This window comes from Streptomyces sp. L-9-10, from assembly GCF_004151105.1.
GTDB lineage: Bacteria > Actinomycetota > Actinomycetes > Streptomycetales > Streptomycetaceae > Streptomyces.
This window is the reverse complement of record NZ_PHRF01000118.1, coordinates 1-49,823: the sequence shown is the minus strand read 5'-3', so window position 1 is coordinate 49,823 and position 49,823 is coordinate 1. Positions and strand designations below refer to the sequence as shown.

The window sequence follows — 49,823 nt, the reverse complement described above, 5'->3', positions numbered from 1 at the left end:
TCACCACCTTCGGCGGCAAGGGCGCCTTCCCCTGGGAGCATCCGCTCTCGCTCCAGTCCTGGCTGGAGGACCGGCACACCACGGACTTCCTCGAAGACGCGGACGTCCTGCTGGTGGTCGGCTCCGGGCTCGGCGAACTCTCCTCGAACTACCACACGTTCCGCCCGCGCGGCCGGGTGATCCAGATCGAGGCGGACCTCGGCAAGCTGGAGTCCAACCATCCCGCCCTCGGCATCCACGCCGACGCCCGCAACGCGCTCTCCGCGCTGCTGGACGCGGTGAGCGAGCGCCGGGACCCGGCGGGCGCCGAGTCCGTCCGTACGGTCCTGGCGAAGGTACGGGCGAGGATCGCCGCCCAGGACCTCACCCTGGAGCAGCGGGTGCTGGCCTCCGTACGCGACGCGCTGCCCGCCGCGTCCCCCAGCTTCTGGGACATGACGATCCTCGCCTACTGGGCCTGGTCCGCCTGGCCGGGCCCGATGCACTCCGGCCAGGGCGCGGGCGGTCTCGGTTACGCGTTCCCCGCCGCGCTGGGCGCGGCGGCGGCCGACCGTACGAAACCGGTCCTCGCCGTCTCGGGCGACGGCGGCGCGATGTACTCGCTCGCGGAGCTGGCCACCGCCCGCCAGTACGACCTGCCGGTCACATGGCTGATCGTGGACGACGGCGGCTACGGGATCCTGCGCGAGTACATGACGGACGCCTTCGGCGAAGCGACCGGTACGGAGCTGTCGCGTCCGGACTTCGTGGCGCTGTCCGAGTCCTTCGGCGTTCCGGCGGTCCGTACCACCCCGGAGTCCCTGCGCGAGGACCTCGCCGGGGCGCTCGCGGCACCGGGCCCGTCGGTGGTCGTTCTCCCCGCTCTGCTCAGGATGTTCGCCCCGACCCATCTCTGACCGGAGCCCGGCGCGGGCGGGGAGCGGGGAACCGGCGGTGGCCGGCGGGACGGTTGCGGCAAGACCGACAGTTGTGACAATCACGACACCATCTGGCCGTACAACCATTCACTCGTCCGTGTGCATCATGGTCGGCGAGCGCGCCGCGCGGAGCGCGCTCGCAGACGCTCCAGGGGCGGGAATCCTTCATGACGCACCAGCGAATATCCCGGCGTGCCCGGGGCCCGCTCGCCGCCGCCCTGGCGGTGGGTGTACTCGTACCGGTGACCGCGGGAACGGGGCCCGCCGCCGCGGCGGCTCCGGCCGTCGCCTGCACCTCGGACAAGGCCGGGCTCGGGGCCGAGCTCACCAGGGACATCACCGCGTCGCTCAAGGGCCGGAAGTCCACCACGGCCCTCGCGGTCCACGACCGCACGACCGGCACGCGCTGCACCCTGCACGCCACGCAGCAGTACGACTCCGCCAGTGTGGTCAAGGTCACTGTCCTCGCGACGCTGCTCTGGGACGCGCGGAAGACGGACCGCAAGCTGACCGGGCGTGAGACCGATCTCGCCACAGCCATGATCACCAGGTCGGACAACGCGTCGACCAGTGCGCTGTGGAAGCAGCTCGGTCCGGCGAAGGTCAAGGGCTTCCTCAAGGCCGCGGGGATGACCGGGACCGTCCCGGGCGCGAAGGGCTCCTGGGGCCTCACCCAGATCACCGCGCAGGACGAGAGGCGGCTGCTGTCCCTGATCACCGCGGAGAACACCGTGCTCAGCGCCGCCTCGCGCGCCTTCATCCTGGACCGGATGGGCAAGGTCGTGACGTCCCAGCGCTGGGGCGTACCGGCGGGCGCCCCGGCCACCGCGACCGTCCAGCTCAAGAACGGCTGGCTCCAGCGGTCCACCCACGGCTGGCGCGTGCACAGCATCGGCGCGTTCACGGGCAAGGGCCACGACTACACGATCACCGTCCTCACCTACGACGACAGGACGATGAACGACGGCATCAACACCATCCAGGCCGTCGCCAGGACCGTCCACAAGGACCTCGCCAGGGCCGGCGCCTGAACGCCCCTCCAGGGCCCGGAGGCGGAGGTTCCGGTGGCGAGGTCCTAGGACCATCCGCTGGTGCGTCTGCGACCACGGACCGGTATGTGTTGCGGAGGGATGAAATCCGCGACGGCCCGCGTTGGTGCCTTCCGGCAGATCAGGTCGATCGGGAGGCACTCAGTGGCGGCGGCGGAACAAGGGTGGGCACGGCGGCTCACGGGATACGCGTGGCGGTACCGGCGCAACGTGGTGCTCGCCCTCGGGTCCTCGCTCGCCGGGATGGCGGTGATGGCTCTCGTCCCGCTGATCACCAAGGTCGTCATCGACGATGTCATCGGGGGCGGTGACCGCTCCCTCCTCGTCTGGACCGGTCTGCTGATCGTCGCGGCCCTCGCCGTCTACGCCGCCACCTTCGTCCGCCGCTACTACGGCGGACGGCTCGCCCTCGACGTCCAGCACGATCTGCGTACGGAGATGTACGACACGATCGCCCGGCTCGACGGGCGGCGTCAGGACACGCTCTCCACCGGCCAGGTCATCGGCCGCGCCACCAGCGACCTCCAGCTCATCCAGGGCCTGCTCTTCATGCTGCCGATGACCATCGGCAACGTGCTGCTGTTCCTCATATCCCTGGTGATCATGGCGTGGCTGTCGCCGCCGCTGACACTGATCGCGCTGGCCGTCGCCCCCGCCGTCTGGTTCATCGCCCGCCGCAGCCGCACCCGGCTGCACCCCGCCACCTGGTACGCCCAGTCGCAGGCCGCCGCGGTCGCCGGGGTCGTGGACGGGGCCGTCTCCGGCGTACGCGTGGTCAAGGGGTTCGGCCAGGAGGACCAGGAGACCGGAAAGCTCCGTGACGCCGGCCGCAAGCTGTTCGCCGGGCGGCTGCGCACCATCAGGCTCAACGCCCGCTACACCCCCGCCCTCCAGGCCGTCCCCGCGCTCGGGCAGGTCGCGATGCTGGCGCTCGGCGGCTGGCTGGCCACCCGGGGACAGATCACCCTCGGCACGTTCGTCGCCTTCTCCACCTATCTCGCCCAGCTCGTCGGCCCCGTCCGGATGCTCGCCATGGTGCTGACCATCGGTCAGCAGGCACGGGCCGGGGTGGAACGGGTGCTGGAGCTGATCGACACGGAACCGACCCTTCAGGACGGTACGAAGGAGCTGCCGGCGGACGCCGAGGCATCGGTCGAGTTCGACGATGTCTCGTTCGCGTACGAGGACGGGCGGACCGTTCTCGAAGGCTTCTCGCTGGAGATGCGGCCGGGCGAGACCGTCGCCGTCGTCGGCTCGTCCGGCAGCGGCAAATCCACCGTCTCGCTGCTGCTGCCCCGCTTCTACGACGTGACGCACGGCGCGGTCCTCGTCGGCGGCCATGACGTGCGCGAGCTGACCCTCCACTCGCTGCGGGCCGCCATCGGGCTCGTACCGGAAGACAGCTTCCTCTTCTCCGACACCGTCCGCGCCAACATCGCCTACGGAAAGCCGGACGCCACCGAGGAGGAGATCCTCCGGGCCACCCGCGCCGCCCAGGCCCACGGCTTCATCTCGGAACTGCCCGGCGGCTACGACACCAAGGTGGGCGAGCAGGGCCTCACGCTCTCCGGCGGACAGCGCCAGCGCGTCGCGCTCGCGCGGGCCATCCTCACCGACCCTCGGCTGCTCGTCCTCGACGACGCCACCTCCGCCGTGGACGCCCGGGTGGAGCACGAGATCCATGACGCGCTGCGCGCGGTGATGGCCGGCCGTACGACGCTGCTGATCGCCCACCGCCGCTCCACCCTCGGACTGGCGGACCGTATCGCCGTACTGGACGGCGGCCGGCTCGCCGACATCGGGACGCACGAGGAGCTCCAGCGGCGCTCCGCCCTCTACCGGCGGCTGCTGACCGAGCCGGACGCACTGGGCGGGGTCTCGCCCGGTCACACGGCGGTCGCCGTCGAGGCTCTGTCCGGGGCCGGGGCCAGGGGCGAGACGGAGGTGATCGAGCCCGAGGCGTCCGCCGAGTCCCCCGCGTCCGCCGAGTCCCGTGAGTCGCCGAAGTCGTTGGAGTCCCTGGAGTCTCCGGGGGCCGTGGCGGACGCCCGCGCCCTCCAGGCCGAGATCGACGCGGAGTTCGACGCCGAGCGCGGTGTCACCCCCGCCCTGTGGGAACGGGACGAGGCGCCCGGCGGGGGTTCGCCCGACTCCGCGGCCCCCGGCGCCACACCCGAACTGCTCGCCCAGGTCGAGGCGCTGCCCCCGGCCACCGACCTGCCCGCGATCGACGAGGCGCGCGCCGTGGCCGCCGAGGAGGCGTACGGGCTGCGCCGGCTGCTGCGCGGGTTCGGACTGCCGCTGCTGGTCAGCCTGGCGCTCGTCGCGGTCGACGCGGGCATGGGCCTGCTGCTCCCGGTCCTCATCCGGCACGGCATCGACCAGGGCGTCGAGCGACTGGCCCTCGGCGCCGTCTGGACGGCCGCCTCGCTCGGTCTGCTGACCGTGCTCGTCCAGTGGGCGGCGCAGACAGGCGAGATCCGCAAGACGGGCCGCACCGGCGAACGTGTCCTCTACGCGCTGCGGCTCAAGATCTTCGCGCAGCTCCAACGGCTCGGGCTCGACTACTACGAGCGTGAGCTGACGGGCCGCATCATGACCCGCATGACGACCGACGTCGACGCGCTGTCGACGTTCCTGCAGACCGGGCTCGTCACCGCGTTCGTCTCCGTCGTCACCTTCTTCGGCATCCTGGTGGCGCTGCTGGTGATCGATGTGGAACTGGCGCTGGTGGTCTTCGCGACCCTGCCCGTGCTGATAGTCGGTACGTACTTCTTCCGCCGCAAGAGCGTGCAGGCGTACGAACTGGCCCGCGAGCGCATCAGCGTCGTCAACGCGGACCTCCAGGAGTCCGTGTCCGGGCTGCGGATCGTCCAGGCGTTCCGGCGCGAGAAGGACGGCGGCGCGCGCTTCGCGGCCCGCAGTGACCACTACCGTTCGGCGCGGGTACGGGGTCAGTGGCTGATATCGGTCTACTTCCCCTTCGTCCAGCTGCTCTCCTCGGTGGCCGCGGCGGCCGTGCTGATCGTGGGCGCGGGGCGGGTGGAGGCGGGCACGCTGACGACCGGCGCGCTGGTCGCGTATCTCCTCTACATCGATCTGTTCTTCGCGCCGGTGCAGCAGCTCTCGCAGGTCTTCGACGGCTACCAGCAGGCGACCGTCTCGCTGGGCCGGATCCAGGAGCTGCTGCGGGAGCGGACGTCGACGGCCGCCCCGAAGGCGCCGCTGGACGTGCTGTCGCTGCGCGGTGAGATCGCCTTCGAGGGCGTCGAGTTCTCGTACGGAGGCGGCATCGACGGAGACAGCGCCGAGAAGAGCGGCGTCGAAGGGACCGGCTTGGAGGAGAGCGGCCTGGAAGGAAGCGGCCTGGAGGGGCGCGGCTTCGAGGGGAGCGGCATCGCCGGGGGCGCCGAGGCCGCGCTGACGGGCGTGGATCTGCGCATACCGGCCGGCCAGACCGTCGCCTTCGTCGGCGAGACCGGCGCGGGCAAGTCCACGCTGGTCAAGCTGGTCGCGCGGTTCTACGACCCGACCGCGGGCCGGGTGACGGCGGACGGTACGGATCTGCGCGAGCTGGATCTGACGGCGTACCGGCACCGGCTCGGCGTCGTACCGCAGGAGGCGTATCTCTTCGCCGGTACGGTCCGGGACGCCATCGCGTACGGGCGCCCCGAGGCGACCGACGCGGAGGTGGAGGCCGCGGCCCGCGCGGTCGGCGCCCACGAGATGATCGCCACCCTGGACGGCGGCTATCTGCACGCGGTCGCCGAGCGCGGCCGCAATCTCTCCGCCGGACAGCGCCAGTTGATCGCCCTGGCCCGCGCCGAACTGGTCGACCCGGACATCCTGCTGCTCGACGAGGCGACCGCCGCGCTGGACCTGGCGAGCGAGGCGCTGGTCAACCAGGCCACCGACCGGCTCACCGGCCGCCGTACCACCCTGGTGGTCGCCCACCGGCTGATCACCGCGGCCCGCGCGGACCGGGTGATAGTGATGGACCACGGCCGGGTGGTGGAGGACGGCACGCACGAGCAACTGCTCGCGCTGAACGGCCGGTACACCCGGCTGTGGAGCAGCTTCATCGGCGAGGAGGAGCCCGCGGCGGTGCGGTGACGCGGTGTCCAATTGTGTTCGATTGTGACTGGTTGTGCCCGGTTGCGTGGGGGTGCACGGGGGCGCGCGGGGCGCGGTTCCGCAACCGTCCTGGCTCCCCGCGCGTCGTACGCATGTACACCCGAGTAGTCATGGGGGGCATTCGTGTTCGGTTCGGCTGGGGCGGCCGGGAGTGGTATCAGGATCAGAAGAGCGCTGCTGCACTGTCTGGTGGTCCTGACCGCCACGGGGGCCACGGTGCTGGCCGGTCCCGGTGCGTCAGGAGCCGAGGCCGCGTCGGTCTGTTCCGGCCGGCCGCAGAAGACGGTCGGCTTCGCCACCGGTGAGCTGCGGGTGTACAAGAACCGCGGTTACGCCTGCGCGGTCACCGTCGCGAAGAAGCCGGGGGCCAGGCGCGCGATGTCGGTCAGCCTCCAGTCGCGCGGCGGCAATCCGGTCGTGGACAGCGGCGACTACACACACCGGGCAGGCCCGGTCACGGTGCACGCGCTGAACCGCTGTGTACGGGCCACGGGCGTCGTCTCGGGGAAGAAAGGCTCGACGGGCTGGATCCTCTGCTGAGGATTGCGCGGGAGCCCGGCGGGATAAAACGGTCAAGAGGACTGGCGGTTCGGACGGTGACCGGGCTAGGTTCACGGCGTCTGTCATGAACACAGGGAGTGTGAATGCGCAAGGCGCTGAGATGGGTGTTGTCGTTCGTGCTGGTCATAGGCACGGTGGCGACAGCCGGCGCGGCCACCGCCGCCGATCGGAGTGCGGATCAAAAGACCGCCACCGACACCACCGACATCAAGGACCGAATCCTCGCGATCCCGGGGATGAGCCTGATCCAGGAGAAGCCGTACGAGGGATACCGCTACTTCGTTCTCAACTACACGCAGCCGGTGGACCACCGGCGGCCGTCCAAGGGCACGTTCCAGCAGCGCATCACGCTGCTGCACAAGGACACCAGCCGGCCCACGGTCTTCTTCACCGGCGGCTACAACGTCTCCACCACCCCGAGCCGCAGTGAGCCGACCCGGATCATCGACGGCAACCAGGTGTCGATGGAGTACCGCTTCTTCACCCCGTCGCGCCCGCAGCCGGCCGACTGGTCGAAGCTGGACATCTGGCAGGCGGCCAGTGACCAGCACCGTATCTTCACCGCGCTGAAGAAGATCTACCCCAAGAACTGGCTCTCCACGGGCGGTTCCAAGGGCGGTATGACCGCCACGTACTTCGAGCGCTACTACCCGCGTGACATGGACGGCGTCGTCGCGTACGTCGCGCCGAATGACGTGTGGAACAAAGAGGACTCCGCGTACGACCGGTTCTTCGAGCGCGTCGGCACCAAGGAGTGCCGCGACAAGCTCAACGCCGTGCAGCGCGAGGCGCTGATCCGGCGCGAGCCGCTGGAGGAGAAGTTCCAGGAGTGGGCGGACGCCAACGGCGCCACGTTCCACACGATCGGCACGCTCGACAAGGCCTACGAGGCCACCGTGCTCGACTTCGTCTGGGGCTTCTGGCAGTACAGCCTGCTCTCCGACTGCGACACCATCCCGGCGGCCACCGTCTCCGACCAGGAGATCTACGACACCGTCGACACGATCTCCGGCTTCTCCGCCTACACGGACCAGGGCCTGACGACGTACACGCCGTACTACTACCAGGCCGGTACGCAGCTGGGCTCGCCCGACATCAAGCAGCCGCACCTGGGCAGTCTGAGCCGGTACGGATACCAGCCGCCGCGGAACTTCGTACCCCGCGACATCCCCATGAAGTTCAACCCGCTGACGATGCCGGATGTCGACTACTGGGTCCGCCACCACGCGAACCAGATGCTGTTCGTGTACGGCCAGAACGACCCGTGGGGCGCGGAGCAGTTCCGCCTCGGCAGCGGCGCGCGTGACAGCTATGTGTATGTCGCGCCGGGCGCCAACCACGGCGCCAATGTCGCGGGTCTGGTCCCGGACCAGCAGGCGAAGGCCACGGCCCGGATCCTGGCCTGGGCGGGCGTCGCTCCGGCCGCCGTGCAGAAGGACGAGTCGAAGGCGAAGCCGCTGGCTCCGTTCGACTCCAAGCTCGACCGCCAGAAGGTCGAGCGGCAGCAGACCTTGAGGCCGTAGCGCGTCGGCTCTCCGAGCCGCCCGCCGTTGCCGCGGTGCCCGCGCGGTGCCCGCCGTGCCCGCCGTTCATGGGACTCGATGCCCCGTGAACGGCGGGCACTGCGCGTCTCCCGTGCCGGGCCGGCAGCGGTCAGTAGCCCAGTCCGTGGCCGACGGGATACAGCACCCGCGTCGGATCGTCCGCGCGCTGCACCGGCACCGGCAGCCGGCCCCTGGGACGCGCCCGGCCCGCGATCACCCGTGCCGCGGCCCGCAGTTCGACATCCGTCCATGAGTACGCGGCGAGGGACGCGGTGACACCGGTCAGCCACGCGATGTCGTAAGGATTGCGGATGGCGACCGCGACGACGGGAACGCCGCTCGCGGCCAGCGCGCTCACCAGCGTGCGCTGCGTGCTGGTGGCCGAGACGTTGTACGTGGCCACGACCACCGCGTCCTTGCCCCGCGCGGCCTCCACCGCCGCCGCGACGAGCGCCGCGGTGGGTGCCGTACCGGTGGACAGGGCCGTGGCGGTGAAGCCCAGTTCGGTCAGGGCGGTGGCCAGCACGGTGGTCGGCGGACCCGTCGTCCCGGAGGGCGAGGCCGGATCGGCACCCACGACGAGCAGATTCCTCTCCCGGCGACGGCTCAGGGGCAGCAGTCCGCGCTCGTTGACGAGCAGGGTGGTGGTGTTCTCGGCGATCCGGTCGGCCGCGGCGAGATGCGCCCGAGTGCCGACCTCGCGGTCCACGTCCCGGGACGAGACATAGGGATCACCGCGGAACAGCCCCAGCCGGTCCTTCAGTTCGAGGATGCGCAGGACCGACTCCTCGACGCGCCGCTCGCTGAGCTCGCCCCCCTTGACCGCGGCCACGACGGCGTTCCACGCCACGCGGAGATCCGGCGGATTGAGCAACTGGTCGACGCCCGCCTTCAGCGCGAGGACGGGCACCCGGTCGTCGCCGTACTTCTGCCGTACGCCCGCCATCCCGAGTGCGTCGGTGACCACCAGGCCGTCGTAGCCGAGCTGTTCGCGGAGCACGCCGGTGACGATGGGGTGCGAGAGGGTCGCCGGGTCCTCGCTCGGGTCGAGGGCGGGGACGACGATGTGCGCGGTCATGATCGAGGTGACACCGGCGGCGATCGCGGCCCGGAACGGCGGCGCGTCCAGCTCCGCCCACTGTTCGCGGGTGTGGTGGATGGTGGGCAGCGCGTAGTGGCTGTCGTCCTTGGTGTCGCCATGACCGGGGAAGTGCTTGGCGGCGGTGGCGATGCCGGCGCTCTGGTACCCCTTGACCTGGGCGGTCACCATCCCGGCCACCGCCTGCGGATCGGCGCCGAAGGACCGGACGCCGATGACGGGATTGGCCGGGTTGACGTTGACGTCCGCGTCGGGAGCGTAGTTCTGGTTGATGCCCATGGCGGCCAGTTCCGTGCCCGCGATCCGGGCGGCCTCGCGGGCGTCGGAGTGCGAACGGGACGCGCCGAGCGCCATGGCGCCCGGCAGCAGCGTGGCGGGCTCGCCGATCCGGGCGACGATGCCGTGCTCCTGATCGGTCGCGATGATCAGGGGCACGGGGACGCGCTGGGCCAGGCCGGCCTTCTGGATGCCATTGGAGAGGCCGGCGATCTGGTGCGGATCACGGGTGTTGTGTGCCCAGGCGAAGTAGATGATGCCGCCGACGTGGTACGTGGAGATCAGCTCGGCGGCCGTGCGGATCCCGATCTCGGCGAGGTTGGAGTTGATGTCGGCCTGGTCGGGCGCGGTGGCGGAGTGGCCGTACACCCGCATGACGAAGAGCTGGCCGACCTTCTCCTCCAGGCTCATACGGCTGATGAGGCGGCGCAGGCGAGCGCGGCGGTCCAGAGGGTCGCGGCGGTCGCGGGGGAACTGGTCGGGGGCTCGCTCGTGGGGCGGGGGGACGGCGGCGGCCGCGGGGACGGCGGCGGTGGTAACAGCCGCCGCCGCTACGGCGGTTGCGGTGAGGAGGGCGCGTCTGGAGATGGTCCGGTCGTGCACTGGTGCTCCTTCCGGCCGTGCGCTGCGAGGAAAGTGAAGGAAACTTCCAAGATTTACGGATATCCGGAAAGTAACTGCCAGTCAAGAGACGCGCCACGGACAGCACCTGCGAGCCGTGAGGGCCGGACCCGGCCCGCCGGTAAGGCGCGGGGCCCGGCGGTGAGGGGCGGGGGCCCGGCGGTGAGGGGCGCGGCCTTCGGCAAGGGGCGAGGCTCAGACGGCGGCGACCGCCGGCCAGTGCCGCCGCAATGTCTCCACGGTCGCCGTGACCGCCGGACGTCTGGCCGCGCCCGTCCGCCAGAGCGCGTACAGCCTGCGTATCGGTACGGGGTCGAGCGTGATCGCGCGTACCCCCTCGGGAAGCGGCCCGCGCCCCAGGCGCGGAATCATGGCGATACCGAGCCCCGCCGCCACCAGCGCGAGCTGTGTGTGGCTCTCCTCGGCCTGGTGCGCGAGATCGGGCTCGCAGCCGGCCGCGCGCAGCGTACGCGTCAGCCAGTCGTGGCAGACCGTCCCGGGCGGCTGGCAGATCCAGCGCTGTCGCGACAGGTCCTCGCGCCGTACGGACCGCCGCCCCGCCAGCGGATGCGCCGCCGGTACGAGCACATCGCACAGGTCGTCCCCGATGACCGCCTGCTCCACGCCCTCGGGGGCGGGCAGCGGCGCGATGTCCCAGTCGTGCGCGACCGCCAGATCGATCGCCCCGCGGGCCACCAGATCGATGGAGAGATGCGGATCGATCTCCCGCAGCCGGACATCGAGGGTGGGGTGCCGTTCGGCCAGCTCCGCCAGGACGCCGGGGAGCAGGCCGCGGGCCGAGGAAGCGAACGCCCCGACGACGAGTTGCCCCGTCGGCTTCCCTCTGCGCTCCTCCAGCGTGGTCTCGGCGCGCTCCATTATCCCGAGCAACTCCTCGGCGGTGGAGGCGAGATGGCGCGCCTCGTCGGTGAGCGCCACACCTCGCCCGCGCCGCTCCAGCAGAGTCGTACGGGTCTCCCGCTCCAGCTTGGTGATCTGCTGGGACACGGCCGAGGGCGTATAGCCGAGAGCCGCGGCCGCCGCGGCCACGGAACCGTGGACGGAGACGGCGTGCAGCGCGCGCAGCCTGGCCAGATCAAGCATCCTTGCCCCCTTTCCTGGAGCTTTCCTGGAGAATCATAAGCAACGCTGAATTCCACCATGAAGAAATCCGCGCTGGTGCTACATAGTCCGGTCCGATGATCCTCAGTGCATGCGCACCACTCATATCGCTCTCGCCGTTCTCGTCACCGCCGTCTGGGGAGTGAACTTCGTCGTCATCGAGGTCGGGCTCGGTCACTTCCCGCCGCTGCTCTTCTCCGCACTGCGCTTTCTGGCGGCGGCGCTGCCCGCGGTCTTCTTCGTGGGCCGGCCGAAGGTCGCCTGGAAGTGGGTGATCGGGGTCGGACTGGTGTTGGGTGTGGCCAAGTTCGGACTGCTCTTCGTCGGCATGGACCAGGGCATGCCGGCCGGTCTCTCGTCGCTCGTCCTCCAGATCCAGGCCGTCTTCACGGCCTTGTTCGCGGCGGTCGCCCTCGGTGAACGGCCCGGCGGTGTACGGCTGCTGGGCATGGCCGTCGCGCTGGCCGGGATCGCTGTGGCGGCGGTCGACGAGGGCACCTCGGGCCCGCTGCTCGCCTTCGCGCTGGTCATCGCCGCCGCGGCCTGCTGGGGCGTCTCCAATGTGCTCACCCGCAAGGCGTCCCCGCCGGACGCCCTGAACTTCATGGTGTGGGTGTCGGCCGTACCCGTACTGCCGCTGCTCGGTCTCTCGCTGCTGTTCGAGGGCCCGGACGCCGACCTGGCCGCGCTGCGCGCCCTGGACGGCACCGGCATCGGTGTCATCCTCTACGTCGCCTGGGTCACGACCGTCTTCGGCTTCGGCGCCTGGGGCTTCCTGCTGCGCCGCTACCCCGCCTCGTCCGTCGCGCCTTTCTCCCTGCTCGTCCCGGTCTTCGGGATGTCGTCGGCGGCGCTGCTGCTGAGCGAGTCCGTCAGCCCCCTGCGCTGGTGCGCGGCGGCGCTGCTGGTGGGGGGAGTGGCCCTCACCTCACTGTCCCGTACCGGGGGCCCGGCCACACCGCTCCCCGCCGAGCCGGCGTCCGCCGAGCCGACGCCCGCCGCGTCCGCGTCCGCGTCCGCCTTCGCCTCCGCCGAGTCGGCTTCTGCCGAGCCTGCTCCGGCCGTCGCCACTGTCACCGCCACCTCCACTCCTGCCGTGAACGGGCCCGACGAGCCCCTGGCGCCGGGGTGCGCGCCGACTCGGGCCTGATGCCGACGCTCCCGACGCCTCCTCCTCCTCCTCACCTTTGCCTCTCACCGCTGCCCGCCCTCGCCTCGGCTTTCCCGCGCGGGCGCGGTCAGCTGTGGCGGTTCTCCGCGATCAGCCCCTCCAGATGCTCCCGCCCCGCCGCCAGCAGCCCCGGCAACTCCGCCGCCTGCGGATACCAGCGCTTCTCGTACTCCCAGCACACCCAGCTGTCGTCGTCGAGCAGCGCCAGGCACTCGCCCAGGGGAAGCACGCCCGCTCCGAGCGCCAGCGGCGTCGTGTCCTCCGCCGAAGCGATGTCCTTCACCTGGACATAGCCGAGGTACGGGGAGAGAGCCGCGTACGTGGTGGCGGGCGCCTCGCCGCCCAGCCAGGTGTGCATCACATCCCACAGCGCCCCCGCGTGTTTGTGCCCCACCGGCCCCAGCACCCGGGCCGCGTCCACACCCGTGCGGTGCGAGTCATGTGTCTCCAGCAGGATCCGTACGCCGAAGTCCGCCGCCAGCTCGGCCGCCGCGGCCAGCCGTCGCGCGGCCGTCGCGTCGGCCTCGGCCGCGGGCTGGTCGCCGCCGCCCGGGAAGACACGGACGAAGGGGGCGCCCAGATCCCGTGCCAGCCACAGCAGTTCGTCCAGCTCTTGGCGCAGCCGCTCCTCGTCGGCGTCGGCTTTCGCCACCCGCACGTACCCCGCGACCGTCAGGATCTCGATTCCGGCGCGCTGGAACTCGTCGACCACCGTGGCCCGTTCGCCCGGCCCGATGCCGGGGTGGACCGGCTCCTCGGGATGGGCGCGCAACTCCACCCCCTGGTAGCCGGTCCCGGCGGCGAGCGCGAGGACATCGGGGATGGGCAGGCCCGGTACTCCAAGGGTGGAGAAGGCGAATTTCACGGTCGTATCCCTTCCTGGCTTGAGGTGGCTCCTGTCCCGAGAGGGAGCCGCCAGTCCTGGCCGACCAGATCCGCTCCGTACGAGTGGTGCGGTGTCTCGGAGACCAGCGTGAATCCGGCGTGCTGGTAAAGAGTGCGGGCGGCGGCGAGGACGTCGTTCGTCCACAGCGTCAGTTCCTGATACCCCGCCCCGCGTGCGAAATCCACCACCGTCCCGATCAGCCGCTTCCCGAGTCCGTGTCCCCGGGCGCCGGGCTCGACCAGCAGCAGGCGCAGCCGCGCGGTGACGGGGGCCTCGTCCCGTACCTCCGGGGCGTCGTCGCGCACGCACATCACGGACCCCACCGGGATGCCGTCCAGCTCGGCGATCCAGACCCGCTCCAGCCGGGAATCGTGGTCCTCCGCGAAGTCCGCGACGATCCGGGCGACGAGCCCCTCGAATTCGGTGTTCCAGCCGTACTCCGCGGCGTACGCGGCGCCGTGCCGCTGCACGATCCAGCCCAGCTCGCCGGGCATCGGATCACGCAGGACCGGCTCCGCGCGGTGGGGCGCCGCCCGGCGGTCGGCGCCGAGGATGTCCCGCACGGTCCGCATCGCGTCCGCGAGCCGGGGCCGCTGCGCCGGCTCGACCTGGGCGAGCAGCGAGCCCACCGCTTCCCGTGACCTCTCGTCGAGCAGCGCCGCGGCCTCGCGCCCCTGCTGGGTGAGCGTTATCCGCTGCCGCCGGGAGTCCCGCTCGGACGGCGCGCGTCCGACCAGCCCGTCCTTCTCGAACTTCGTCAGCAGCCTGCTCAGATAGCCGGCGTCGAGCGACAGCTCGACCCGCAGATCGGCGGCGTCGGTGCGCGGCGCGTGGGCAAGCTCGTACAGCACCCGTGACTCGGTGAGCGTGTACGGGGTGTAGAGGTGCTTGCTGTAGTCGAGCGCCCCGATGAGATTCGTGTAGAAGCGGTTGAACGCGCGGATTTCCTGGACGGCCATGATCCACCCCCGGACTTTTTCTTTGACTGAGTCAACGCTACGTCGGTCCGTCGAGGCGCGGCAAGGCCCGATCCGCACATTGGCGTCAGCTCGCCACCCGCCCCGGTCCCCGCCCCCACTACCCGCCTCGGGCACCCGTCCCCGCCGCTCGCCCCGGGCACCCGCCCCGCCACCCGCCCCGGCCGGTCAGCGGTTCAGCGGTTCAGCGGTTCGGCCGGTCAGTCGGCCGGCCCCCGGCCCCCGGCCGCCCGCGGCGGCGCCGTCGACGCCCGTGCCATCAACTCGGCCGTGATCGTGGCGATCCCGCCCGGCGGCGGAGTCTCCGTGCCCATCGCCAGTCGGCCCGCGCGTGCCCCCGCCTCGTACAGCGGCAGCCGCACCGTCGTCAGCGCCGGCGTCGCGTCGACCGAGAACGGCAGATCGTCGAAGCCCGCCACCGAGACGTCCTCCGGAATGCGCAGCCCCTGGTCGCGTACCGCCGCGCACGCCCCCAGCGCCACCGTGTCATTCGCGGCGACCACAGCGGTCAGATCCGGTGCGCGGCGCAGCAGCTCCAGCGTCGCCTCGTACCCCGCCCGGCGGCTGTAGGGCCCGTGCACGATCAGCCCTTCCTGGCCCTCGTGCCCCTCATGCCCTTCCCGTCCCTCGTGCCCCGGCCGCCCCTCTCCGGGGCTCTCGCCGTAGCCCTCGCCCCGTTCCGTGCCCGGTGACGCAGGATCCGGCGACGCCGGATCCCTCAGCCCCGCGGCCGCCAGCGCCGCCAGATGCCCCTCCAGCCGGTGCCGGGTCGTCGTCCGCTCCAGCGGGCCCGCGACGTAGCCGATCCTCCGGTGCCCCAACGTGAGCAGATGCTCCGTCAGCCGCTGCCCGCCCCCGCGGTTGTCGAAGGCCAGCGAAGCCACGATCGCGTCGCTGCCCGGCAGCGGCGGTCGTCCGCACAGCACCACCCGCGTCCCCGCGTCCGCGAGTTTCGCCAGCTTCGTGGTCATCGCCGCGATGTGGTCCGGGTCTTCGAGCGCTCCGCCGGTGAGGATGACGGCCGCGGCCCGCTGGCGCTGGAGCAGGGTCAGATAGGTCAGTTCACGCTCGGGCGAGCCGCCGGTGTTGCAGACGACGGCGAGTTTCTCGCCGCCCGCCCTGCCGGTGCCCTCCTGGCCGCCGATCTCGGTCTGCGCCGCGCCCGCCATGATCCCGAAGAACGGGTCCGCGATGTCGTTGACGAGGATGCCGACCAGGTCGGAGGTGGCGGCGGCCAGTGAGCTCGCGGGCCCGTTGAGCACGTAGTCGAGATCGTCCACCGCGCGCAGCACGCGCTCCCGGGTGGCTGCGGCGACCGGATAGTTGCCGTTCAGTACGCGGGAGACGGTGGCGGGTGACACCCGGGCGCGGGCCGCCACATCCGCCAGGGTGACTGTCATCGCTTTCCTCCGAGGGGGACGAGGGGGATCGGGGTGGTTCGGAGTGAGATCGGTGCGGGATGAGCGTCGGGCTCTTGTCCGGTTCGCTGTCGCAGGCTAGCTTCTTACCTGATAGAAAGCGCTTGCTACGGCCATATGGAGGGAACTTCGTGACACGCAGGACAGTGCGGATCGCCATGAACGGCGTCACGGGGCGGATGGGGTACCGGCAGCATCTGCTCCGCTCCGTCCTCGCGATCCGCGAGCAGGGCGGGCTGGACCTCGGGGGCGGCGAGGTGCTGTGGCCCGAGCCCGTACTCGTGGGCCGCCGCGAACACGCCCTCAGGGAGATCGCCGAACGGCACGGCCTCACCGAATGGTCCACGGATCTCGACGCCGTCCTCGCGGACGACACGATCGACATCTACTTCGACGCCCAGGTCACCTCTGCCCGGGTCGAGGCCATCAAGAAGGCGATCGCCGCCGGCAAGCACATCTACACCGAGAAGCCGACCGCGGCCGATCTCGACGGCGCCCTCGACCTCGCCCGGCTGGCCCGTGACGCCGGGATCAGGCACGGCGTGGTCCAGGACAAGATCTTCCTGCCGGGTCTGCTCAAGCTGAAGCGCCTCATCGACGGCGGCTTCTTCGGCGAGATCCTCTCCGTGCGGGGAGAGTTCGGTTACTGGGTCTTCGAGGGCGACTGGCAGGACCCCCAGCGCCCCTCCTGGAACTACCGCGCCGAGGACGGCGGCGGCATCGCCGTGGACATGTTCCCGCACTGGGAGTACGTCCTGCACGAGCTGTTCGGCCGGGTCACCACCGTCCAGGCGCATGTCACCACCCACATCCCGCGGCGCTGGGACGAACAGGGCAAGCCCTACGCGGCGACCGCCGACGACGCCGCCTACGGCATCTTCGAGCTGGACGGCGGAGCGGTCGCCCAGATCAACTCCTCCTGGACCGTCCGGGTCAACCGCGACGAGCTGGTCGAGTTCCAGGTCGACGGCACACACGGCTCGGCCGTCGCGGGTCTGCGCCGCTGCCGCGTCCAGCACCGCAGCGCCACCCCCAAGCCTGTCTGGAACCCCGATCTGCCCGCCACCGAATCCTTCCGCGACCAGTGGCAGGAAGTGCCGGACAACGCCGAGTTCGACAACGGTTTCAAGGCGCAGTGGGAGCTGTTCCTGCGCCATGTGGTGCTCGGCGAGGCGTACCACTGGGACCTGCTCGCGGGCGCGCGCGGTGTGCAACTCGCCGAACTGGGGCTGCGGTCCTCGGCGGAGGGCCGCCGCTTCGACGTACCGGAGCTGTCGCTGTGACCCTCCGACTGCCTTCCGCCGACGGTGGATCGCGTACGTACACGCCTCGCTCCGAGCCCGCCCGGCTCGCCGCCGGCGGGGCGCCCCTCGCCTCCCGCACGGTCTTCTCCGCGGCCCATGTCGTCGCCGACCCGTACGCCGATATCAGCCCCGACGCGCCCGCCGCCGTCGACTGGGACGCCACCCTCGCCTTTCGCCGCCATCTCTGGGCGCACGGCCTCGGTGTCGCCGAGGCCATGGACACCGCGCAGCGCGGCATGGGCCTGGACTGGGCGGGCGCGGCCGAGCTGATCCGCCGCTCCGCCGCCGAGGCGAAGGCGGTGGGCGGCCGGATCGCCTGTGGCGTGGGCACCGACCAACTGACCCCTGGAGCAGCCGGTTCCGGTTCCCTGGACGGAGTCCGGGCGGCCTACGAGGAGCAGTTGGCGCTCGTCGAGGAGACCGGCTCGCAGGCCATCCTGATGGCCTCCAGGGCCCTCGCGGCGACCGCGAAGAGCCCCGACGACTACCTCACCGTCTACACGCATCTCCTGCGGCAGGCGACGGAACCGGTCGTGCTGCACTGGCTCGGCCCGATGTTCGACCCCGCGCTGGAGGGCTACTGGGGCAGTACGGATCTCGACGCGGCCACCGAGACGTTCCTCCAGGTCATCGCCGAGCACCCGGACAAGGTCGACGGCGTCAAGATCTCCCTGCTGGACGCACGGCGAGAGGTCGAGCTGCGCCGCCGACTGCCCAAGGGCGTGCGCTGCTACACCGGCGACGATTTCCACTACCCCGAGCTGATCGCGGGTGACGAACGGGGCTTCAGCCACGCCCTGCTCGGGATCTTCGATCCCCTGGGGCCGCTTGCCGCGGAAGCCGTACGCGTCCTGGACACCGGCGACACGAAGGGCTTCCGCGAACTCCTCGATCCGACCGTGGAGCTGTCCCGGCATCTGTTCCAGCCGCCGACCCGCTTCTACAAGACGGGTGTGGTGTTCCTCGCCTGGCTGGCCGGACACCAGGACCACTTCACGATGGTCGGCGGCCTCCAGTCGGCCCGCTCGCTGCCCCATCTGGCGCGGGCGTACGAACTGGCCGACGGGCTCGGTCTGTTCCCCGACCCGGCGGTGGCGGAGGCTCGGATGGCATCCCTGCTCAGCGTGTACGGAGTGGACCAGTGACCGATCGGCCGATGGCGGAGCTGAGGCGCTTCAGCATCAACCAGATGACCGTGAAACAGCTGTCGCTCCCCGAGCTGACCGAGGCGTGCGTCCATCTCGGTGTGCCAGGCGTCGGGCTGTGGCGCGAGCCCGTCCAGGCGTACGGGATCGAGGCCACCGCCAAGCTCGTACGGGACGCGGGCCTCGCGGTCACCACACTCTGCCGCGGCGGCTTCCTCACCGCCGTCGACCCCGGCCGGCGGGCCGAGGCGCTGGCCGACAACCGCGCGGCGATCGATGAGGCCGCGGCGCTGGGCACGGACACCCTCGTCCTGGTCTCTGGCGGGCTCCCTGAGGGAAGCCGGGACCTCCCCGGGGCGCGCGAACGTATCGCGGACGCCCTGGGCGAACTGGCCCCCTACGCGGCGGAGCGCGGGGTACGGCTCGCCATTGAGCCCCTGCACCCGATGTTCGCGGCCGACCGCTGTGTGGTCTCCACCCTCGACCAGGCGCTTGACCTGGCAGAACGGTTCCCCGCCGATCAGGTGGGGGTGGCCGTGGACACGTACCACATCTGGTGGGACGACCGGGCGCCCGCGGCCGTCGCCCGCGCGGCCTCGCGGATCTTCACCTTCCAACTGGCCGACTGGACGACACCGCTTCCGGCCGGGGTGCTCAACGGCCGTGGCCAGATCGGGGACGGCGCCGTCGATATGCGCGCCTGGCGGGAGCGGGTCGACGCGGCGGGCTACGCCGGTCCGATCGAGGTGGAGCTGTTCAACGACGAACTGTGGGCGCGGGACGGCGTGGAACTGCTCACCGAAGTCATCGAACGGTACGTACAACACGCTCTGTAGACACGATTTCGCGCTCTCGCTCTACAGAGGCGTTCCCCGGGAGCGCGGAGGCGTTCCCCGGGGACCGCGAAATGTCCGCCGGTACGCGGTCGGCGTCACCCCTGTCGCCTCCGTGAGGTGGTGCCGCAGCGAGACCGCCGTAACGGAAGCGGCGGTGTTCTTCGGGTGGCCTCCGGCGCGCTCTGCGCGGTGGCCGCGCTGCTGTCTCCGGTGATCCGCGGAGGCCCGGCCGCGAACCCGGAAAATTACGCAGAGGAATCGTGCAACCCTTCTGGGGTGACGTGAGTCGTATACGTCGACAGGGCCTTCGGGGGAGGGATCCGGGGGGATCAGGAAGGCTCTGTTGAGGGGGCGCGCGTGGGGCCCGGTCCAGTGGACCGGGCCCCTAGTAGGTTTCCACAGGCGGGTAGTTGTCCACAGGCCGACGATGATGTCGGAGCCTGGCGGTAGCGTCGGATCATGTCCAATCCCGCTGTGCTCGAAGCCGTCCTTGAGCGGATCACGTACGCCAATGAGGAGAACGGCTATACGGTCGCCCGCGTCGACACCGGCCGTGGTGCCGATCTCCTCACCGTGGTCGGCTCGTTGCTGGGCGCGCAGCCGGGCGAGTCACTGCGTATGGAGGGCCGCTGGGGCTCGCACCCCCAGTACGGCAAGCAGTTCACGGTGGAGAACTACACCACGATCCTGCCGGCCACGATCCAGGGCATCCGCCGCTATCTCGGATCCGGTCTGATCAAGGGCATCGGCCCCGTGTTCGCCGACCGGATCGTCGAACACTTCGGCCTGGACACCCTCGACATCATCGAGCAGCAGCCCAAGAGGCTCGTGGAAGTCCCCGGTCTCGGCCCCAAGCGGACGAAGCGGATCGCCGCCGCCTGGGAGGAGCAGAAGGCCATCAAGGAGGTCATGGTCTTCCTCCAGGGGGTGGGCGTCTCGACCTCCATCGCCGTCCGCATCTACAAGAAGTACGCGGACGCCTCGATCTCCGTCGTCAGGAACGAGCCGTACCGCCTGGCGGCCGACGTCTGGGGGATCGGCTTCCTGACCGCCGACCGGATCGCCCAGGCCGTCGGTATCCCGCACGACAGCCCGGAGCGGGTCAAGGCCGGGCTCCAGTACGCCCTGTCCCAGTCCACCGATCAGGGCCACTGCTTCCTGCCGGAGGAGCGGCTCATCGCGGATGCCGTGAAGCTGCTCCAGGTCGACACGGGCCTGGTCATCGAGTGCCTCGCCGAACTGGCCGCAGAGGACGAGGGGGTCGTACGGGAGAGGGTGCCGGGGCCGGACGGCGGCGAAGAGGAGGTCACCGCGGTCTATCTGGTCCCCTTCCACCGTGCCGAGCTGTCCCTCTCCGCCCAGTTGCTGCGGCTGCTGCGCACCGGAGAGGACCGGATGCCGGCCTTCCAGGACGTGGTCTGGGACCGGGCGCTGACCTGGCTGGCGGGCCGTACGGGGGCCGAGCTGGCCCCCGAGCAGCAGCAGGCGGTCCGGCTCGCCCTCACAGAGAAGGTCGCCGTTCTGACCGGCGGTCCCGGCTGCGGCAAGTCCTTCACGGTCCGGTCGATCGTGGAGCTGGCGCGGGCCAAGAAGGCCAAGGTGGTGCTGGCGGCGCCCACCGGACGGGCGGCCAAGCGGCTCGCCGAGCTGACCGGGGCCGAGGCGTCCACCGTCCACCGGCTGCTGGAGCTCAAGCCGGGCGGGGACGCGGCGTATGACCGGGACCGTCCGCTGGACGCCGACCTGGTGGTGGTCGACGAGGCGTCGATGCTCGATCTGCTGCTGGCCAACAAGCTGGTCAAGGCTGTGGCGCCGGGCGCGCATCTGCTGCTCGTCGGGGATGTGGACCAGCTTCCCTCGGTCGGGGCCGGCGAGGTCCTGCGCGATCTGCTGGCCGAAAACGGTCCCGTGCCGCGCGTCCGGCTCACCCGGATCTTCCGGCAGGCCCAGCAGTCGGGGGTGGTCACCAACGCCCACCGCATCAACTCCGGGGTACCGCCCATCACGCAGGGCCTCGTCGACTTCTTCCACTTCGTGGAGGAGGAGACGGAGGACGCGGGCCGGCTGACCGTCGAGGTGGCGGCCCATCGGATTCCCGCCAAATTCGGTCTCGACCCGCGACGCGATGTGCAGGTACTGGCGCCGATGCACCGCGGCCCGGCCGGCGCGGGTGCGCTGAACGCCCTGCTCCAGCAGGCCATCACCCCCGCCAGGCCCGATCTTCCCGAGAAGCGGCTCGGCGGCCGGGTCTTCCGCGTCGGCGACAAGGTCACCCAGATCCGCAACAACTACGAGAAGGGGGAGAACGGCGTCTTCAACGGCACCGTCGGCGTCGTCACCTCCCTCAACGTGGACGATCAGCGGCTGACGGTGCTGACGGACGAGGACGAGGAGGTGCCGTACGACTTCGACGAGCTGGACGAGCTGGCGCACGCGTACGCCGTGACGATCCACCGCTCCCAGGGCAGTGAGTACCCGGCCGTGGTCATTCCGGTCACCACCGGTGCCTGGATGATGCTCCAGCGGAATCTGCTCTACACGGCGGTCACCCGCGCCAAGAAGCTCGTCGTGCTGGTCGGCTCCCGCAAGGCCATAGGACAGGCGGTACGCACGGTCTCCGCGGGCAGACGTTTCACCGCCCTCGGCCATCGGCTGACGGGACTTTCGGCATCTCGGCTTCCCACAACTGGGGCGAAGGGGGCACGATGAGTAGGTTGGCGGCACTGAGTGCCGCCAAAAGGCCTAAAGGCCGACCCCGAGTGCACTCTCCTGAGCCAAATGGGGGATGGTAGAGACAGTCAGGGCACCTCGAAGAAGAGGCACTACGTCGGTGAGGGATGACGTGAGCGAGAAACGCGACAACGCGGTAGTACTGCGGTACGGCGACGGCGAGTACACCTACCCGGTGATCGACAGCACCGTCGGCGATACGGGCTTCGACATCGGGAAGCTCCGTTCTCAGACCGGTCTGGTGACGCTGGACAGTGGATACGGCAATACCGCCGCCTACAAGTCCGCGATCACCTATCTCGACGGCGAACAGGGCATCCTGCGCTACCGCGGCTATCCGATCGAGCAGCTGGCGGAGCGTTCCAGCTTCGTCGAGGTGGCGTATCTGCTGATCAACGGCGAGCTGCCGACGGTCGACCAGCTGGCCTCGTTCAAGAACGAGATCACCCAGCACACACTGCTGCACGAGGACGTCAAGCGGTTCTACGACGGCTTCCCGCGCGACGCCCACCCGATGGCGATGCTGTCCTCCGTGGTCAGCGCGCTGTCCACGTTCTACCAGGACAGCCACAACCCGTTCGACGAGAAGCAGCGCCATCTCTCCACGATCCGGCTGCTCGCCAAGCTGCCCACGATCGCGGCGTACGCGTACAAGAAGTCGATCGGGCATCCCTTCGTCTACCCGCGCAACGACCTCGGGTACGTCGAGAACTTCCTGCGGATGACCTTCTCGGTCCCGGCGCAGGAGTATGTGCCGGACCCGGTCGTGGTCTCCGCTCTCGACAAGCTGCTGATCCTGCACGCGGACCACGAGCAGAACTGTTCGACCTCCACCGTGCGCCTGGTCGGCTCCTCGCAGGCGAACATGTTCGCCTCGATCTCCGCCGGCATCAGCGCCCTGTGGGGCCCGCTGCACGGTGGCGCCAACCAGTCGGTGCTGGAGATGCTCGAGGGCATCCAGGCCTCCGGCGGCGATGTGGACTCCTTCATCCGCAAGGTGAAGAACAAGGAAGACGGTGTGAAGCTCATGGGCTTCGGGCACCGCGTCTACAAGAACTTCGACCCTCGGGCGAAGATCATCAAGGCGGCGGCGCACGACGTCCTCTCGGCTCTCGGCAAGTCCGACGAGCTGCTCGACATCGCGCTCAAGCTCGAAGAGCACGCGCTCGCCGACGACTACTTCGTCGAGCGGAAGCTCTACCCGAACGTGGACTTCTACACCGGTCTGATCTACCGGGCCATGGGCTTCCCGACCGAGATGTTCACCGTGCTCTTCGCGCTCGGCCGGCTGCCCGGCTGGATCGCCCAGTGGCACGAGATGATCAAGGAGCCGGGCTCCCGTATCGGCCGTCCGCGCCAGATCTACACCGGCGAGGTCCTGCGCGACTTCGTCCCGGTCGAGTCCCGCTGACCCACGCTTCCCGCGCCCGGGCCCCTGCGGCCCGGCGCGCCCGCTTGTACTGCGCATGTCCGTCCACGCCGGGTGTACGCAGCGAAAAGCGCCCCGCCGCCGATCCCCCCACGGGTCGACGAACGGGGCGCTTTCCATATCCCCGGAGCGGATTCCCCCCACGGGATCCGGGCCGGGCGTCTGCCGTAACCATCAACGGCTACTAGCGGTCGGACCGGGGTACGTACGGGAGGGCCGCTCAAAGCTCCCCGGTGCACGTGCCCCGGCCAATCGCGTGCATGAGACGTCCCCCAAGACATCTCACACGATCCCATCAAACGTCCCCCAAGACGTTCTCTGGCATCGTCCTCTTAGACTCGCGAGTCGACCTAATGGTTACCCCTCAATCTATGTGATCTAGATCTCTTTGTGAAGGTCCTGTGGTGCATGTGAAGGACCGCAGGCACATAGGAGGTGCTAACCACATAAACGGAGGAGGGGGCGGGTTCGTGCCTCCGATCGTGGGGGCGGGCCTCTTCAGGCCAGTTCGTAACCGGCCTCGTCGACGGCCGCGCGCACGGCCTCCTCGTCCAGCGGGGCCTGGGAAACGACGGTCACCCGTCCCGTGGCGGCCGTGGCCTCCACGGATGTGACGCCCGCGATCGCCGAGATCTCGCTGGAGACGGCCCCCTCGCAGTGGCCGCAGGTCATACCGGTGACCTGGTAGACGGTGGTGACCTGGTTCTTCGTCTCGGCGGTCATGGTGTTTCTCCTCTTCGGGGCTGGCGTAGGGACGGGTGGTGGTACGCCAGAGGCGCGCAGGGGCCGCGTGACGTCCCAGCACCTACGACCCTACCCCTAGGGGGTATGAAATCGAACCCGGTCCTGATGGTCGGAGCCGTTGTGGAGGTCCCCGACGAGCGGACACAGGTAGCGGAAGAGCACCGCCTTCAGCTCGGCGATGTACGCGTCCCGTTCGGCGGGCTCCACGGCGAGGATCAGATCCATGCCCGCCTTGAACACGGCGAAGACCGTGTGTGCGACCCGGGTGATGTCGGGCTCCGGTGCGGTGGGGAGGTAGCCGGCGAGGACTTCCTCGACCCTGGTGAGCATGGAGGAGTGCAGGGCGTCGTGGTCCCGGGAGACCTGGCCGGGGATGTCCGGGCCGTGCATGAGGACGTTGAAGGCCGGGTTCTCGAAGTTGAACTGGATCAACGGGTCGAGGACGGCGTCCAGCAGCTGGTCCAGCGGCAGTTCGAGATGGGCCGGGGTGAACGCGTGGCCGTAGGTGGCACGCCAGCGGGTCAGCAGGTGATCGCCCAGCTCGACGGCGATGGCTTCCTTGTTCGGGAAGAACTGGTAGAGCGTGCCCGGGGAGACGCCTGCCTCGCGGGCGATGGAGTTGGTGCTCGCCGCGGTGTAACCGGTGGTGCAGAAGACATTGGCCGCGGCTTGCAGGAGCTGGGCGATGCGGCGCTCGCCGCGGGCCTGGCGGCGGCGCGGCTTTCCCGTTCCGTTCTCGCTGCCGTTCTTGGCCTCCGGCATGTGAATCCCCGGCTTTCCTGGATCGGTTGACAAACACGAGCGACAGCTCGCATTATTGATTAATGCGAGCGATGACTCGTGTTTGTCTATTCTATGACAATGACTGACCCGTGCCGCGGGTCACGGTGAAGGGGACACCGCACCATGTCCGAAGTCAATACTGGACCGAGTCTTGGGGGATGGACCCGGTTCGTCACCGCGCGGCCGAGGTTCTCGCTCCTGGTCGCGCTGGTGATCACGGCCCTGGCCGTCTTCGCCGGGAGCGGGGTCGCCGACCGGATGGGAAGTGGCGGCTGGGCGGATCCGGACGCCGAGTCGACGTACGCGACCCAGGCGCTGGAGCGGGAGTTCCCGGCCTCTCAGCCCAATCTGCTGCTGCTCGTGGACAGCGGCGGCCGGAGCGTGGACGACCCCGCGGTGGCCGCCGAGGCCAAGCACCTCACCGACCGGCTCGCGGCTGAGCCGGGCATCACCGGGGTCGGGTCCTACTGGGGGACCGGGTCGGCCGCGCTGCGCGCCGAGGACGGCCGGGAAGCGCTGATCGCGGCGAGGATCGAGGGCGACGAGACGAAGGCCGCGACGGTCCTGGACCGGATAGCGCCGGAATTCCGCGGCACGCACGGGCCGTTGGAGGTCTCGCTCGGCGGACCCGTCGCGGTACAGCACGAGATGCAGGACATCATCCAGGAGGATCTGCTGCGGGCCGAGCTGATCGCCCTGCCGGTGACGCTGGTGCTGCTGGTGATGGTCTTCGGCAGTGCGATCGCCGCCCTCCTGCCGCTCGGTCTCGGCATCGTCGCCATCCTGGGGACGAACGCGGTGCTGCGCGGGATCACCGAACTGACCGATGTCTCGGTCTTCGCGCAGAACCTCACCACGGCCCTGGGGCTCGGACTGGCCGTCGACTACGCCCTGTTCATCGTGCGCAGGTTCCGCGAGGAGCTGGCCGAGGGCGCCGAGGTACGGGACGCCGTGGGCATCACGCTGCGCACCGCCGGGCGGACGGTGCTGTTCTCCGCGCTGACCGTGGCGGTGTCGCTGGCGGCCATGATGGTCTTCCCCCAGTACTTCCTGCGCTCCTTCGCCTATGCCGGCATCGCGGTGGTGCTGCTGGCGGCGGCTGCCGCGCTGATACTGCTGCCGGCCGCGCTGATGCTGCTGGGCCATCGGGTCAACGCGCTGGATCTGCGGGTCCTGCTGCGCCGGCGGCGGAAGCCCGGGACGCGTGACGGATCGGGAACCGCGGGCGCGTCCGCCGAGCCGGGGGCCGGCTGGGGTCGCATGGCCGCGCTGGTGATGCGCCGGGCGCCGGTCTTCGCCCTCGCCACGGCGGCCGGGCTGGTCGTGCTCGGACTGCCCTTCCTGGGCGCCACGTTCGGTACCGCCGACTACCGGCAACTGCCGTCGAGTGCTGATTCCCGGGTGGTCCAGGAGGAAATACGGGACGGCTTCCCCGGCAGCCCGAGCGGCGGCCTGGAGGTGTTCGTGGAGGGCGCTGCCACGCCCGCCGAATACGCCGACTACCGCGGCCGGATAGCGGCTCTGCCGGGGGCGCTCAGGGTCGACGGCCCCGTCACCTCGGGCGAACACGGGTACTTCACGGTGCGGGCCGAGGGAGAGGCGGTGGGCCAGGAGGCCCAGCAACTCGTCCGGGACATCCGCGCGGAACCGGCAGCGTTCGACACGTCGGTGACCGGCACCGCCGCCGTCCTGGTCGATTCCAAGGACGCGATCGCCGACCGGCTGCCGTGGGCGGTGGCCATCATCGTGGTGGTGACCCTGCTGCTGGTCTTCCTGCTCACCGGCAGTGTGCTGATACCGCTCCAGGCGGTCGTGCTCAACGCGCTGAGTCTCACGGCGATGTTCGGGGCGGTGGTCTGGGTCTTCCAGGACGGCAACCTCTCCGGGCTGCTCGGCTTCACCGCCACCGGCGACATCGAGACGACCCTGCCGGTCCTCATGTTCTGTGTCGCCTTCGGGCTCTCCATGGACTACGGAGTCTTCCTGCTCTCCCGGATCAAGGAGGAGTACGACCGCGGCGGCGATCACGAACAAGCGGTGACCTTCGGCCTCCGGCGCACCGGTGGACTGATCACCGCGGCGGCCGTGATCCTCGCGGTGGTCATGGTGGGCATCGGCACCTCCCGGGTGACCAACACCAAGATGCTGGGGCTCGGGATCGCGCTCGCCGTGCTCATGGACGCGATGGTGGTCCGCAGCCTGCTGGTGCCCGCGGTGATGAAGCTGACGGGCAGGGCGACCTGGTGGGCTCCCGGGCCGCTGCGCCGCTTCCATGACCGGTTCGGGCTGAGCGAGGGCGAGTCGAAGCCGGCCGCCGAAGGGGACGCGGGAGATCCGGCGCGGACGGAGCCCTCTGACCGGGACCGGGACACGGCGAGCGTCTGACCGGAGCGGAATGGGGCCGTGCGGAACGTGACCGTGCGGAACGGGGGCGAGCAAGAGGGGCGGAACGGGGGCCGTGGGCCCGTACCGGATCGGTACGGGCCCACGGCGGGCTCACGGCCGCCCGGTCGCTCAGCCTCTGTTGCTTCTGTTACCGGGACGCTGGGCCACCCAGGCGCGGACGGTGTCCGCGTACCAATAGGGCTTTCCGTTCTCCACATGGTCGGGCGGCGGGAGCAGTCCGTGCTTGCGGTACGAGCGGACGGTATCCGGCTGCACCCTGATGTGCGCCGCGATCTCCTTGTAGGACCAGAGCCTTTTGTCCGTCATCAGTGGCTACCTCCCCGCGTCCGCCGCAGGAAGGCCGGTGGGCCGTCGGGGGAGCTGCGGCACGACGCTGGTGATCACCCAGCCTGTGCCCATCGAGCGACACAGAGTGATGGAGAGAGTAGATTTGTCACCTCCCTGTGACGGAAGGACTGTGTAATCGAGATATGTGTGACGGTAGAGGGATCTTTGTGGCGCATGCGGCACAAATGACGCGTGCATCTCATGTGGTACGTGGACCTCATGTGGCGTGGACGCTCACGGGAGTTGTGTGACGTCAGGCGCATCACAGGCGCCGGCCCCGCTCCGTACCGCCCTCGCCGGGTCAGGCGCCGCAACTCCGCAGGAAACGGCGGGTGCGCGCGGCGATCGGGAACGGCTTGTCGGGAGGGCATGGATACATGTCCTGTTCGACGATGGCGAAGAGGTCCACATCCAGCCGCCGCGCCGCGGTGAGTACCGGTTCCAGCGCGGGAACGCCGCCCGGCGGCTCGCACATCACCCCGCGGCCGACCGCCGGCCCGAACGGCACCTCGTCCGCGACGACCTCGGCGAGGATCTCCGGGTCCACCTGCTTGAGATGGAGATAGCCGATCCGCTCCCCGTAGGTCTCGATCAGTTTGACGCTGTCGCCGCCGCAGTAGGCGTAGTGCCCGGTGTCCAGGCAGAGCGAGACCAGATCGGGATCCGTCGCGTCGAGGAAGCGGCTGACGTTCTCCTCGCTGTCGATATGGGTGTCGGCGTGCGGATGGACGACGATGCGCAGCCCGTACCGGTCCCGCACCTCACGGCCGAGCCGCTCGGTCTGTGCCGTCAGATCGCGCCACTGCTCCGCCGTCAGGGTCCGGTCCTCCAGCACCTCCCCCGTCTTGTCGTCGCGCCAGAACGAAGGGATGACGACCAGATGGTCCGCGCCCATCGCCCGGGTGAGCGCGGCGATGTCCGCGACGTGCGCCCAGGTCTTCTCCCAGACGGCGGGGCCGTGGTGCAGTCCGGTGAAGACGGTTCCGGCGGAGACCTTCAGCCCGCGCCGGGAGGTCTCCTCGCCCAGCCGGACGGGATCGGAGGGGAGGTAGCCGTAAGGGCCCAGCTCGATCCACTCGTAGCCCGCCTCGGCGACCTCATCGAGGAAACGCTGCCAGGGAACCTGCTGGGGGTCGTCGGGGAACCACACGCCCCAGGAGTCGGGGGCCGACCCGACCCGGATGCGGTTGGACGTGGGTACGGAAGAGGTCATACCGGTCAGCTTTCCGGTGGTACGGAAAGAGTGTCAACCCCTTCGTCCGAATGTCAGGACAAAACATTGACAGGGCTCGGAGGCGGGCATTAGATCGGGGAGCGACGTGGATGTGGGAGTGACGTCGGAGTGACCGGCGAACCGAAAGGACGCGCATGCCTGAGCCGTACGACGTCATCACCATGGGCCGGATCGGGGTGGACCTCTATCCGCTGCGGACCGGCGTCCCGCTGGCTCAGGTCGACACCTTCGGGAAGTTCCTCGGTGGCTCCGCGACGAATGTCGCCGTCGCGGCGGCCCGGCTCGGCAGACGCACCGCCGTCATCACCCGTACCGGCAGGGACCCGTTCGGGGACTATCTGCACCAGGCGCTGCGGGAGTTCGAGGTCGATGACCGCTGGGTGACGGCGGTGGACGAGTATCCGACCCCGGTCACCTTCTGCGAGGTGTTCCCCCCGGACGACTTCCCGCTCTACTTCTACCGGCTGCCCAAGGCCCCGGACCTGGAGATCCGTCCGGACGAACTGGACCTGGACGCCATCCGTTCGGCCCGTATCTTCTGGATGACCGGCACCGGCCTGTGCGCGGAGCCCAGCCGAACGGCGACCCTCGCGGCGCTGGAAGCGCGCGGAAAGTCGGGGATCACCGTCTTCGACCTCGACTGGCGGCCGATGTTCTGGCCGAACGGCGCGGAGCCCGGAGATGCGGAGCCGGGAGGTGCGGAGCTGGACGGCGCGGAGCCGCGCGCGGTGTACGCGCGGGCCCTGCGGCACGCCACCGTCGCGGTGGGCAATCTCGACGAGTGCGAAGTGGCCGTGGGCGAGCGCGAACCCCATGCCGCCGCGCGGGCTCTGCTCGCCGCCGGGGTCGAGCTGGCCGTCGTCAAACAGGGCCCCAAGGGTGTGCTCGCCGTCCACCGGGACGGCACCCGGGCAGAGGTGCCGCCCGTCCCCGTCGATGTCGTCAACGGACTCGGCGCGGGGGACGCGTTCGGCGGCGCCCTCTGCCACGGACTGCTCGCCGGCTGGGATCTGGAGCGCGTCATGCGGTACGCGAACGCCGCCGGGGCCATCGTCGCGGGCCGCCTCGCCTGTTCGTCCGCGATGCCGTACGACGAAGAGGTCGCGCGGACGCTCGCGGACGGGAGGGTTCCGGCGGCGGATCCCCCGCCGGAACCCGCCACGGAGCCGTCCACCACGCCGTCCACAGCGCGTTCTTCGGCGCGATCCCCCGAGGCCCTCTCGTGAGCGGCGTCGATGTGTCCGAGCTGGTCCGCCTGCGTACGTACCACCCCGAGGCCGTCGCCGAGGCCGCCGCCCGCCGTACCCGCCGCCCCCTGCTGCGCGCCAACGGCCGGCTGATGATCATCGCGGCCGACCATCCGGCCCGCGGCGCCCTGGCTGTCGGGGACCAGCGCCTCGCCATGGCCAACCGCGCCGATCTGCTGGAGCGGCTCTGTCTCGCGCTGTCACGGCCCGGTGTCGACGGCGTCCTGGCCACCGCGGACATCCTCGACGACCTGCTGCTCCTCGGCGCCCTGGAGGACCGCGTCGTCGTCGGCTCGATGAACCGCGGCGGGCTCGCCGGTGCCGCGTTCGAGCTTGACGACCGCTTCACAGGACACCGCCCCGAGGACCTCGACAGGCTCCGTTTCGACGCGGGCAAACTGCTCCTCCGTATCGACTACGAGGACCCGCGCTCCCTCGACACCCTCCACTCCACCGCCCGCGCCGTCGACGCCATGGCCGAACGCCGCCTGCCGGTCTTCGTCGAGCCGTTCATCTGCTACCGCGCGGACGGCCGGCTCCGCACCGATCTGGGCGCGGACGCGGTGACGCGCTCGATCGCCATCGCCTCCGGACTGGGCGGTACCTCCGCGTACACCTGGCTGAAGGTTCCCGTTACCCAGGACCCCGACGATATGGCCCGGGTGATGGAGACCTCGACACTCCCGGCCGTCCTGCTGGGCGGCGAGATCGGGGGCGATCAGGAGGGCGCGTACGAGAAATGGCGCAAGGCGCTGCAACTGCCCACCGTCCGGGGACTGGTCGTCGGCCGTTCACTGCTCTATCCGGTCGACGGGGATGTGGCCCGTGCCGTCGATACGGCCGTGGGTCTGCTCTAGGGGGTACGGAGACTTCATGACGACCAACCACGAACCGTACGGCTGGTACGTACCCGCGGGCAGCGCCGCGTCGGGCCCGTACGCCCTCGACATCGATCCACGGCGGGCCGGCTGGGCACACAGCAGCCTGCGCGTCCTGGAGCTCCCGCCCGGCGGTACGCACGACCTGGCCGCCGGGGACAGCGAGTGGATCGTTCTTCCGCTCACCGGCGGTTGCACGGTGGGCACGCAGGGCAAACTCTTTGAACTGCGGGGCAGGGAAAGCGTGTTCAGCGGAGTCACGGACTTCGCGTACGTGCCGCGTGATGCCCACGCACAGATCGCCTCCGGTGCGGGAGGCCGCTTCGCCCTGGCAGGAGCGAAGTGCGAGCGACGACTCCCCGCTCGCTACGGCCCCGCGCCGGAGGTTCCGGTCGAACTGCGCGGCGCGGGCGGCTGCTCGCGCCAGGTCAACAACTTCGGCGCGGCGGGGGTCTTCGCCTGCGACCGGCTCATCGCGGTCGAGGTACTCACCCCGGGCGGCAACTGGTCGTCGTACCCGCCGCACAAACACGACGAGCACCGGCCGGGCGTCGAGTCCGAGCTGGAGGAGATCTACTACTTCGAGATCGATGGCGACGGCCTCGGCTATCACCGGGTCTCACCCTCCCGCCCCGGCGGGACGGACGTCCTCGCCGAGGTCCGCACGGGCGACACCGTCCTGATCCCGGACGGCTGGCACGGTCCGTCCATCGCCTCGCCCGGCCGCGACATGTACTACCTCAATGTGATGGCGGGGCCGGGGGAGTCACGGGAGTGGCTGATCAGCGACCACCCCGACCACGGCTGGATCAGGGACACGTGGCCGGGGCTCGCCGTCGACCCCCGGCTGCCGCTGTACGAGGCGGCATCGGCCGGGTCCGAGCCCGGACGCCCGGCCGCGGAGCCAGGCGGGGCCGTGAACCCCGCTGCCGTAAACCCTGCGGTCCTGAAGCCCGGGGCCGCAGTCGCCACGCCAGGCGCCGCAGGCGCAGCCGCACCCGCAGCCGAGGAGGATTCCCGATGAGTACGCGCCGTCTTACCGTCGCCCAGGCGCTGATCAGCTTCCTGTCCCGGCAGTACACCGAGCGGGACGGCCACAAGCAGCGTTTGATCAATGCCACTTGGGGCATCTTCGGCCATGGCAACGTGGCGGGTATCGGCCAAGCCCTTGTCGAGTCCGCCTCGGAGATGAGGTACTTGCAGGGACGCAATGAGCAGGCCATGGTCCACGCCGCCGTCGGCTATGCCCGCCAGAGCAACCGCCTGTCCGCCCATGCCGTGACCACCTCCATCGGCCCCGGCGCCACCAACCTCGTCACCGGTGCGGCTCTCGCCACCATCAACCGCCTCCCCGTGTTGTTGCTGCCCGGTGACACCTTCGCCACCCGTCCCGCCGACCCCGTCCTGCAACAGCTCGAACTGCCCAGCGCGGGCGACATCTCCGTCAATGACGCCCTGCGGCCCGTCTCCACGTACTTCGACCGTGTCACCCGCCCCGAGGCGCTGATCCCGGCCGCGCTCGCCGCGATGCGCGTGCTCAGCGACCCCGCCGAGACCGGGGCCGTCACCCTCGCCCTGCCCCAGGACGTGCAGGCGGAGGCGTACGACTGGCCGGAGGACTTCTTCTCCGAACGCGTCTGGCGAGTCCGCCGTCAGGCGCCCGATCCCGACGAACTCGCCGAGGCGGTACGGCTGGTACGGGAAGCCCGTCGTCCTCTGCTCGTCGCGGGCGGCGGAGTGCACTACAGCGGGGCGGAGGACGTGCTCGCCGCGTTCGCCGAGGAGACCGGTATTCCGGTCGCCGCCACCCAGGCCGGCAAGGGCTCGCTGCCGTACGACCACCCCTGCGAGGTCGGCGGCATCGGCCACACCGGCACGGCCACCGCCAATGAACTGGCCAGGACCGCCGATCTGGTGATCGGCGTCGGCACCCGCTGGTCGGACTTCTCCACCGCGTCCAGCACGCTCTTCTCGAACCCCGCCGTCCACTTCCTCAATATCAATGTCACCGGCTTCGATGCCCACAAGCTCGCGGCCGACCCGCTGGTGGCGGATGCCCGTACGGCCCTGCAACTGCTCGCCGCGGGGCTCGTGGGCCACCGTGTCGCGCCCGCGTACGCCACCGAGTACACCGAGGACAAGGAGCGCTGGGAGTACCGCGTCACCGCCGCGTTCACCGCCGACGAGGATCTCGTACGCCCCACCCAGGCCCAGGTCCTCGGCGCGCTCGACGCCCTGGTCACCGACGAGGACATCGTCATCAACGCGGCCGGATCGCTCCCCGGCGACCTCCACAAGCTGTGGCGGGCCCGCTCCCGCGACCAGTACCACGTCGAGTACGGCTACTCCTGTATGGGCTACGAGATCCCGGCGGCCATCGGCGTGCAGCTCGCGGCGCCGGGCCGGCCGGTCTGGGCGCTCGTCGGCGACGGTACGTATCTGATGAACCCCACCGAAATCGTCACCGCCGTCCAGGAGCGACTGCCGTTCAAGGCCGTGATCCTCCAGAACCACGGCTACGCCTCCATCGGCGGCCTGTCCGAGACGGTCGGCGCGGAACGGTTCGGCACGGCCTACCGTTTCCGGGCCGACGACGGGACCTATACCGGCGCCCCGCTGCCCGTCGATCTCGCCGCCAACGCGGCCTCCCTCGGCCTGCGGGTGATCCGTGCCAAGACGGTTCGTGACCTGCGTGAAGCCCTGGCCGAGGCGCGCGCCGCCGACGTTCCCACATGTGTCTATGTGGAGACCGAAACGGCAGACACTGTGTCGGGCGTCCCTCCGGCCCAGGCGTGGTGGGATGTCCCCGTGGCCGAGACCGCGACGCGCCCGTCCGCGGTCAAGGCCCGTGAGCAGTACGACCGGCACGTAGCCGCCCGCCGCCGCCAGCTGTGAAGGAGCCAAACGGAATGAAGACCGTCAACCACTGGATCGGTGGCAAGACCGTCGAGGGCGCGTCGGGCAACTGGGGCCCGGTGACCGACCCGGCGACCGGCGCCGTCACCACACAGGTCGCGCTCGCCTCCGCCGAGGAGGTGGACAGCGCGGTCGCCGCCGCGAAGGCCGCGTTCGCCACCTGGGGGACCTCGTCCCTCGCCCAGCGCACGGGCATCCTCTTCCGCTACCGCGCGCTGCTCGACGCCCGCCGCGACGACATCGCCGCGCTGATCACCGCCGAGCACGGCAAGGTGCACTCGGACGCGCTCGGCGAGGTCGCCCGGGGCCTGGAGATCGTCGAGCTGGCCTGCGGGATCACCACACAGCTCAAGGGTGAGCTGTCCACACAGGTCTCCAGCCGCGTCGATGTTTCCTCGATCCGGCAGCCGCTGGGCGTGGTCGCGGGCATCACGCCGTTCAACTTCCCGGCGATGGTGCCGATGTGGATGTTCCCGCTGGCGGTGGCCTGCGGGAACACCTTCGTACTCAAGCCCAGTGAGAAGGACCCCTCGGCGGCGAACCTGCTGGCGGAGCTGGCCGCAGAGGCCGGGCTGCCCGACGGTGTGCTGAATGTCGTGCACGGCGACAAGGTCGCGGTGGACGCGCTGCTCGCGCACCCGGATGTGGCGGCGGTCTCGTTCGTCGGCTCCACCCCCATCGCCCGCTACATCCACACGACGGCCTCCGCCAACGGCAAGCGCGTCCAGGCGCTCGGCGGCGCCAAGAACCACATGCTGGTCCTGCCGGACGCGGACCTCGACGCCGCCGCGGACGCGGCGGTCTCGGCGGCCTACGGTTCCGCGGGTGAGCGGTGTATGGCGATCTCCGCGGTCGTGGCGGTGGGCGCGATCGGTGACGAACTGGTCGCCAAGATCCGTGAGCGCGCCGAGAAGATCAAGATCGGTCCCGGCAACGACCCGGCCTCCGAGATGGGCCCGCTCATCACCAAGGCCCACCGCGACAAGGTCGCCGGCTATGTCACGGGCGCGGCGGCCCAGGGCGCCGACGTCGTCCTGGACGGTACGGGGCACACGGTCGAGGGCTTCGAGGAAGGCCACTGGATCGGGCTCTCGCTGCTCGACAAGGTCTCCACGGACTCCGACGCGTACCGCGACGAGATCTTCGGCCCGGTACTGGTCGTGCTGCGTACGGAAACGTACGAGGAGGGCGTCGATCTGATCAACGCCTCGCCCTTCGGCAACGGCACGGCCATCTTCACCCGCGACGGCGGCGCCGCCCGCCGCTTCCAGCTGGAGATCGAGGCCGGCATGGTCGGCGTGAACGTACCGATCCCCGTGCCCGTCGGCTACCACTCCTTCGGTGGCTGGAAGGACTCGCTCTTCGGCGACCACCACATCTACGGCAACGACGGCGTGCACTTCTACACGCGCGGCAAGGTCGTCACCACCCGCTGGCCGGACCCGTCCGAGGCCCCGGCGGGCGTGGACCTCGGCTTCCCGCGCAACCACTGACAACACCGCTCCCGGCTCCCTGAGCGCAACCGTGGCCCGTACGACGTCCCGCGTCGTACGGGCCACGGGCGTTCACCGCGCTCGCACCCCCGCCCCGCCAGCCCGCTCGTCCGCGCCCCCTCCCGCACGGCCGGCGGCCGGTTGATGAAGTCTTTGCCCGTGGCCTGATCGTGCCGCCGTCTCCGGTGCGCGGCACCGCCATGGCCCTGGCGGTGCCCCGGATCCCGGTCCATAGGGGTTCATTACCTTTCGCGGCGTACGGCTGAAAGCGCCTGCTTCGCGTAACCGGGCGCCGGGCGACCGCGTTGACCGAGCGCAGTCGTATGACTCACGCTCGTTACATAGGTGCTGGATACAACTGATCTGGCCCGGTGCCCCGTCCTGCCGTGAACCCCAGGCTTGTCCACGGTCTCTGACCTGCGCTCCGGCCTGGGATCGGAAGCAGGAGGACACACATGTGTGGCATCACCGGCTGGGTCTCCTTCGACCGTGATCTGCGTTCCGCGTCCGAGACATTGGATGCGATGACGGAAACCATGTCCTGCCGGGGCCCCGACGACCGCGGCACCTGGATCAGCGGCCCCGCGGCCCTCGGCCACCGCCGGCTGGCGATCATCGACCTGCCGGGCGGCCGTCAGCCCATGACACTCGACACCCCGCAGGGCCCTCTGGTGCTCGTCTACTCCGGCGAGACCTACAACTTCACCGAACTGCGGCGCGAACTGACGGGCCGCGGCCACCGGTTCATCACCGACTCCGACACCGAGGTCGTCCTGCACGGCTATCAGGAGTGGGGCACGGCCATGGCGGAACGCCTCAACGGCATGTACGCCTTCGCGATCTGGGACGGCCGCGACGAGACGCTCGTGATGATCCGCGACCGGATGGGCATCAAGCCCTTCTACTACTATCCGACCCCCGACGGTGTGCTGTTCGGCTCCGAGCCCAAGGCGATCCTCGCCAACCCGCTGGCCCGCGCCCGCGTCCGGCTGGACGGACTGCGCGAACTCTTCGCCTTCGTGAAAACGCCCGGCCACGCCGTGTGGGACGGAATGCGCGAGGTCGAGCCCGGCACCGTACTGACCCTGAGCCGGAGCGGGCTGCGCCGGCAGGACTACTGGTCGCTGAAGACCCGCCCGCACCCCGACGACCGCGACACCACGGTGGCGCGGGTACGCACCCTCCTCGACGACATCGTGCGGCGCCAGCTCGTCGCCGACGTACCGCGCTGCACGCTCCTCTCCGGCGGCCTCGACTCCTCCGCCATGACGGCGCTGGCCGCGCGTCAACTGGCCGAGACCGGCGAGCGCGTCCGCAGCTTCTCCGTCGACTTCGTCGGCCGTACCGAGAACTTCGTCGCCGACGAACTGCGCACGACCCCGGACACCCCGTACGTCCACGACGTCGCGCGCGCGTCGGGCACGGAACACCAGGACATCGTGCTGGACTCCCAGACCCTCGCCGATCCCGAGGTGCGCGGCCGGATGATCCGGGCCCGTGACCTCCCCATGGGCTTCGGCGACCTCGACTCCTCCCTCTACCTCCTCTTCCGGGCCATCCGGAAGCACTCGACCGTCGCGCTCTCCGGTGAATCGGCCGACGAGGTCTTCGGCGGTTACCTGCAGTTCTTCGACGAGGAGGCGAGGCAGGCGGAGATGTTCCCGTGGCTGGTACGCCTCGCCGACCACTTCGGCGACGACGCGGACGTCCTGCGCGCCGATGTGAGCACGGCCGTGAACCTGCCGGACTTCCTCCGCGAGAGCTATGCGACGGCCGTCGCCGGCATCGAACGCCTCAGTGGCGAAAGCGACTTCGAGTACCGGATGCGCAAGATCTGCTATCTCCACCTGACCCGTTTCGTACGCATCCTGCTGGACCGCAAGGACCGCGCGAGCATGGCCGTCGGCCTGGAGGTCAGGGTGCCGTTCTGCGACCACCGGCTCGTCGAGTACGTCTACAACGCCCCGTGGTCCCTGAAGTCCTTCGACGGCAGGGAGAAGAGCCTGCTGCGCGAGGCGACGGCGGACCTGTTGCCGAAGTCGGTGTACGACCGGGTGAAGAGCCCCTACCCCTCCACGCAGGACCCGAAGTACGCCGTGGCCCTCCAGGAACACGCCAAGGACCTGCTCTCCCAACCGTCCCACCGGGTCTTCGACCTGGTCGACGCCGACCGGATCCGACGAGTGACGGAGCGCGACACGCCGCAGATCACCCAGGCATCGCGCCGCGGCCTGGAACGCACGCTGGACCTGGCGATCTGGCTGGACCTCTACAACCCGGAGATCACTCTGACCTGAGGGCCCGCCCAAAATTGGGTGGTCGCCCCGGTCGCCCGGCACCACGCTGGTCCCATGCCAGAACCGACGTACCGGATACGCGCGCTGCACACGGCGTCCACGCTCACCGTCTACCAGGCCTATCCGGCCGCCCTCGGCCTCCCCGCCGCCCGTGACGGCCGGTTCCCGGCGGCCTGGAAGCGCGACCGGATGACCTGGATCAAGCCGTCTTTCCTGTGGATGATGTACCGCTGCGGCTGGGGCACCAAAGAGGATCAGACGACCGTACTGGCCGTGGAGATCGCCCGGGACGGGTTCGAGTGGGCGCTGGCTCATGCCTGTCTGTCGCACTACGACCGCGCCGTGCACCCCGATCCGGCGCACTGGAAACGCGAATTGAAGCGCTCTCCCGCCCGCGTGCAGTGGGATCCGGAGCGGGACCTGCACCTGAGGGCCCTGCCGCATCGTTCGCTTCAGCTCGGACTGTCGGGTGAGGCGGCGCGGCGGTACGCGGACGAGTGGACCGCGTCCATACGGGACGTGACGCCGCTCGCGCACCGGATCCACGCGCTGGTGCGCGAGGGGGAGCTGACGGCCGCGGCGGGGCTGTTGCCCGAGGAGACCGGCTACCCGGCGGGCGACGGACTCCTCGGACGGCTCCGGGCCTGAGGCCGGGGCCTGGGGCCGTGGCGGGCCGGGGCCTCGCATACCGCGTCTGGTGTACGGCGGGGCCATCCGTACTCCCCCGGGATGCCTTCGAGTTCCGACCGGTGTCCGTACGGCCGGGGCCGGGGCCCGTTTAGGGTTCAAGCATGGAGCTACGAACCCCCCGCCGGTTTCGGCTGCGCGCGCGATGGCTCGCGGGCCTCGGCGCAGCCGCTGTGCTCGTCGGAGCCGGGACCTGGACCGCCGTCGCCTCGGACGGTGCGCCCGCCGTGCACCGCACGGACCAGGTGCTGTCGATGGACGGCGCCCGGATCGACACCTCCTACTTCACCGCGGGCAGCGGGCGCCGGCCGGCCGTGCTGGTCGGGCACGGCTTCGGCGGCAGCAAGGACGACGTACGCGCCCAGGCGGAGAAACTCGCCCGGGACGGGTACGCGGTGCTGACCTGGTCGGCGCGCGGTTTCGGGAAGTCCACCGGCGAGATCGGGCTCAACGACCCCGACCACGAGGTCAAGGACGTCTCGCGGATGATCGACTGGCTCGCCGCCAGGCCCGAGGTGCGGCTCGACGCGAAGGGCGATCCCCGCGTGGGGGTGACCGGCGCCTCGTACGGTGGCGGCATCTCGCTCCTCGCCGCCGGATACGACAAGCGGGTCGACGCGATCGCCCCCCTGATCACGTACTGGAACCTCGCCGACGCGCTCTTCCCCGACGGCGTCTTCAAGAAGCTCTGGGCCGGGATCTTCTTCTCCACCGGTGGCGGCTGCGAGACGTTCCAGAAGGAACTCTGCGACATGTACCAGCGGGTCGCCGTCTCCGGCACGCCGGACGATGCCGCCCGCAAGCTCCTGGAAGAGCGCAGCCCGTCCGCCGTCGGCGACCGTATCGACGTGCCCGCGCTGATCGTCCAGGGCCAGACCGACTCCCTCTTCCCGCTCGGCCAGGCCGACGCGATGGCGAAGGCGATCAGCGCCAACGGCGCACCCGTCGACGTCGACTGGATGGCGGGCGGACACGACGGCGGTGACCCGGAGAGCAGCCGTCTCCAAGGACGGATCACCTCCTGGTTCGACCGTTACCTCAAGGACGACAAGAGCGCGGACACCGGGCCGGCGTTCCGCGTCAGCCGGACCGGAGGCGTCGACTCCACCAACGGCCGGGCCCTGTTGCGGGGTGCGAGCAGCGACCGCTACCCCGGCCTGGAGAGCGGTACCACCAGCGTCCCGCTCAGCGGCGGCACACAGACCTTCGCCAACCCGGCGGGCGGCAGCCCGCCGGCCATCTCCGCCGTACCGGGCGTCGGCGGCGGACTCTCCCAGCTCTCCTCCCTCGGCGTCGGACTCTCCCTCGACTTCCCCGGACAGCACGCGCGTTTCGACTCCGCACCCCTCGACCGGTCGCTGCGGATCACCGGCTCGCCGACCATCCGGGCCACCGTCAGCTCCGACAGCGGGGACGCGGTGCTCTTCGCCAAGGTCTACGACGTCGGGCCCGACGGCCGCCAGCAGGTGCTGCCCTCGCAGCTCGTCTCGCCCGTACGGGTCGAGGACGCGGGCCAGGGCAAGACGGTGGAACTCACCCTGCCCGCCGTGGATCACCAGGTCGTGCCGGGACACCGGCTCCGGGTCGTCCTCTCCGCCACCGACCTGGGCTACGCCTCACCGGCCGCCCCCGCCACCTACCGGGTCTCCGTCGACGGCCCGCTGACCGTACCGACCGTGTCCGCGCTCACCGCAGGATCCACCGCACTGCCCTGGTGGACCTGGGGGCTGCCGGCCGCCGGTGTACTGATCGCGTCCGCGCTGCTGCTCACCGCCCGGCGCCGCACCAACGCGCCCGCGCCCGATCCCGCGCTCGCCGAGGTGCCGCTGCGGATCACCGGCCTGACGAAGCGGTACGCCGGGGCCGCCGACCGCTATGCGGTCCGTGATCTCTCCTTCCAGGTCGAAAAGGGCCAGGTCCTCGGTCTCCTCGGTCCGAACGGCGCGGGCAAGACCACCACCCTGCGCATGCTGATGGGGCTGATCAGCCCCGACGCGGGCGAGATCCGGGTCTTCGGGCACGCCATCAGGCCGGGTGCTCCGGTGCTCTCCCGGGTCGGCTCGTTCGTCGAGGGCGCGGGCTTCCTGCCGCATCTGTCGGGCCGGGCCAACCTGGAGCTGTACTGGCAGGCGACCGGCCGGCCCGCCGAGGACTCCCATATCGAGGAGGCCCTGGAGATCGCCGGGCTCGGCGACGCGCTGGCGCGGGCCGTACGTACGTACTCGCAGGGCATGCGACAGCGGCTCGCGATCGCCCAGGCCATGCTCGGCATGCCGGATCTGCTGATCCTCGACGAACCGACCAATGGCCTCGACCCGCCCCAGATCCGCGAGATGCGGGACGTGATGATCAAGTACGCGGCCGGGGGCAGGACCGTGATCGTCTCCAGCCACCTCCTCTCCGAGGTCGAGCAGTCCTGCACGCATCTGGTCGTCATGCACCGTGGGCAGCTCGTCCAGGCCGGCCCGGTCGCGGAGATCACCGGCGCGGGCGACACCCTGCTCGTCACCACCGCCGAGGAGATGCCGGAGCCGGTCGTCGAGAAGATCGCCGCGCTGGCGGGCATCGGCTCGGCGGTCCGCACGGACGACGGACTCGGTCTGCTCGTACGGCTCGACGGGGCGAGCACCAACGCCCTGGTCACCGAGTTGATCCGGCTGGATGTCCCGCTGACGGGCGTCGGACCGCACCACCGCCTGGAGGACGCGTTCCTCACCCTGATCTCAGGAGGCTCCGCATGAGCGCGCTGATGGAATCGGCCCCCGGCTACCGGGCCGGGCGCACCCTGCCGCTGCGGGTCGAGGCGCTGCGGCAGCTGAAGCGCAGGCGGACGCTGGCGATGGGCGTCGTGCTCGGCGTCCTGCCCTTCGTCCTCATCGTGGCCTTCGCGATCGGCGGCACCCCGGGCGGCGATGGTGACAACGACCGGGTGAACCTGATGGACACCGCGACGGCCTCCGGCGCCAACTTCGCGGCCACCTGCCTCTTCGTCTCCGCGGGCTTTCTGCTGGTGGTGCCCGTCGCGCTGTTCCACGGCGACACGGTCGCGTCCGAGGCGAGCTGGTCCTCGCTGCGGTATCTCCTCGCCGCACCCGTGCCTCGGGCCCGGCTGCTCTGGAGCAAACTGGCGGTGGCGCTCGGCATGAGCGCGGCGGCGATGCTGCTGCTCCCGCTGGTCGCCCTGGCGGCGGGCACCGCGGCTTACGGCTGGAAGCCGCTCCAACTGCCGACGGGCGGCTCCCTGGCCACCGCCGACGCGCTGCCCCGGCTGGCGCTCGTCGTCGCGTTCATCTTCGTCTCCCAACTGGTGACCGCCGGCCTCGCCTTCTGGCTGTCCACCAAGACCGACGCACCACTGGGCGCGGTCGGCGGGGCGGTCGGGCTGACGATCATCGGTAACGTGCTGGACGCCGTGACTGCGCTCGGTTCCTGGCGGGACTTCCTGCCGGCGCACTGGCAGTTCGCCTGGGCGGACGCGCTCCAGCCACAGCTGGAGTGGAGCGGCATGGTGAAGGGCGCGGCGATTTCGGTGACCTATGCCGTGGTGCTGTTCGCGCTGGCTTTCCGGGGCTTCTCGCGTAAGGACGTCGTTTCCTAGGTCCGGATCCAATCCCTTCCAGATCCACCCCCCGTCTCTAGATCCACCCTCGTCGAGCCGCTTCCGCACCCGCCCGGAAGCGGCTCGTCGTGCCGAGGGCGGTGAGCAGATCGCCCACCCGGCGGCTGTACGTACGGCTCGACATGCCCAGCCGCGTCGCCGCCGTCTCGTCGGTCAGCCCGGCGAGCAGGGCCTCCAGAACAGGCCGCAGATGTCCCGGCAGGCCCCCGGGTGAGGGGACCGCGGCCGTCGGCAGCTCCTCGCCCGTGTCCCACCACGTCTGGTGCGTACGGACCAGGGCCTGGACGACCACCGGATCGCGGATCAACAGCAGCCCGTGGTAGTGGAGTTGGAGATCGAGCGGGACCGCGGCGACCGAGCGGTCCACCAGGATCATCTTGAACGGGATGGAGTCCGTCTGCCTGGCCCGGCCGGGCAGATCGCGGGGGAGTGGGTACGAGAGCCCGGCGAGCCCGTGGCGCGGCACGATCCTGCGGACGCCGACCGCACTCGACCGCCCCCGCGCTCTGCCTCCCGGGCCGCTGTCGTGCCAGCTCTGCTCACCCGCCGCTCGCACACAGGCGCCGGCGAACTCAAGGAACTGCTCCGGGATGCACTGCCCCAGACAGCTGCCCGGATCATCGAAGATCAACAGCTCCCGGCGGGCGGAACGGACCAGGGCGGTCAGCGTCGCCGTCACCTCCCGCACACCCTGGATCGGCCGGCCGGGCGGATGGGGCGTGTCCACCACGTCCTCCCGCGCTCCGCCCACCGGCAATGTCGACCTGTTGAGCACAGAACCCGAAACATCTGCCACGGCTGACCACCCCCGCCATCCCCTCGGAGCCGTACGCCACTCCATGTACGCACATCATTGCTCACCGTGACAAGTGTCAGTACGGAGAGTGGCGACTCCATGCCAGAGCCTCCACAACCGGCCCATATTCGCGCAGTCTGGGTGATCGGCGGCGATCGATCGGTGTGATCGAGAACCGTTCAAGAACCCTGCCCTGTCGGCCTTTCCGTGCGCCATGATGTGCGCATGGCCACTCTGCTGCTCGCCCTCGCCGTGATCTCCACGGGTCTGTTCGCGGGGTACTTCCTGATCTTCCAGACCGGCATCATGCCCGCCCTGGGCCGGCTGAGCGACGAGCAGTTCGTCGCAGCCATGCGCCGGGTGAACGAGTACGTGCCCCGCCCGGTCTTCCTGCTGACCTTCCTGGCCGTGGTGGCGTTCCCGGTCGCGGCGCTCGCCATACCCGTCGACGGGCGCTCGGACACCCAGCGCTGGCTCCTGGTGGCCGGACTGGTCTGCGCCGTCCTCAATCATCTGGTCACCATCGGCGGCAACGTCCCGCTCAACAACGCGCTGGCATCGGCGACTTCTTCACCCGACAGCGTGGCGCGCGCCGCCTTCGAGTCCCGGTGGAACACGCTCCACCTCATCCGCACGCTCTTCTCCGTCGCCGCCTTCGCGCTGGTGGTGGGCGCCGCTCTCTCGTAACGGGTCGGCGCAGCTCACTGGTGACGGCTGAGCCGGCCCGACCGGCAGACCCCTGTACTGCCGGTCGGGCCGGCGACAGCCCTTCGGCCCGGCCGGCCGTTCAGAGGCCGGACCCGTGACTGAGCGGGAGCGTCGCCCATACCGTGCGCCCCACCCCGCCGTCGCGGGAACCGACGCCCCACGCCTCGGCCAGACTCTCGACCAGCAGCAGCCCGCGCCCGTTCTCCGCGCGGTAGTCGGGGTTGCGGGGGCTGGGCGCCCCGTCCCGTGCGCCCTGGTCGTGGACGTCGAGCCGTACGTGCTCGGTCAGGAGCCGCACCTCACAGCTGACCAGCGCGCTGGCCGTGTGGAGCACGGCATTGGTGAACAGCTCGGAGAGGACGAGGACCGCGACGTCGCACAGGTCCGTGTGCAGTCTCCACCGCTGAAGCTCATCACGGAGCCAGTGCCGCGCTCTGGCGACGGAGTCCCGTCTGCTGGGAAGCGTGAAAGCGCTTCTGTGCGCGAGGTGCCGGCCGTGATCGCGCACGTCGTGTCCGTGCGCCTCGTGCCGGTACGTGTCATGACCGTAGACGTCGTGACAGTGCGTACGTGCGCGGAGGCCGGATTCGGTTGCTTCGTCCTGTCGGCCGACCGAGGCACACCAGGCACCCCAGGGGTGCCGAGCACGCGCCTGTAACTCCCCGGCGGGGGGCTGGGGTTGCTTGTGTGCACGGTGATCCGTGATGTGAGCCACGCGTTCACTATGAGCGCTGACGCTCACAGGCCGCAACTGATCGTTCTGATAATTTCACAATGCTCCACATCTCTCTGGATAGAGCGCCGGTCACCTGTCAGACTTTGTGAGATGAGTCGACGTCAGGAGACCCCGCATGAGTGAGGCTCGTCCGGGTACCGCGCCCACCGTCCTGCGTATCGTTCTGGGCAAGCGGCTCGGGGCGCTTCGTGAGAAGGCGGGGGTGTCCCGCGAGGCGGCGGCGAAAGTCCTGGACGTCGCTCCGCTGACCATTCGGCGTATGGAGAATTCCGAGGTCAGCCTCAAACTCCCCTACGTCCTGCTGCTGTTGCAGGCGTACGGAGTCACGGAGAGCGAGGCCGAGGAGTTCACCGAGCTGGTCAAGGTCGCCAACAAGCCCGGCTGGTGGCATCGCTATCGCGACGCGCTGCCCGGCTGGTTCAGCGCGTACATCAGCCTGGAGGACCAGGCCAGCCTGATCAGGACGTACGAACCCCACTACGTGCCGGGCCTGTTGCAGACCGAGGAGTACGCACGGGGCGTGCTGCGGGTGGGCGCGCACCGTAACGCCGAGGAGCTGGAGCGGCGCGTCGCGCTGCGCATCAAGCGTCAGCAGCTGCTCACCAAAGCGGACGCGCCCTTCCTGTGGATCCTGATGGAAGAAGCGGTCCTGCGCAGACCCGTCGGCGATCCGGAGGTGATGCGGGCGCAGGTCGACCGACTGCTGGAAGCCACCGCGTTCCCCAACCTCACGCTACAGATCATGCCGTTCGCGATCGGGCCGCATCTCGGAGCATTCGGACCGTTCCATCTCTTCCGGTTCGACATGCCCGAACTGCCCGATGTCGTCTATACCGAGAATCTCACCGGCGCCGTCTATATGGATCAGCGCCCCGATATCGCCGCCTATCTGGAAGTCCTGGACAACATGTCCGCCCGGGCGGCACCCGTTGACGAAACCAGAGCTTTTCTCCTAGGGATACGCAAGGAGCTCTAATGCGGGAGATTTTCAACGGTATGCCGGCCGACGAACTGGGGAGCGATGGCTGGGAGAAGCCATGGAGCGGTCCCAACGGCGGCAGCTGCGTCGAGACGAAGAAGGTGGGCGGCGAGCATGTCGCGATCCGCCAGTCCGCGGACCCGTCGGGGCCGACCCTGATCTGCACCGCGGCCGCCATGGCCGACTTCGTCGCCGGCGCCAAGAACGGTCTCGCCGACTTCCTCCTGTAGCCACCGCCTCCTGTAGCCATCGCCCCTGCTGGTCACCGCCTCCTGTAGTCACCGCTCCCCGTGGCCACCCTCTCCGCAGTCACCCTCTTCGCAGTCACCCCTCCTCCGGACGCCCCCCAGCCCCCTTCGGACACCCCAGCCCCCCCCGACAACCCCCCACGAGCAAGAATTGGACGGCCCCGCATGACGGACCTCGACCACCCGTCGGTAGACGAGATCGACACCAGCAAGCCGCACCCCGCCCGGATGTACGACTTCTATCTCAGTGGCAAGGACTACTACGAGTCCGACCAAGTGGCCGCGGCCTCCGTCGAGTCGGTCTTCCCCACCGTCAAGATCTGCGCGCGGACAAATCGTCACTTCATGCACCGGGCGACCCGCTGGCTCGCGTCCGAGACCGGCATCCGGCAGTTCCTGGACATCGGTACGGGTATCCCGACCCGGCCCAATCTCCACCAGATAGCCCAGGAGGCCGCCCCGGACTCCCGAGTCGTCTATGTCGACAACGACCCGATCGTCCTCCGGCACGCAGAGGCCCTGATGCGCAGTACACCCGAGGGCCGTACCGCGTACATCCACGCCGATGTCCGGGACCCGAAGACCATCATCGAGTCGGAGCGGCTGCGGCGGACGATCGATCTGACGCGCCCGGTCGCGCTGTCCCTCAACGCGCTGCTGCACTTCGTGCCGGACGAGTTCCGTCCGTACGAGACCGTCGGGTGTCTGCTCGACGCGCTGCCCTCCGGGAGCTACCTGGTCCTCTCCCACTGCACTCCGGACTTCGCCCCGGAGATGTGGGAGCGGGTGATCGGTGTCTACCACCGCGGCGGTATCCCCGCTCAGGTGCGCTCCCGGAGTGAAGTCCTCCGTTTCTTTGAGGGGCTGGAGTTCGTCGAGCCGGGCCTCGCGGTGCCGCACCACTGGCGCCCGGAGGGCGAACCGGAGGAGGGCGTCACCGACGCGGCGGTCTCGATCTACGCGGGCGTGGCGCGCAAGCCGTAGCGGTGGCGCGCGCCGCGTGCGCGCGGTCCGGACGTACGTGCGCGCCGTCCGGTCATACGAACGTCTCCCAGGGGCCGTTCTCCAGGCGGGCCAGCGTACGGAGCCCCCGGGCCGTGACGTCGTGCTCGCCATGGTCCGGGCCGTACGCGAGACAGCTCGCGGCGTCGAGCGCCGCCAGACACGGCAGCGCCTGGCGCTCCGCGTCGGTCAGCGGGCGGCCGTACCCGTGGAAGAACGCGGCGCGCAGATCGCCGCGGCCCTGCCAGGGGCCGCAGGCCAGCCGGACGAAGTCCTGTACGGCGGGGGCGTAACGGGACCGCTCGAAGTCGATGACCGCCAGCTGTCCCGACGCCGGCCGCGGCGCCTGCCGTCCCGGCGCCGGTTGCCCCGGTGTCCGTTGTCCGGGCGCTTGTCGTCCCGGTGTCCGCTGTCCCGGTGTCCGCTGTTCCGGTAGCGCCGGACCGGTCCATAGCGCGTTGCGCTCCTGGGCGTCGCCGTGGATATGGGCGGGGGCGAGCAGATCGGTCAGTTTCCGTACGTGGTCGGCCGAGCGGCGTACGAGCGCGCGCCGGCTCTCGGACATCAGGCCGGTGGCGCGCGCGAGGTGGGTCTCGGCGTCGTCGGCCAGCCGCTCCAGCGCGGTCCTGGCCTCCCGCCGTCCGGCGCCCGGCATCTTGTCCGTGCCGTGCAGACGGCGCAGCAGGGCCCCGAACTGCCGGTGCGCGGAGCGGTGTTCCGGGGCGGGGAGGGCGAGCCGCGAGACGGGAGTTCCCGGTACGGCGGTCAGCAGCAGGGCGAGCTGCCGGGCGTCGGTCTCCACGAGCCTCGGGGCGCGGCCGAATCCGAGGGCGGGTACCGCGGACTGGTACCCGAAGGTCTCCCGTTCGTAGAACGAGGCGCTCGCCGACTGCTTGATGAAGAAGCGCCGGCCGCGACTGTCGGTGACATCCCACACTCGTGACGACTCGCGCGGGTGTGACGCGTCCTGTACGGCGGAGAGTGGGCCGACGACGCGTTCCGCCCATTCCCGCAGCGACGGCGGCAGAGGCTTGGCGTGACCGTGACTCATGCGCCCCACCTCGGTGACGGTCGTGATGACAGATCCGCGGGGGCCGCAAAGGGGAGGACGGGAAGCGTGGGGAGGGCGGGACGCACGGGATGCGCGGGAAGAGGGACGGGAGCGAGACGGGCGGGGGCGGGAACAGGTCGCATGATTCCTCCGGAGCGCAGGGCGTTGGGATGGGCGCCCGGACAACGGCCCTGATCAAGGGCGTGTAACGGGGTGCACCGGGGGAATCATAGAACAGACGTTCGAGCTTTCGTGGACCGCCACGCGGCTTGATCTGCGCCGTTGACGGCCCGGGGGCGAAACGGGAGGCTCGGCGCGACAGCGTCCGGCGAGGGCCAATGCGGACCTCGGGTCGGCTGTAGGGGAGAGGCAGAGAAGATGATTGAGCGGAGATTATCCCGATGGACGTCGGCGGTGGCGCTGATCGCCGCCGGGGCGGTCCTGGCCGTCGGCACGGCGGGAGCGGCCCACGCGGCGGCGGGGACGACCGAGGCACCGGCCGCGCGCATCGTGACGTCGGGGGGCGTCACGTTCAGCAGCGATCCCACGCCGGAGGAGCAGGAGCGGCTCCGGCAGATCGCGGGTGCCATCTGGAATGACTCGCTGGCGGCCGGCTGGAACATGAACAGCGATGTGGCGGCGGTCCTCTCGACGGCCACCGGCGAGATCCTGAAGTGCTCCGAGGCCTTCGCTCTCGTTCCCCGGCCCGCGGGGTTCATTCCCGGGCTGGGCTATCTCGTCAGCTACTGGAAGAACCTGCGCGACTACTTCCTCGTGGTCACCAAGGACCGGACGTACGGCGTCTGTGTGAAGGCGACCGCGCTGAATTACCGCTCCGCGATCGAAATGGCCTCGGCCGGAATCTGACGCACCTTCAAAACAATGGATGGGCGGGCCCGTTCGGCGGGCCCGCCCATTTCCGTTACACGACTCCGTCGCGCGATTCCGTCACGTTATTCCATGCCGGGTCGAGCGGCGTCGCCGTCTGTCTACCACCGGTACCAGCGGCCGCGCTTTCCTCCTGTCGCCGTCGGGCGCACCAGGAATCCCAGCAGCCAGACGACCAGCACGATGACGGCGATCCACCACAGTGCCTTGAGTGCGAAACCCGCACCGAAAAGGATCAGAGCGAGCAGAAGAACGAGTATCAGGGGAACCATATCTATCAACCTCCAAGCAGCCGTCTTCCCCCAGTAATTCCGCCCATGCGTGAAAAGGGGATCGGTTCTTCGCGCCGCCCCCTCTCCGGTGTGGAAAGGGGGCGGCGGGAAGTGAAGGTCGGAGGCGTGTGTAAGGCCAGGCGGGGCCCTACTTCGGCGTGAGCACGGTGTCGATGGTGTACACCGTGGCGTTCTCCGTCTTGATGTTGCCGCACAGGATCTTCGCCGTGTCGTTCACCTTGAACGTACGGTCGGACCCCGAGGTGGAGAGGGTCGTACCCTCCCAGGTCGAGAAGACGCCGTTGGGGAGCAGGTCAGGAGTGACCTTCTTCTCCGCCACGTGGTACTTCACGACCTTCCTGAGCTGCGCCTCGTTGTTCTTGATCTGGTCGAGTTGTGCCGTCGAGAGCTTCTTGAACGCCTCGTTGGTCGGCACGAAGAGCGTGATGTCCTTCGCGGTGTTCAGCCTGTCCGTCAGCCCGGCCTTCTTCACCAGGGAGAGGAACGTGGTGAAGTCCGGGTTGTGCGAAATGGCCGTCGCCACCTTCTCCGTGGCCATCTGGGCGAGGCTGCCGGTGCCGGTCTTCGGGATCGACGAGCAGCCGGGGCCGAACGGGACGGCCGGGTTGGGCACCGCGGTCCTGCTCGGCGAGGTCGAGGGGCCGGGCGAGGTGGACGTGCTCGGAGACGTCGACTCGCTCGGCGACGCGGAGGCGCTGGGCGACGTGGATCCGCCGGGCGAGGTGGACTCGCCGGGCGATGTGGGTGTGCTGGGTGTCACGGGCGCGCTCGGCGGTGTGGGGGTGCCGGGCGCGGCGGGGTCCGCGAAGGCCTGGGGTGCCATGACACCCAGGGAGACCGGGAGGGCCACCACGGCGGCTGCGGACACGACGGTACGACGGATGCGGGAGGACTTCATGTTTCGATTCCTCTTCCTGTGGGAGGAGGGCCCCGGCTCGGGCCCGGGAGGCGTCGATGGCGGCCGGGGCGGCCGATCCTGCCGGTGGCGCGGGATGCCGGACGGGGCGTTGTCACCGGTCCGGCCTGTCGTTCGGTCAAGCCACCGCATAAAGCGTAGCCGCACTGGGTGGATTTGAGCATCTTGAGAGGTATGACCAGGTCAGATGCCCGGATCAGGCGCGGCTGCCGGGGTCGGATTCGCCGTCGGGCCCCTTGCCGGGGTCAGGTCCGTCGTCGGTACCGGCCTCGGGACCGGCTCCGGTACCGGCCTCGGGACCGGCTCCGGTACCGGCCTCGGGACCGGCTCCGGTACCGGCCTCGGGACCGGCTCCG

Annotated in this window: 40 protein-coding genes; 26 read left to right on the top strand and 14 right to left on the bottom strand. The window is 70.1% G+C overall.

Translation table 11 applies throughout. From position 1 onward, the window contains the following. The 5 genes from CU044_RS27775 to CU044_RS27755 form a co-directional block, all read left to right on the top strand. Positions 1 to 896 (top strand): thiamine pyrophosphate-dependent enzyme (locus tag CU044_RS27775; RefSeq protein WP_129771509.1); only part of this gene is annotated, 896 nt, incomplete at its 5' end. A gap of 188 nt (positions 897 to 1,084) precedes the next feature. Beyond that, positions 1,085 to 1,948, top strand: a complete 864-nt coding sequence (locus CU044_RS27770; protein WP_129771508.1) for a serine hydrolase — start codon at positions 1,085 to 1,087, stop codon at positions 1,946 to 1,948. 162 nt (positions 1,949 to 2,110) lie between these two features. Continuing rightward, positions 2,111 to 6,079, top strand: a complete 3,969-nt coding sequence (locus tag CU044_RS27765) for an ABC transporter ATP-binding protein (RefSeq protein WP_129771507.1) — start codon at positions 2,111 to 2,113, stop codon at positions 6,077 to 6,079. 207 nt (positions 6,080 to 6,286) lie between these two features. Continuing rightward, complete coding sequence (locus CU044_RS27760; protein ID WP_240045881.1) at positions 6,287 to 6,640, top strand: hypothetical protein; 354 nt, start codon at positions 6,287 to 6,289, stop codon at positions 6,638 to 6,640. 104 nt (positions 6,641 to 6,744) lie between these two features. After that, the gene (locus CU044_RS27755) at positions 6,745 to 8,184 is read left to right on the top strand and encodes a S28 family serine protease (RefSeq protein ID WP_129771506.1); all 1,440 of its coding nucleotides are present in this window, start codon (positions 6,745 to 6,747) and stop codon (positions 8,182 to 8,184) included. 130 nt (positions 8,185 to 8,314) lie between these two features. Here the strand turns inward: CU044_RS27755 and CU044_RS27750 are convergent, their stop codons facing one another. Both CU044_RS27750 and CU044_RS27745 read right to left on the bottom strand, forming a co-directional pair. After that, positions 8,315 to 10,183, bottom strand: a complete 1,869-nt coding sequence (locus CU044_RS27750) for a glycoside hydrolase family 3 protein (RefSeq protein ID WP_129771505.1) — start codon at positions 10,181 to 10,183, stop codon at positions 8,315 to 8,317. A 213-nt stretch (positions 10,184 to 10,396) separates the two neighbouring features. Next, entirely contained in the window at positions 10,397 to 11,305 is a 909-nt protein-coding gene (locus CU044_RS27745; RefSeq protein ID WP_129771504.1) for a LysR family transcriptional regulator, read from the bottom strand. 109 nt (positions 11,306 to 11,414) lie between these two features. On the opposite strand from CU044_RS27745, the gene CU044_RS27740 reads away from it, so the two are divergent. After that, positions 11,415 to 12,473 (top strand): EamA family transporter, encoded by a 1,059-nt coding sequence (locus CU044_RS27740; RefSeq protein WP_129771503.1) that lies wholly within the window; start codon positions 11,415 to 11,417, stop codon positions 12,471 to 12,473. An 88-nt stretch (positions 12,474 to 12,561) separates the two neighbouring features. Here CU044_RS27740 and CU044_RS27735 read toward each other — a convergent pair whose 3' ends face one another. The 3 genes from CU044_RS27735 to CU044_RS27725 all read right to left on the bottom strand — a co-directional run bounded on the left by CU044_RS27735 (position 12,562) and on the right by CU044_RS27725 (position 15,757). Then, a complete protein-coding gene (locus CU044_RS27735; protein WP_129771502.1) occupies positions 12,562 to 13,359 on the bottom strand; it encodes a sugar phosphate isomerase/epimerase family protein in 798 nt (265 codons plus the stop codon). Further along, a complete protein-coding gene (locus tag CU044_RS27730) occupies positions 13,356 to 14,339 on the bottom strand; it encodes a bifunctional helix-turn-helix transcriptional regulator/GNAT family N-acetyltransferase (RefSeq protein ID WP_129771501.1) in 984 nt (327 codons plus the stop codon). Before CU044_RS27730 ends, CU044_RS27735 begins: the two co-directional genes overlap by 4 nt. A 218-nt stretch (positions 14,340 to 14,557) precedes the next feature. Further along, complete coding sequence (locus CU044_RS27725; RefSeq protein WP_129771500.1) at positions 14,558 to 15,757, bottom strand: LacI family DNA-binding transcriptional regulator; 1,200 nt, start codon at positions 15,755 to 15,757, stop codon at positions 14,558 to 14,560. A 149-nt stretch (positions 15,758 to 15,906) separates the two neighbouring features. Between CU044_RS27725 and CU044_RS27720 the strand changes: the two genes are divergently transcribed. From CU044_RS27720 to CU044_RS27695, 5 genes are all read left to right on the top strand, one after another. Further along, positions 15,907 to 17,058, top strand: coding sequence for a Gfo/Idh/MocA family oxidoreductase (locus tag CU044_RS27720; protein ID WP_129771499.1), 1,152 nt, complete (start codon positions 15,907 to 15,909; stop codon positions 17,056 to 17,058). After that, positions 17,055 to 18,224: a dihydrodipicolinate synthase family protein gene (locus CU044_RS27715; RefSeq protein WP_129771498.1), complete on the top strand. Its 1,170-nt coding sequence runs from the start codon at positions 17,055 to 17,057 to the stop codon at positions 18,222 to 18,224. Before CU044_RS27720 ends, CU044_RS27715 begins: the two co-directional genes overlap by 4 nt. Positions 18,225 to 18,235: 11 nt before the next feature. Beyond that, complete coding sequence (locus CU044_RS27710) at positions 18,236 to 19,060, top strand: sugar phosphate isomerase/epimerase family protein (protein WP_129771512.1); 825 nt, start codon at positions 18,236 to 18,238, stop codon at positions 19,058 to 19,060. 459 nt (positions 19,061 to 19,519) lie between these two features. Next, positions 19,520 to 21,769, top strand: coding sequence for an ATP-dependent RecD-like DNA helicase (locus CU044_RS27700; RefSeq protein ID WP_129771497.1), 2,250 nt, complete (start codon positions 19,520 to 19,522; stop codon positions 21,767 to 21,769). 133 nt (positions 21,770 to 21,902) lie between these two features. Then, positions 21,903 to 23,201 (top strand): citrate synthase, encoded by a 1,299-nt coding sequence (locus CU044_RS27695; protein WP_030352513.1) that lies wholly within the window; start codon positions 21,903 to 21,905, stop codon positions 23,199 to 23,201. A 516-nt stretch (positions 23,202 to 23,717) separates the two neighbouring features. Here CU044_RS27695 and CU044_RS27690 read toward each other — a convergent pair. Next, entirely contained in the window at positions 23,718 to 23,942 is a 225-nt protein-coding gene (locus CU044_RS27690) for a heavy metal-associated domain-containing protein (RefSeq protein WP_129771496.1), read from the bottom strand. A gap of 96 nt (positions 23,943 to 24,038) precedes the next feature. After that, positions 24,039 to 24,725 carry a TetR/AcrR family transcriptional regulator gene (locus CU044_RS27685; RefSeq protein WP_129771495.1) on the bottom strand — a complete coding sequence of 229 codons (687 nt, stop codon included), beginning with the start codon at positions 24,723 to 24,725 and terminating at the stop codon, positions 24,039 to 24,041. Between the two features lie 144 nt (positions 24,726 to 24,869). On the opposite strand from CU044_RS27685, the gene CU044_RS27680 reads away from it, so the two are divergent. Then, positions 24,870 to 27,131, top strand: a complete 2,262-nt coding sequence (locus CU044_RS27680) for an MMPL family transporter (RefSeq protein WP_129771494.1) — start codon at positions 24,870 to 24,872, stop codon at positions 27,129 to 27,131. 129 nt (positions 27,132 to 27,260) lie between these two features. Here CU044_RS27680 and CU044_RS27675 read toward each other — a convergent pair whose 3' ends face one another. Together CU044_RS27675 and CU044_RS27670 are read right to left on the bottom strand one after the other, a co-directional pair. After that, positions 27,261 to 27,458, bottom strand: coding sequence for a MerR family transcriptional regulator (locus CU044_RS27675; RefSeq protein WP_030352509.1), 198 nt, complete (start codon positions 27,456 to 27,458; stop codon positions 27,261 to 27,263). Between the two features lie 322 nt (positions 27,459 to 27,780). After that, positions 27,781 to 28,692 carry a sugar phosphate isomerase/epimerase gene (locus CU044_RS27670; RefSeq protein ID WP_129771493.1) on the bottom strand — a complete coding sequence of 304 codons (912 nt, stop codon included), beginning with the start codon at positions 28,690 to 28,692 and terminating at the stop codon, positions 27,781 to 27,783. 155 nt (positions 28,693 to 28,847) lie between these two features. Between CU044_RS27670 and iolC the strand changes: the two genes are divergently transcribed. The 9 genes from iolC (at position 28,848) to CU044_RS27625 (ending at position 41,829) form a co-directional block, all read left to right on the top strand. Next, a complete protein-coding gene (gene iolC, locus CU044_RS27665; RefSeq protein WP_129771492.1) occupies positions 28,848 to 29,939 on the top strand; it encodes a 5-dehydro-2-deoxygluconokinase in 1,092 nt (363 codons plus the stop codon). Further along, entirely contained in the window at positions 29,936 to 30,817 is an 882-nt protein-coding gene (locus CU044_RS27660) for a deoxyribose-phosphate aldolase (RefSeq protein WP_129771491.1), read from the top strand. The genes iolC and CU044_RS27660 overlap by 4 nt, the downstream gene beginning before the upstream one ends. A 16-nt stretch (positions 30,818 to 30,833) precedes the next feature. Continuing rightward, complete coding sequence (gene iolB / locus CU044_RS27655; protein WP_129771490.1) at positions 30,834 to 31,862, top strand: 5-deoxy-glucuronate isomerase; 1,029 nt, start codon at positions 30,834 to 30,836, stop codon at positions 31,860 to 31,862. Further along, on the top strand, positions 31,859 to 33,733 hold the full coding sequence (gene iolD / locus CU044_RS27650; RefSeq protein WP_129771489.1) for a 3D-(3,5/4)-trihydroxycyclohexane-1,2-dione acylhydrolase (decyclizing): 1,875 nt from the start codon (positions 31,859 to 31,861) through the stop codon (positions 33,731 to 33,733). Before iolB ends, iolD begins: the two co-directional genes overlap by 4 nt. Before the next feature lie 14 nt (positions 33,734 to 33,747). Continuing rightward, positions 33,748 to 35,247 carry a CoA-acylating methylmalonate-semialdehyde dehydrogenase gene (gene mmsA / locus CU044_RS27645; RefSeq protein WP_129771488.1) on the top strand — a complete coding sequence of 500 codons (1,500 nt, stop codon included), beginning with the start codon at positions 33,748 to 33,750 and terminating at the stop codon, positions 35,245 to 35,247. Positions 35,248 to 35,702: 455 nt separating this feature from the next. Further along, entirely contained in the window at positions 35,703 to 37,544 is a 1,842-nt protein-coding gene (asnB, locus tag CU044_RS27640; RefSeq protein WP_129771487.1) for an asparagine synthase (glutamine-hydrolyzing), read from the top strand. A 54-nt stretch (positions 37,545 to 37,598) separates the two neighbouring features. Beyond that, positions 37,599 to 38,192, top strand: coding sequence for a DUF4291 domain-containing protein (locus CU044_RS27635; RefSeq protein WP_129771486.1), 594 nt, complete (start codon positions 37,599 to 37,601; stop codon positions 38,190 to 38,192). 143 nt (positions 38,193 to 38,335) lie between these two features. Beyond that, on the top strand, positions 38,336 to 40,972 hold the full coding sequence (locus CU044_RS27630; protein WP_129771485.1) for an alpha/beta fold hydrolase: 2,637 nt from the start codon (positions 38,336 to 38,338) through the stop codon (positions 40,970 to 40,972). Next, on the top strand, positions 40,969 to 41,829 hold the full coding sequence (locus CU044_RS27625) for an ABC transporter permease (RefSeq protein WP_129771484.1): 861 nt from the start codon (positions 40,969 to 40,971) through the stop codon (positions 41,827 to 41,829). Before CU044_RS27630 ends, CU044_RS27625 begins: the two co-directional genes overlap by 4 nt. A gap of 37 nt (positions 41,830 to 41,866) precedes the next feature. Here CU044_RS27625 and CU044_RS27620 read toward each other — a convergent pair whose 3' ends face one another. Beyond that, positions 41,867 to 42,577 carry a DNA-binding response regulator gene (locus CU044_RS27620; RefSeq protein WP_240045880.1) on the bottom strand — a complete coding sequence of 237 codons (711 nt, stop codon included), beginning with the start codon at positions 42,575 to 42,577 and terminating at the stop codon, positions 41,867 to 41,869. Positions 42,578 to 42,871: 294 nt separating this feature from the next. On the opposite strand from CU044_RS27620, the gene CU044_RS27615 reads away from it, so the two are divergent. Then, positions 42,872 to 43,333: an anthrone oxygenase family protein gene (locus CU044_RS27615; protein ID WP_129771483.1), complete on the top strand. Its 462-nt coding sequence runs from the start codon at positions 42,872 to 42,874 to the stop codon at positions 43,331 to 43,333. Between the two features lie 100 nt (positions 43,334 to 43,433). Here the strand turns inward: CU044_RS27615 and CU044_RS38780 are convergent, their stop codons facing one another. Beyond that, positions 43,434 to 43,862: an ATP-binding protein gene (locus tag CU044_RS38780; RefSeq protein ID WP_165371985.1), complete on the bottom strand. Its 429-nt coding sequence runs from the start codon at positions 43,860 to 43,862 to the stop codon at positions 43,434 to 43,436. Positions 43,863 to 44,205: 343 nt separating this feature from the next. On the opposite strand from CU044_RS38780, the gene CU044_RS27605 reads away from it, so the two are divergent. The 3 genes from CU044_RS27605 to CU044_RS27595 all read left to right on the top strand — a co-directional run bounded on the left by CU044_RS27605 (position 44,206) and on the right by CU044_RS27595 (position 46,301). Then, positions 44,206 to 45,066 carry a helix-turn-helix transcriptional regulator gene (locus CU044_RS27605; RefSeq protein WP_129771481.1) on the top strand — a complete coding sequence of 287 codons (861 nt, stop codon included), beginning with the start codon at positions 44,206 to 44,208 and terminating at the stop codon, positions 45,064 to 45,066. Further along, complete coding sequence (locus CU044_RS27600; RefSeq protein WP_129771480.1) at positions 45,066 to 45,299, top strand: DUF397 domain-containing protein; 234 nt, start codon at positions 45,066 to 45,068, stop codon at positions 45,297 to 45,299. Before CU044_RS27605 ends, CU044_RS27600 begins: the two co-directional genes overlap by 1 nt. 183 nt (positions 45,300 to 45,482) lie before the next feature. Next, on the top strand, positions 45,483 to 46,301 hold the full coding sequence (locus CU044_RS27595; RefSeq protein WP_129771479.1) for an SAM-dependent methyltransferase: 819 nt from the start codon (positions 45,483 to 45,485) through the stop codon (positions 46,299 to 46,301). A gap of 52 nt (positions 46,302 to 46,353) precedes the next feature. Here CU044_RS27595 and CU044_RS39780 read toward each other — a convergent pair whose 3' ends face one another. Next, positions 46,354 to 47,370: an aminoglycoside phosphotransferase family protein gene (locus CU044_RS39780; protein WP_240045879.1), complete on the bottom strand. Its 1,017-nt coding sequence runs from the start codon at positions 47,368 to 47,370 to the stop codon at positions 46,354 to 46,356. 414 nt (positions 47,371 to 47,784) lie between these two features. On the opposite strand from CU044_RS39780, the gene CU044_RS27585 reads away from it, so the two are divergent. Continuing rightward, the gene (locus CU044_RS27585; protein ID WP_345790158.1) at positions 47,785 to 48,237 is read left to right on the top strand and encodes a hypothetical protein; all 453 of its coding nucleotides are present in this window, start codon (positions 47,785 to 47,787) and stop codon (positions 48,235 to 48,237) included. A 122-nt stretch (positions 48,238 to 48,359) separates the two neighbouring features. Here CU044_RS27585 and CU044_RS27580 read toward each other — a convergent pair whose 3' ends face one another. Then, complete coding sequence (locus CU044_RS27580; protein ID WP_129771477.1) at positions 48,360 to 48,530, bottom strand: hydrophobic protein; 171 nt, start codon at positions 48,528 to 48,530, stop codon at positions 48,360 to 48,362. Between the two features lie 148 nt (positions 48,531 to 48,678). Beyond that, positions 48,679 to 49,449 carry a fasciclin domain-containing protein gene (locus CU044_RS39100; protein WP_193564089.1) on the bottom strand — a complete coding sequence of 257 codons (771 nt, stop codon included), beginning with the start codon at positions 49,447 to 49,449 and terminating at the stop codon, positions 48,679 to 48,681. Between the last annotated feature and the right edge of the window lie 374 nt (positions 49,450 to 49,823).

Coding starts and splice junctions, on each gene's coding strand:
- iolC (WP_129771492.1), top strand. CDS start 28,848: ATGCCTGAGCCGTACGACGTCATCACCATGGGCCGGATCGGGGTGGAC.
- CU044_RS27690 (WP_129771496.1), bottom strand. CDS start 23,942: ATGACCGCCGAGACGAAGAACCAGGTCACCACCGTCTACCAGGTCACC.
- mmsA (WP_129771488.1), top strand. CDS start 33,748: ATGAAGACCGTCAACCACTGGATCGGTGGCAAGACCGTCGAGGGCGCG.
- iolB (WP_129771490.1), top strand. CDS start 30,834: ATGACGACCAACCACGAACCGTACGGCTGGTACGTACCCGCGGGCAGC.
- CU044_RS27700 (WP_129771497.1), top strand. CDS start 19,520: ATGTCCAATCCCGCTGTGCTCGAAGCCGTCCTTGAGCGGATCACGTAC.
- CU044_RS39780 (WP_240045879.1), bottom strand. CDS start 47,370: ATGAGTCACGGTCACGCCAAGCCTCTGCCGCCGTCGCTGCGGGAATGG.
- iolD (WP_129771489.1), top strand. CDS start 31,859: ATGAGTACGCGCCGTCTTACCGTCGCCCAGGCGCTGATCAGCTTCCTG.
- CU044_RS27710 (WP_129771512.1), top strand. CDS start 18,236: ATGGCGGAGCTGAGGCGCTTCAGCATCAACCAGATGACCGTGAAACAG.
- CU044_RS27730 (WP_129771501.1), bottom strand. CDS start 14,339: ATGGCCGTCCAGGAAATCCGCGCGTTCAACCGCTTCTACACGAATCTC.
- CU044_RS39100 (WP_193564089.1), bottom strand. CDS start 49,449: ATGAAGTCCTCCCGCATCCGTCGTACCGTCGTGTCCGCAGCCGCCGTG.
- CU044_RS27600 (WP_129771480.1), top strand. CDS start 45,066: ATGCGGGAGATTTTCAACGGTATGCCGGCCGACGAACTGGGGAGCGAT.
- CU044_RS27635 (WP_129771486.1), top strand. CDS start 37,599: ATGCCAGAACCGACGTACCGGATACGCGCGCTGCACACGGCGTCCACG.
- CU044_RS27755 (WP_129771506.1), top strand. CDS start 6,745: ATGCGCAAGGCGCTGAGATGGGTGTTGTCGTTCGTGCTGGTCATAGGC.
- CU044_RS27685 (WP_129771495.1), bottom strand. CDS start 24,725: ATGCCGGAGGCCAAGAACGGCAGCGAGAACGGAACGGGAAAGCCGCGC.
- CU044_RS27580 (WP_129771477.1), bottom strand. CDS start 48,530: ATGGTTCCCCTGATACTCGTTCTTCTGCTCGCTCTGATCCTTTTCGGT.
- CU044_RS27630 (WP_129771485.1), top strand. CDS start 38,336: ATGGAGCTACGAACCCCCCGCCGGTTTCGGCTGCGCGCGCGATGGCTC.
- CU044_RS27595 (WP_129771479.1), top strand. CDS start 45,483: ATGACGGACCTCGACCACCCGTCGGTAGACGAGATCGACACCAGCAAG.
- CU044_RS27770 (WP_129771508.1), top strand. CDS start 1,085: ATGACGCACCAGCGAATATCCCGGCGTGCCCGGGGCCCGCTCGCCGCC.
- CU044_RS27680 (WP_129771494.1), top strand. CDS start 24,870: ATGTCCGAAGTCAATACTGGACCGAGTCTTGGGGGATGGACCCGGTTC.
- asnB (WP_129771487.1), top strand. CDS start 35,703: ATGTGTGGCATCACCGGCTGGGTCTCCTTCGACCGTGATCTGCGTTCC.
- CU044_RS27625 (WP_129771484.1), top strand. CDS start 40,969: ATGAGCGCGCTGATGGAATCGGCCCCCGGCTACCGGGCCGGGCGCACC.
- CU044_RS27605 (WP_129771481.1), top strand. CDS start 44,206: ATGAGTGAGGCTCGTCCGGGTACCGCGCCCACCGTCCTGCGTATCGTT.
- CU044_RS27670 (WP_129771493.1), bottom strand. CDS start 28,692: ATGACCTCTTCCGTACCCACGTCCAACCGCATCCGGGTCGGGTCGGCC.
- CU044_RS27740 (WP_129771503.1), top strand. CDS start 11,415: ATGCGCACCACTCATATCGCTCTCGCCGTTCTCGTCACCGCCGTCTGG.
- CU044_RS27615 (WP_129771483.1), top strand. CDS start 42,872: ATGGCCACTCTGCTGCTCGCCCTCGCCGTGATCTCCACGGGTCTGTTC.
- CU044_RS27675 (WP_030352509.1), bottom strand. CDS start 27,458: ATGACGGACAAAAGGCTCTGGTCCTACAAGGAGATCGCGGCGCACATC.
- CU044_RS27725 (WP_129771500.1), bottom strand. CDS start 15,757: ATGACAGTCACCCTGGCGGATGTGGCGGCCCGCGCCCGGGTGTCACCC.
- CU044_RS27745 (WP_129771504.1), bottom strand. CDS start 11,305: ATGCTTGATCTGGCCAGGCTGCGCGCGCTGCACGCCGTCTCCGTCCAC.